Here is a 57492-nt window from a genome sequence, read left to right as displayed (position 1 = left end):
GTGCGACAAGGACAAGCTGTTTCTCGGCCAGGGTCAGTTCACTGACCCGTTTGCGGACCGGTATAGGAGAGTCGAGGCGCCGCAGAACGGCCTCCGCCTCCTGATGGAAGGCTTTCCAGCCAAGAAAGTGGCGGCTTCCCGGCGAAGATATGCGGTCAAGCATAATATTCTCCGTAACGGTCAGATGCGGAACCAGTGCCGTATCGACCTCCTGGTAGACGCAATGGATGCCGCTTGCTTTGGCATCACCTGGCGTCCGGACCTGGATTGTCTTGCCGTCAATTTGGATTGAGCCGGAATCCGATGTATAAGCACCTGAAAGAATTTTCATCAAGGTGCTTTTACCCGCTCCGTTCGCGCCCAGCAGAGCGTGAATTTCACCTGACCGGACTTCAAAGTCAACCTCTTTGAGCGCGTGCACACCGGCAAAGGATTTGCCGATGCCGCGCATAATCAAACTGCTGCTGTACCCCATGCTGCACTTCCTTGTCTGCTCATTCGCCTGCATCATGCAAACGGGCTATTATTTTGCAGCTGAAGCTTCAAGCTCCTTCAACGTATCGGTATAACCTTGATCGTTGCTGCCCCATCCTTCAACATATTGGCTAAGCTGCGTTGTACTTACTTTCTCCGGGAGAGCAGGCAAATCCTCACGTTTGACCATGGAAGGAGTGAGGACGACTGTCTCATCCGTTTGATCTCCGTTGAATTTTTGATACAAGTAACGAACTTGAACGCTGCCGATCGAGATCGGATCTACGGCTGCGGAAGCGACCCAGGGACTTGCCGTATCTTGAATCATTTGAAGATCCTCATCGCTCATATCGATACCGTATACTTTAATTTCTGTACGTCCAGCCTGCTGGATTGCGCGCGAGGCTCCTTTGGCAAACTCATCCCATGCTGCCCATACCGCTGTAATATCGCCTTTGTTCGGAAATTTCTTCAAAACGGCTTCCATTTGCGATTGTGCATCCATGGCTGGATTGTTGGCATTGCCGAAAGCGGAGATTTGCTTGATGTCCGGATTGCTTTCCATAAACGCCTTATAAGCGACTTCACGGCGTTCCATAGGGGCAAAGCCGGCTACCCACACTTTAACGATGCTGCCTTTGCCGCCAATATCTTCAGACATTTTGTTCAACGTCATTTCCGACATTTTCTGGTCATCCTGCTGAAGGACCGTTACGCCCGGAATTTTGATATCCGCGTCGAAAACGACGACTTGAATGTTCTGCTCAAGAGCCTTTTTGATGCCGGCTTCAAGCGCACCTGCTTGTCCATGATCGATCAAAATCCCGTCGAAACCTTGGTTGACGGCCGCATCCAGGTTGGAGGACATTTTGGCAAGATCATTATCCGATGCGAACACCTGCACCTCGCCGCCGAATTTGGCTGCTTGATCCTTGACGCCCTGAATATATTGCGACGAGAACGTTCCTGTATTAAACTGCATTATAAGGGCAATTTTCTTGCCTTTGAGTGCGTCCAGGTCTTTGGAATCATTTGTTGTGCCGGCTTCATTGGCTTGGTTCGCCTCGCCAGTCTGGTTCGTTGCATTGTCCCCGGTCTCGCTCGCTGCATTGCTGCCGCTATTTGTACTCTCGTTTGTTTTGTTGCCGCAAGCGCTCAGCACGACCATCAGAGCAACCGCCAGCAGCATAATAGATACTTTTCCCCATTGTTTCATCTTCTCTTTCTCCTCCTGCTAACTCTTTCTATTTTTCATAATGATTATAATATCATGGTTTCCTACTATGTCAATCGGAATTAATAACCTATATGTAGAGATTATCCTTTTATCTGTAAAAACGAGAAAAGAGACACGCCTAAGCGTGCCTCCAGCCTTGATTTTGGACTATAAAATGATGGCAATCAATCCGCCTGAGCCCTCGTTGATAATACGTCCGAGCGTCTCCTGGAGCTTGTAGCGGGCATTATCCGGCATCATCGCGATTTTGCCCTGAATGCCTTCGCGCACGATGGAGTGCAGCGAGCGGCCAAATATGTCGGATTCCCAAATCTTTATCGGGTCATTCTCAAAGTCCTGCATCAAATACCGGACCAGCTCTTCACTTTGCTTCTCCGTACCGATGATCGGCGCGAATTCAGATTCCACATCGACACGGATCATATGAATGGATGGCGCCGTCGCTTTCAGCCGGACGCCGAATCTTGAGCCTTGACGGATCAGCTCCGGCTCGTCGAGTGCCATTTCCGCCAAAGATGGGGCTGCTATGCCGTAGCCGGTTGTTTTTACCATCTCCAGCGCTTCGGCGAACCGGTCATATTCGCGCTTCGCGTGGGCGAATTCCTGCATCAGCTGCAGCAGATGGTCCTTCCCGCGAATTTCCACGCCCACAACTTCCATCAGGATTTGATCATACAGCTCATCCGGCGCATAGAGGTCAATTTCCGCGACCCCTTGGCCCATATTCATTCCGCTCAGGCCCGCTCTCGCAATAAATTCATAATCCATGAACTGCGAAACGACGCGGTCCACATCACGCAAACGGCGGATATCCTTAACCGTATCGCGAACGGAATTCTCATAGTTGCTGCGCAGCCAGTGCTGATCGTTCAGCACCATGACCCAGCTTGGAAGGTTGACATTGACTTCATGCACCGGGAACTCATAGAGCACTTCTCGGAGCACCGACATGACATCTTCCTCGCCCATTGTGGCTACACTGAGCGTCATCACCGGAATATCATATTTGGCCTGCAGCTCGCTCCGAAGCTGAATAGCTTCGTCACTGCGCGGACGTGTGGAGTTCACAATGAGGACGAAGGGCTTGCCTACCTCCTTCAGCTCCTCAATAACGCGCTCTTCCGCTTCAACATAGGAGCTGCGGGGAATTTCGGCAATCGTACCGTCAGTCGTCACGACGACACCAAGGGTGGAATGCTCCTGGATAACTTTTCGTGTGCCAATTTCCGCCGCTTCCTGGAAAGGAATCGGCTCGTCGAACCAAGGCGTCGTAATCATCCGCGGACCGTTCTCGTCCTCATAGCCTTTTGCCCCGTTTACGGCGTAACCTACACAATCCACCAGACGGATGTTGACATCAAGCCCTTCTGCCACACGAAGCTGAACGGCTTGATTAGGCACGAATTTTGGTTCTGTTGTCATGATTGTCTTGCCTGCTGCGCTCTGCGGCAGCTCATCAATTGCTCTTACCCGATCGGCGTCGTTCGTGATGTTTGGCAGAACAACCGTCTCCATGAACCGCTTGATGAAGGTTGATTTGCCTGTGCGGACCGCACCGACGACGCCGAGGTAAATATCCCCGCCGGTTCGTTCGGCTATGTCCTTGAAAATGTCCACTTTCTCCACTGAATATCCCCTCCCAATCGAATTTCGCCTGTACATGGACGTACCGTTACTGCCGCGTATCCTCCTGCTGTGTAGCCGCCTGTGTCCGCCGCCTTTCGCCGTCTTTTCGGAGCAGGCCAGCGACGCAACTCGTACATGATTTTGGACTAGTAATAGCTTATTGCGCGTTCGTCCCAATTATGACGACTTGCTGATGAAATCTTTCGATTTGCTTCCTTGGCATCTTCGCCTCTGGTCCTTCCAATGAATGAGGTATATGAGAGAAAGAGCGCTGCTATGCCTTGAACATAAAAAAATCCCCCCTGCGCCTGCCCGGGGCACAAAGGGGACATGTATTCTCGTGTACAGCCGTTCACTTGAGGACCGCTTGCGGTTCCCCATTAATGAGATGATACACCGGAGACTTGACCGGAACGAAATCCGCATTGTTGACCAGCAGCTCGCGCAGGTCCTGCGCTGGTGCGGCGCTCTTGCCTCCAGCCTTCTCAATGGCCTGCATGATATCGCTTCCGTAATCAATGTACACATTTCCATTGGCATCCATCAGCGTGTATAATGTCTGGCCTGTGAACATGCTGCGGATTACAGGCTCTTTCACAGCAAGCTTCTTATAATCAATGCGGACAAAATCCGGATAGGCCTCATCTGACGACGGGAGCTCGCCATTATGTCCACTCCTATAAGTTTTAACCGCTGCCTGGACATCATTGACTTGTTGATAGATTACCAGATTCATGAGCTTCACCGTCGGATCGGTCTCCTCGTTAATGATAAGGTAGTAATAGCTTCCTCCTTTTTCATAAGCGGTCTCCGGAATGCTCGTTAAGTAATTCATTCTTTGCAGCTTCGCAAAATCAATCAAATATTTTTCATAAATCGGCGTATCTTGATCACTATTTTGAATCGGGAGCAGCCCCGTATCTTTCTGATATTGGTCTATTACCGTCTGCACATTCAGGATGGCATCCTTGGCCGGCTGCTTAGCCAGCTGGTCATCCGGGTACAGACAGCCAGGCAACATAATAATCATCGCCAGCAAAGTAATCATAGCAGCTGCGCTTCTTGTTCCTTGTCTAATCATAGTGCCTCCTGAGCGTTATAGCTTGTTGCCGTAACCGGTCTCAAGCTTGAATCCTGCGCCTACCAGAGCTTATCTTCCTCCGCCTGACGCATTAACTGTTTCCTGACTGCTGCGCGAAGCGGATCTTCTGGTACCTCTACAACCGCTTTACCGATAATTTTAGCCTGACAGGCGAGCCTTGTGCCCTCGGCTTCAAGTCCCCCGAGCTTATACCGTTCATTATTCTGCATGGGAGACAGACCGCTTCCGTTTTGCGCTACGACTTTGCACATCAGGCAGGAGGCTTTCCCGTCGCATCTCGTACGTACCGGGATACCGAAGCGGCGGGCGGCGTCCAGCACCGTTGTGCCTGCCCGTACCGATACGGTACGTTCCGAAGGAAGAAACGTGATGTCTACATTCATAGCGGCCCCTCGTTTCTGGAGTTTCCAATAAGATCGTGTATGGCGCCAATTGATGATCCGCTTAGTTGATTTGCCGACTCAATGGCTTCAAAAGCTTCCAGGTGAACTGTGGGCTCAGCGCGCACCGCACCGGCGATGAGTACCACCCTGTCCAAACGCTCACGCAGCAGATTGAACCACATTTCATGCGCCAAGGGAACAATGCCAATGGCGGTACCTTTGACTGATAGGGAGAGCTGCCGGGGCGCAAGCACCTGAGTGACCTGCACGGCATAACGGTCCACACCAGATGTAATGACAAAGCCGCCGACCAGCTCAACCGGAACCCCTTCGATGAGATAATGGCTGAGCACCGAACGGTAGATACCGCTAACGCTTACCTGCTGCTGATCCGTGGCGTAGCTCTGCAGCATCTCATGCAGGCGCAACGCATCGCTTTCATCCGCGTAAATATCCAGATCGCGCGGGGGGTTATCGAGCTTGATGCCCCTGAGCAGCAGGCCGGCGCTTCCTCCAGTCAGCCACGTGGCATTGGCGGAAAGACCCGCTTCCGCGATGATGGACAATACAGACAGCAGGTTACTTTCGTTCAGCAACAAAAAGCACTTCCTTCAAATTAAAAATAAGTCCGGTTCTCCGCTTTGATTGCAGCATCTGCCGATTTAACTACCGCCTGACAGCCCAGCCGGTAGCCCTCATCGAATTCCTGGGGCTCCAAGCGGTCCCATTCTTCATCTGTGACATCTTCAAGGAATTCTCCACCTTCTATAACGAGGCATCTGCATCGCGCACAAGTGCCGCGCGTACAGGAGAATCCCCAATCCAGATTGTGCTTCAGCGCGATATCAAGCAAGGACAGTCCCGCCTCAGCCTCAACGCGAATTGATCTGGTCAACCCTTTTAATTCTAACATATGCAAACCCTACTTCCTTTCGACATTGCAAACTGTACCCCTCGGCTCTTTATGTAATCGAAATTAATCCGAGAAACCCGCCAATCACCAAGAGCAAAAAAGCAAAAGAAGAAACCAGCATCTTAAACACGCCCTTGGTCTTGTACCTTGCCAGAGTGATCAGAACCGCAGCTATTGCCATAAGCCCGATCCCCACAAAAGAAACCCACATTTTCATCATCGGATCCATATTGCATTGTCGCCACCTTGTCCACCAAATAGTCGCTTCATTATACCATTAGTGTACTTTGCTCTGCTACTTTCAGGTTTAATTAGCAGGTTGCAAACAACGGAACCAAAAAAAAATAAGGATCTCGGCGCTGGGCGGCTCGCTGCGGTAGCTTCGCCGCCTGCGCCGTGCGCTTCAATCCTCATTTTACTTCTTAAGCATCATTTTCATCAGCATTTCCATGCTTGACGTGTTCATCCCGCTCTTCTTAACGGCACCGATAATATCGTTGACCGTTTTATCCGTAACCGGCACCTTGGCCATAGCCGATACGGACTTGATAAGCTTGCGCAGCTCATCTTCATCCTGCAATGTATTGGCTGTTACATTGCTGGCCAGCTTTTTAACTGCATTCTCCGTTATCGGTTTACCGGTCTTTTTGTTGACCGCATTAAGAACGTCTTTGGAAAGATTGTTTTTATCGCTCAATTTTTCCCCTCCTACAAGAGTTTGCGAAGTAAACTCACTCGTAAGCACAGGCTTAGTTTACGAAGTAAACCCACCTCGCAAGCGTATGCCCAGTTTACGAAACGTAAGCTTACTTCGAAAGCAAAAGCTTGCTTTCCTCGTATCATATGAGGGGAAAGGATTATTGGTGTAGGCCCCAGGAGCCCGCTCCTTCTTCCATTTCATGCGTGCGGCCCCGGCCCATCAAATCCTCGACGGCGCTGCGCGGCGGTTTATTCGCAAACAAAACCTGGTACAGCTGCTCCGTAATCGGCATGACCACATCGAATCTGGCAGCGAGCTCACGCGCTGCGCTTGTTGTGCGGACGCCCTCAACCACCATTCCCATACGCTGCAGTACGTCATCCAGTGCAAGTCCGCCGGCAAGCATGGAACCTGCACGCCAATTGCGGCTGTGCTTGCTTGTACAGGTGACAACCAAATCACCGATGCCGGCAAGACCGGCAAAGGTTAAGGGGTTCGCCCCCATTGCCGTGCCCAGACGGCTGATCTCGGCCAATCCTCTGGTAATGAGCGCAGCCTTGGCATTGTCGCCAAAGCCCAGTCCATCCGTCAATCCCGCCCCAAGGGCGATAATATTCTTGATTGCACCCGCTACCTCAACACCGACAACATCGGGATTGGTATATACCCGAAAATATGGGGTGATAAAGGCATCCTGAGCCCGTTCTGCTGATTCCTGGCATGCTGATGCCACTACAACCGTCGTCGGTTGTTTGTTCACGACCTCTTCTGCATGGCTGGGTCCTGAGAGCACAACAAGCTGTTTCGGATCACCCGACAGCTCCTCGGCAAGAATTGAAGTCATCCGGTTATAGGTGACGGATTCAAAGCCTTTGGTTGCATGAACACAAAGCGTTCCCTCAGCGATAAAAGGAGCGGCCTGTCTGGCCACTTCCCGCATGGCGGAGGAAGGCGCGGCAAAAAGAACAAGCTCTGCCCCTGTGACGGCTTGTTCTATACCGGTAGTGGCTCCTATCCTGTCAGACAGTACAGTGTCGGGTAAAAATTTATGGTTGCGATGCTCTTCATTGATTTCCGTGACTTGCTCGGAATTGCGGGCCCACATGATGACGTTGTAGTCATTGTCAGCAAGAACGGCTGCCAGTGCGGTCCCCCAGCTTCCGGCAACAAGGACGGCTGCTTTCCGGTTTGTCATATGTGCACCTACCCTTTTTTGGCTCCCAGCTTGTTTTCATTGCCCTGCAGCAGCTTCACAATATTGCTGCGGTGACGGACAAATGCAAAGACACAAACAATCAGACTAGCCCACAGCAAGGCCTCGGACATCCCGAATATCCAAACAAATAAAGGCGTTAGCAGTGCAAACAGCAAAGAACCCAGTGAAACAAAGCGGGTCAAAGCAATGGCAGCGATAGCCACACCGCCGGCAATAAGACAGGGCACCAAGGCCAACGTTACCATTACGCCCACTGTCGTAGCGATTCCTTTGCCGCCTTTGAAATTAAACCAGATCGGCCAATTATGGCCGGCAATGGCTGCCAATCCGCATAATACGGGAGCCCAATCATCACCGACAATCAGCATGCCCAGCAAAACGGCAGCGACTCCTTTGGCGATATCAAGTAAAAATACGGTAATTCCCGGGCCTTTGCCAAGCACGCGCAGCGTGTTGGTCGCGCCTGCATTGCCGCTGCCATGACTGCGGATATCAATGCCCTTGACCCATTTGGCGATTAGAATACTGAATGAGATGGAGCCTAATAAGTAACTTATGAGAACCGCGATGACTGTGAACACGTTCTTCTCTCCCCAGGAAGATTTCTTGATTTCTTACCCCCTAAATCCCCCTTTTCATAGGGGGACCCCGAGGGCTCCGCCCTCTGGACACCCGAATGGTATAACGTTTGGGGGACAGAGACGGACGATTTGATTATTTTTGCAGCTTCTGCCCGCTTTCGTCCCTTCGGGACACGCTTTAATGCGCAGATCCTGTGAAATGCGCTCTTAGCCCATTTCACAGAATCTTTTTTTGTTCCAAACGGGACATGTGTTGATGTGCGAAGTTTTAATCCTCATCCGATTTACGGCGGGTATAAATACGGATTGGTGTGCCTTCGAAGTTGAAGGCACCGCGGATTTTATTTTCCAGATACCGCTCATAGGAGAAATGCATCATCTCCGGATCGTTGGCAAACAGCACGAAGGTCGGCGGTTTGGTAGCTACCTGGGTTGCATAGTTGATACGCAAGCGTCTGCCTTTGTCTGTTGGCGGAGGATTGATGGCGATGGCATCGGATACAATATCATTAAGCAGATGCGTCTGAATTCGAAGCGCATGCTGCTCGGAGACATGATCGACAACCGGAAGCAGCTTGTGCAGCCTCTGTTTGGTTTTGGCTGAAAGATAAACAATCGGCGCATAGGTCATGAACAGGAAATGATCGCGGATGCTCGTGGTAAATTGCTGCATCGTCTTCTCGTCCTTTTCGACAACATCCCATTTGTTAATGACGAATATCGATGCTTTCCCTGCCTCGTGGGCATAACCGGCAATATGCTTGTCCTGCTCGATGATGCCTTCTTCGCCATTGATCAGCACCAGCACAACATCTGCACGCTCGATGGCTTTTAATGCGCGCATAACACTGTATTTCTCGGTTGTCTCATAGACCTTGCCCCGTTTGCGCATCCCCGCCGTGTCGATCAGCACATATTTTTGGCCGTCGCGCTCGAATGGCGTATCGATCGCATCGCGCGTTGTACCGGCGACATGGCTGACAATAACCCGTTCCTCGCCCAGCAGCGCATTGACCAGCGATGATTTGCCGACATTCGGGCGTCCGATCAAGGCAACACGGATCACATCGTCTTCATAATGTTCCTCTACAAGCTCGGGAAGCTTACTGACGGCAGCATCCAGCAGATCGCCTATGCCCATACCGTGAGATCCGGAAATCGCGATCGGATCGCCAAATCCCAGATTGTAAAACTCGTAAATATCATCATGCCGATTGAAATTATCAACCTTGTTTACTGCAACCACAATCGGTTTGCGGGATCGAAGCAACATTTGTGCAACTTCATCATCCGCATGAGTCAATCCATCTTTGGCATCCACCATGAAAACAATAACATCTGCTTCTTCAACAGCCAGCTCCGCCTGCATGCGGACTGATTTCATGATTTCGTCTTCGCCGTCGATTTCAATGCCTCCCGTATCCACGATACTAAAGGCTCTGCCGTTCCATTCTCCGGAACTGTAAATGCGGTCCCGGGTTACGCCCGGCTTGTCCTCCACAATCGCTAACCGATCGCCAATGATGCGGTTAAATATCGTAGACTTCCCCACGTTAGGCCGCCCTACGATGGCGATAATGGGTTTTGCCATGTTTTCACTCCTTCATAAAAATAGGTGCTTTTTTTGTATTTTCACTGCCGGTTCACAGTGTATATGCAACGAATAATGCTATCCGTTTTTTCACAAATATAAGTTATGTATAAGAGAGGGTTATACGTGCTTATATTTACTCACGCCTACCATCATAGCAAAAAACCCCCCGCTTGGCTAACATTTCATTCCTGATGGCGATCTACCAGAATGATTGTTCCATTCTTCAAATCATGCGCGCTGGCGTCTAAAATCTTTTCCAGCAAGAATGCTGTCGTTTCCCGTTTGTCTATGTCGGGTTCAATAAAAATCGGCGCTCCTCCGCGGGTACCCTCCCCATTCACCGTTACAATAGCCACAATTTTAGCCATGTCTATCCTCCTTGCGGTTCACACTTGCTTCAGTCGGCATCCGAACCGCAGACTCCAGAATCGGCACTTTCAAGGTTACTGCACGCGCTTTGCTCCCATCCATATCCTGAGGCAGCAAAAAGACGGCCAACCGCCCATTTTTCATGTCCAATTTGGCTAAGGGGACCAGTGCAGGCTCTCCATCGTCACGGTACACCCCGAGAATTGTGGACAAATCGAATAAAATCGCCTGCCGCTGTCCGAGATTGCTGAGTGTTGCTTTGCCATTGGCATTGAATGGCGTCAAAATAATACCAAGACCTCTCTCCGCAATTATCTGCTGATTGGTGGTCAGCCCCACATTCATGATATATATATCTCCCACAAACAAATCCGGACCGTCAACTCTTACCTCAGCGATCTCCGCTTCCGCAATATGGGAAATATTTTTGCCGGATTTAAGCACCCATACCAGCATAAAAGACAAAATCCCCGCAAGAATGCCAAACAACGGCCCCAAGCTGATGGAAGCGAGACTTGTCAGCAAGGAAGTCAATATAACCAGATAGTTCCGGCCTTCAAATACCATGGCGATGCCTTCAATGTAGGTAGCCCCCCGGGGGACCAGCTCCAGACTGTCGATTTTGTCGAGCGTATCCCGTTCCATTTTACGGACATCGCGGAACTGCTGGGCAGCGAGCGTCAAAAAGGTAATCGCTGTGAAATCCTTGTTATACAAAGCCGGTACGGCTACAGCACCCAGCGCCGCCGCAATCACGCCGAGAGAGATATGAATAATCCGGCCATGCGGATATGTCGGATATTGCCGGTAATCCGTCCGCAGCATCAGCATTCGGGAAAAAATACCAAATGCAATTCCAAGCAAAATTCCGATCAAAATATGATGCGGTTGTCCGATTTTCATCTGTTCCCACATGGATTATGAACTCCCGCCTCTCTGGGTGAACCGGCTATTGCCTTTTTGAAGTAAGCTTCGTATAAAGCCCCTGACCAGACTGACAATTCTCGCTGCGAGCAATGCGATGGCAAATCCATCCCACCATCCCAAAGATCCTATAATCAGCATTCCGCCTGGCGGCCGGATAATATCCACTAGCTGCGATATCAGGGCGGAGGCAACAATTAAAGCAAATTGATGACGGAAACGCTCTACCAGAATGCCGGCCATCAATCCGGCTATCAAGGGCCCATCCCATAAAGGATGGATGCCGACAAATACCGGATCTGCCCGGTACATAACATGCACCCACATCCAGATCACACCCGTAAACAATGAGCAAAGCGTAAGATACACGAATTGTCCGGCCTGACGGATGCTCACAAGCGAAAGAATCGCTGCTCCGACCGCTGCAAGCACACTGCCTTGCACATAATCAGTCGTCGTTCCGATGGAAATTTTGATATTATGCAGAATAAGAACCGCTATAAAGAAAATGGTAAGCGCACGGCCTGATACCCCGTCGGCAACCTGTTGTTTCCATCCGGTTGCATATAATATAAGCAGCATGGTAACGAACCAGCATGCGATAAATCCTTCATTCAAACATTATCCCCCCTCTTTCGACTATCCTATTATGCGCCTCAGCCGCCAAACCTAATCTTTTGTATCCATCTTAGCGTACACAAAGAAAAAAGCCGCAAAACAGGCAATAAATGCCTGTCTTGCGGCTAATGATAAAGACTTCTACAAATTTAGGTCTTATTTCAATTTGCTCAATTTATCGCCAAACCGCTCAGCCAGCGTAAAGCTCATGCCTTCGTTGCTCAAGCTGACGTTCGGATTGTTCAGCTCCACCTTAGGTGAACGCTGCGATGAGGAGGAACGCTCCGGACGCGATGACTTCTCAGGTTGTTCAGGAGCTTCTTCCGTTTCCTTGATGCTGAGGCTAACCCGCTTCTCAGATGGGTTGAAATCAAGCACCTTCGCCTGTACTTCCTGACCTTCTGTAACCACTTCATTCGGAGTAGCTACATGACGGTGAGCAAGCTGCGAAATGTGAACGAGACCTTCAACGCCCGGTGCAATCTCAACAAAAGCGCCAAAGCTGACAATACGGCGTACCGTACCCGTCACGATGTCACCCGTTTTGAATTGACCATTAGCAGACTCCCATGGGCCTGGTTGTGCGGCTTTCATGCTCAAGCTGATTTTGCCTGCGGCAGGATCGACTTTAAGCACTTTAACGCTGACGGATTGGCCTTCCGAGACAATATCCTTCGGATGAGCCACATGCTGCCATGAAAGCTCGGATACATGAACCAGACCATCAATGCCGCCGATATCAACAAATGCGCCAAATGGAGTAAGGCGCTGAACAGTGCCCTCGATCTCTTGGCCTACTTGAATCGAGTTCATTACCGCCAGTTTGTTTTGCTCGAATTCAGCATCCAGCACTTCTTTTTGGGAAAGAATCACTTTATTGTTCTCGCGATCGATTTCCTTTACCTTAACGCGAAGCGTACGGCCTTTGTAGTCACTGAAATCTTCTACAAAATGACGCTCAACCATGGATGCCGGAATAAATCCGCGCACGCCAACATCGGCAACCAGCCCGCCTTTGACAACGTCGGCAACCGTTACTTCGAATACTTCTCCTTGGTCAAAACGGTTCTGAAGCTCATCCCAGGCTTTCTCGCCGTCGACCAGCTTTTTGGACAGAACGAGTTTTTCCTTGTCATCGTCAATGCTGACGACTTTCAATTCTACCTCTTGACCGACTTCTACGGCGTCTGCCGCACTTTCAATCTGAATCGAGGAAAGCTCGCGAAGTGGAATAACGCCGTCATATTTATATCCAAGGCTCACATAAGCTTGGTTATCCTCAATTTTGACGATTGTGCCTTTTACAGAGTCGCCTTTCTTCAAGGACACAAAGTTGTCCAATGCGTCTTGGCTTTCCACTTGCTCAGCGGCTTCGACATTTTCAGTCGTTTCCGCGCCAGCGGATTGTTCAATTTCATTATTTTCCGCAGCAGCGGTCTCTTGCGATTCGATATTTTCCGCAGCTGCGGTTTCCTGCACGTTTGTTTCTTCTGACATTTGAAAAACCTCCTCAGTTCATACCCCAACTTTATTTAAACGCACGCCCGCGACATTGAAACAGAAGCTCCGACGTACCATCTAAAACTTAATTATACATGCAAACCCCTATCCTTGTGCAACCATTTCGCGAATTCGCTTCATAATGGCCTCGGTGACCTGCTCCAGAACATCGGATGCGGGATCCTCCGTGAATGCGGAAATATCAATAGGCTTGCCGAAACGGATCTTCATCTTGCGGAAGATACGATAATTTCCGACAATCGCTACCGGTATAATGGTTGCCTTGCTGCGCATCGCAATCATCGCGGCGCCTTTCTTCCCCATCTCAGAGGCGGAAGCCTTGCGGGTTCCCTCGGGGAAAATGCCCATAACTCCCCCTCCCTGCAAAAGGGTGATGGAGGATCGTATGGCATCCTTGCTGACACCGCCGCGTTTGACCGGAAATGCCCCAAGCTTGCGGATAAAAGGACCGAATAACGGAATTTGGAATAATTCCGCTTTTGCCATATAGTGCACCCTCCGGTTAAGCTTTGTGCCTACTGTAGGAGGATCAAGCACACTAAGATGATTGGAGCAAAGGATTACGCCCCCTGTAGCCGGAATATTCTCCAGCCCGCTTGCCTCAAATCGGTAAAAGACAGCATACAGGACGCGGAGCACACGGCGGCAAACCCTATATAACATAGTTTACTTCGCCTCCGCCAGTTTGGTTCGGCTTAAGTCTAGAATAAGTGCTACAACTTGGTCAATAGTAAGCTCAGTGCTATCGACCTTGATGGCATCCTGCGCACAAACCAATGGCGAAATATCACGCTGTTCATCGCTCAGATCACGCTTGGCAATTTCCGCTTCCAGCTGTTCCAGCGAGACTCCCTCAAGATCCTTCAATTCCTCATAACGCCGCTTCGCTCTTATTTGAACGCTTGCGGTCAAGAATACCTTCAATTCGGCATCCGGCAGAACATGGGTGCCGATGTCACGGCCATCCATAACAATGCCTCTTGATGCGGCAAGCTGCCGCTGCAGCTCCACCAACCGGATACGAACCGATTCATGTGAAGCCACCTGTGAAACGTGTAGCGTTACTTCGCGTGAACGAATAGCGGATGTTACATCTTCCTCATTCAAAAATACCATTTGACCGTTCTCACCCGGAGCAAGGCGGATGCTCAGCGAATTCACCAGCTGCTTGAGCCCGTCCGTTTCTCCGGGATGGATTCCCGCCCGATTGGCGGCCAGCGTTACCGCACGATACATGGCTCCGGTATCGATGTAAACATAGCCGAGCTGCTCGGCAACCTTGCGTGCAACGGTGCTTTTGCCGGCACCTGCAGGTCCGTCAATCGCTACGTTAATGCGGTCGCATTCGCGTCCCCCATTGATGCTCAACGGTGTATAACCTCCTTGAGAGCCGTTAGCGGTTTTCATCCCATGCTCTGATCATCAAGAAAAAAGCAGGCTCTGCCTGCGATAGTGAAAATTATACCACAGCAGTTTTGAAGATGCAAAGAACGTGAATCGCCTAGAAGGGGGTCCCCTCCAACCGATCCACGCCTGTTATCCATAAACGAACCTGCGGAATCTGCAGCACAAGCTGACTTGCAACCAGCAGAATCAGCAGGATAATAACAATTTTTTTCAGTACATCGGTTACATCATCGGATAACTCTTCAAACCCTTTCAAACGCTTGCTACGTTTGAGGGCGAATAACTGACGAAGCTTCATGGTTGCCTCTCCTTGTTGACTGCCAGGTAGTTAGATAGTCATGGGTTGTGAGCATAGTTTTTCCAATAAGCTTGTCCTTATGCGCAAAAAAAAAGAAAAATGTCGGTTTTTATTTTTTGCGAAAATCCAGTTGACGTTCAAAACAGAACCTAATAATTTTCTGTCTGTCCCCGTCCGAAATGCTTGCGAATTTGGCCATAATCTGATTTTTGCCCGTTTCCATGCGTTTCACGCGGACAACCTCCGCTTTAAACTGGGCATGGTCTATCGTACCGTTTCGGTAAGGCACCAGCAGCCAGCAGTCCAGATCCGTACCGTCCACAATCGGCCATTTGGCATCGGCAAGAAAGGATATCCCTCCGCCGCCGACATCGTCCGTCATCCCGATAAAACGGACATGAGTTGACATCTGGATTGCCAGCTCCAGCTCTGCTGACACCCGCAGGAAATGCCGCCTCTGGACCTTGGTTATACTCTCCGGGTCCGGCTTGCCGATCCGGATCATTTTGACGACATCGTCCTTGAATCCCAGCACATGTGAATTAAAATAATGTTTAACCCCATCGCCGGTCATAAAATAGACGGACAGCTCATCTCCCAGAAACAGCCGTTTGTACCGGCCATTACTTTCGAGAATGGGAATATCGATAAGGAGTTCATGATCCGCTTCGTCGGAAACTCTCGATTTATATTCAGTATTCGCTTCTTCTTCATCGGATGAGGCTACTTGCAGGTAAAGAAATTGATTCACTTTCGGCAGCATGATCGTCCCCCCATTTTCCTCGATTATAGCATAGCCCATGCCATATAGGGGAGGTCCCCATGAAAGAAGATAGGACGTGCAACATGAGTCGCACGTCCTATCTTCTATTGGGGCATTTCTTCGATTGCTTCTTCAACACCTGTATCGGCATTAATATACATCCGATACATCGCATTATTGATTTTGCCGACAAATTCATAGCATAACACTTCTTCACCCTGTTCGCTCGCAATCAGGGCCAGCTGTTCGGATTTCGTCTGAAAATCCGGATTCAATGCCTTCCGTGCTTCCGCCAAAGTCAGCTTGGGTTTTGGTATTGTCCGCTTATGATGCTCATACACATAATCCGAAGCCTGAAGTCCCACCACATCGCCATTGTCCAGCGCTACCTTAACCGTCACCTTCTCCGGGAAGATAAGCACTCCATCCTGTGTACCGACGAGAGTTAGGACGGCAATCGTATCGTAGCGGTCGTAATTTACGGTTTTCATGCCTTTATAGCCATGGTCGTCCAAAAACTCCGTCGCCTTGGTCTTGGCTTCATCGGCCTGCAAAGTCTGCTTGCCGATGGTGCGCGGATTCTCAAACCAGATCAGCTGCCCGCCTTTTTTGGTGAAATCCATCTGTATCGGATTGTCCTTATTAGGTTGTTCAATGGTGGCGGAGTAGGACTCATATTCCGTTCCTTTCCCATTTTCGACAACGTGAATGTTGCTCATATCCGGCATATTCATAAAGTCGGCAGCAAGCTTCCTGATGTCATCGGCCGATTTTATATCGCCGCCAAGCATTTTAATCGATCTTTTTTGATACATGCTGGAAACTGAGGGTCCCCAATTGATTTCCGGGTATTCACTGACGGTTTTGTCCACGGTTTTGAATCCGTCAATAATGGTGTTGTCATTAGTCGATTTCTCGGAGGCCAGCGCGACTTCAACATCCATCCACCGCAGATTGTTCGCCAGCACCTTGCCTTGAACGCCGACCAGCTCATTGGAGATTTGCTCGGAGTTCGTATACAGTGTTTTGAGCATCTTGTATTCGTCAGTCGACAGCGGTTGTTTGGTCAGATCCCGCACAGAGGTTTTATAAGAGAAGTTGGCGATCTTCGAGAGAAACTCCTCTGTCTTGTTAAACGGCAGCAGTGTAAGCGGCAGCTGATTGATTTCGCTTTGAGCCTGACTTGTAAGTCGCCAAACGTTCACCAGCCCTTTGCGGTGGTAATTCTGGGATGCCGCATGTACGGCAAGCGTGTTGCCAAGCTCCCGATGAAGCTGCGTGACGTGGTAAGTCAAATCATGGAAAGCCCGCTGATATTGGTTCTCCGCTTTAATCAAAACCGAATTCTTCTCTTGATGCTCCTGATAGCCCCAATAAATCGAACCGATAAAAAACAGTGTCATTACCGGGAATAACACAGCGCTTAATCGACGGTACATAAGGCAAAAGCTCCTTTCGTGTGCAAAACCTGGTGTTAGTTTGGTTTGCACGAAGGAGCTTTATACATCCATGTCAATAACATATGGCAGCGGAGGATATTCCTCCGCCGCAGGCTTTACAGAGCCTCTTCCACTTCAAAATCATGCTCATTGTTGCAAAGACACTGCTTGAAGCCTGTATCGATGCGGTCTTTGTCCCTTCGTCCGCGAAGCACAAACTTTTCTCCGCAAACCCTGCAGCGAATGCTCACTTTAACTCGTGCCGTAATCATTTTTTCCTCCTGAATGTAATGCTGCTTCAATCTTCAACAATAGCCACGCTTGATGATCCTATTATGGACCAAAAAATTACAATTTAATCTCCTCTTCCCGCCCAAGCAGGGCAAACGGTGACCGGGCGTTGGCCCGGTTCATTTTCCGGATTCCTTTTATCCACAAGTAGGTCATGAGCGGTACAATAAACCATACCCAGTAGGTGGAGCCGGAACCCATAATCCAATCGTAAACGCCATGCTCCACCATAGGCGCAGCTGCTGCAAGCATAATAAATTTGCCGCTGGATTTTTTCGCGGCAAATTTGGCTTTGCCCAAATAATATCCCATTGTGATGCCAAACAAGGCATGTCCGGAAACAGGAAGAAGCGCACGGATAAGCAATGTGCCCATGGAAGAAGGCTGAAATACCGCATAGAGCACATTTTCCACAGTAGCAAAACCAAGCGATATCGCTACTGCATACACAATCCCGTCATAAGGCTCATCGAATTCCGTATGGTTATATATGATGTGGTACAGCACGAACCACTTGACCAGTTCCTCCACCCCTGCCGATACGGCAAAGGCAAATACGAAGGGATGGTCGCCCCACAAAAGGGTCAGGCCGCGTTGAATGACCATAATAGGCAGTACGATGACGACACCGAGAAGAAATACGCGCAGTACCATATGAATCGGTTCAGCATCGTACCGGTCCTTCAGATAAAAGTAAGTGAGCAAAGAAATTCCGGGCGCAACCGCTCCGGTTAATATGGAAAAAAGCAGCATTTTCTCGTCTGTCACCTCCTGGTGTCATGCACTTCCCTTACACCCAACCGCGATAACGCGAGGCCTCCGCCATCTTGCGGACCCCGACCATATAGGCGGCCAGCCGCATATCCACCTTGCGGCTGATATGAAGGTCATAGACTTGATTAAATCCGCGGATCATCATTTCCTGCAGCCTGCTGTCCACTTCGGTTTCGGACCAATAATAGCCCTGATTATTTTGAACCCATTCAAAATAGGACACAATCACGCCTCCGCCGCTTGCCAGCACATCCGGAACAAGCAGGATGCCGCGATCCGTCACAATTCGGGTAGCATCCATTGTAGTTGGCCCATTCGCCGCTTCCACAATGATTTTCGCTTTAATTCTGTCGGCATTATTCACCGTTATCTGATTTTCTATCGCAGCGGGTACGAGAACATCGCATTCGAGCTCAAGCAGCTCCTCATTGGATATGGTATCCCGGAATAAATTGGTCACCGTTCCGAAGGAATCCCGCCGGTCAAGAAGAGAGTCGATGTCCAGTCCCTCCTTATTATACAACGCTCCGTTCACATCGGAAATACCTATAACTTTGGCACCGGCGTCATGCATGAATTTTGCCAGGAAACTTCCGGCATTTCCAAAGCCCTGAATGACTACCGTCGCATCGGGAAGAGGAATGCCTTTTACCCGGAGAGCCTCGTCGATGACGATCGCAACCCCGCGCGCCGTCGCGCTTTCGCGCCCCAGCGACCCGCCAAGCACAATCGGCTTGCCGGTTATAAAACCGGGTGAATCAAACTCGCGGATCCTGCTGTATTCATCCAGCATCCAGGCCATAATTTGTGAATTTGTCATCACATCGGGCGCGGGAATATCTTTGGTTGGACCCACAAGCTGGCTGATTGCCCGGACATATCCTCTGCTGAGACGCTCCAGCTCCCGGAAGGACATATTGCGGGGATCGCAGATGATGCCTCCCTTTCCTCCGCCGAAAGGCAAATCGGCAATGCCGCATTTCAAGCCCATCCAGATCGAGAGCGCTTTGACTTCATTCTCGTTCACATCGGGATGAAAACGGACTCCTCCTTTGGTTGGACCGACCGCATCATTATGCTGGGCCCGGTATCCCACAAACATACGCATATTGCCATTGTCCATCCGGACGGGAATGCGTACGGTCAACAGCCGCATCGGTTCTTTGAGCAGCTCTACCATTTCATCTCCATAACCCAGCTTGCGAAGCGCATCCTTAATTACCGCTTGGGTAGATGCGAGCATATCGTTTGAATTCGACACAGAATCATTCATAAATCCGCCACCACCTTTTCTACCATAATATGAGCGGTTAGCGTCGGTGCTATGCGGCGGCAAGCATGACAGGTAAACAAAAAGCACCGTGCACAGGGATTGAACCCCGAATGCAGATGCTTAGGAATGACCACTTTAGAAATAAGTGCAGATTTCGGCGACAGCCTTGGCCGGCATAATCACTTTGCCATACTCCTCAAGAATCGCAGTTGTCACGGATGTTGCTTCCCCGTACTCGGCAAGGAGGGCAATAATGGCGTGATAGCGCGCCAGCTCTACACCTTCAGATTCAAGAACAAGCATATATTTGCCATTATAGGAATATAAACGTCCATCGTCCGTTAATTCGGCTGCCTTGATTTGCTTGCAAACCGCAATTACATCTTCGATGTCCCGGAAAGCGTACATGACAACATCACTTTGCTCAAGTGTGACTTCAAGCTCATAAACATCCTCGTCGCCGTCGTCTTCCTCGAGGGAGCGTTCCTCCGGCTTGAAATTCACCTTGCCTCTTGTAACAATGACGACCATACCCTGAGCCGGGAGGGCAAATACTTCAACAGCAAGAGGACCGCTCGCATCAAAACCTAATTCGTTATAGGCCTGATCCATCATCTCGCTGAAAAGTTCGTGCACCTTCGGTATTTCGCGCCACATGTCTTCCTTCTGGATCCCACGCTCCAGCAGGTCGTCGAACGTCAGAAATATACGTATTTTGTCTTGATTGAGTCGTTCGATTTTCATGATAGGATCCCCCTTCTCGAAAGCATCTGCTTCGTTTTCGCGGAGCAAAACCGTCTTCGAAAGCGCACAAACGCGGTAATATCGGTTATAAACAGCGTATGAAGCAAGCGCTGTTTGGTGATTAAATCGTGCTATGTAACTATGTTAGCATGTCTGTGATTGGAATGCTACTTAGATCACACAAAAAAAGAATCGCCAGACCGTCTCCTATTATACGAAATCAGACGATCAAACGATTCAATTTTTTTTAATGCTTTGTCGCTTCCGCCATGATCTCTTCCGCCTGCCGCTTCACATGCGGATCCTGATTCAGCATTTCCTCAATTTGATTCCAGCTGTCACCTGATCCTTCTGAATGCTTCGAGTCATGATCTGCTTTGTCGGAGCGGAATTTACGGTCGAGAACCGCATTAACCGCTCTTCCCTTCATGCCATCCCAAGCCTCGCCCGCCGCTGCGCCAGCCCAGGCAAACATTCCCGGACGTTTTCTGGCGGCATACACCGCTACTGCTGCTCCGGCAAGACCACCGAGCATAAAAGCGCTCCATTTCATCGGTAATCCTCCTTATTTAAGCTTCGTGATTTCAAGCTTAGTTTGACCCAACAGGACTGCTGTCATTCCGTGCTCCAAGATATGCCGATTACATAATTACATCCTGTTTCCCTGTAGTATTGCAAGCTGGTTAAAGAGCGGAAAAATGCGTGCCGGAGGAATAATTATGTTACAATGGTTGAACTTTAGAGTAATAAAGAGGAGTAGGCTATACATATCCGGCTAGTCTTAGTAAGCACGACAAATCAAAATGACTTTAGGAGGCATAACTATGCCAGGACTGCATAAATCCACCATCATACTTAAGCTGTCGCTAGGCTTCCTGCTGCTTTCAGGATGCGCGGCTCAGCCTCATAATAATGAAGCAGGCAATCAGACAATTGCGCCAGCGCCAAATACGGCTCCTTCCAATAAGGATGCCCCAGCGAGTGAAGATCCGGCGCAGCCGGCCGCAGAGCCTGCAGATTCCCCATCCGATCAAACTGCGGAAACAGAGCCTGCTGTCAGCAGCGGGAGCGAAAACAATTCAACGGGTACAGCAGCCCAGAAACCGGAAGATGCGCCGGTCAAGGAAAAACTCTACAAAATGAGCAAGGCTTACCGATTTGAACCCATCTCCAAAGAAACGGCCGACAAGGTTGTTCTTCTCACCTTCGATGACGGGCCCAAAGAGGATAAAATGATAAGCGGCTTGCTGGATACGCTGGATAAGCATAAAGCGAAGGCAATTTTCTTCGTCAACGGCTACCGCGTGAAGAAACATCCCGAGCTGCTTAAAAAAATAGCCGACCGCGGACAGACAATCGGCAATCACTCCTGGGATCATATCGACTTGAAAAAAGAATCAGTTGCTGCAATTGAAAAGCAGGTTGGGGATGTTCAGAACATTGTGAAGGAAACCCTAGGCTTTGAGCCTGTATTCTTTCGCCCGCCTTTTGGTTCGGGAGGAGACAAGGTCCGAAGCATTGTGAACAAAAAAGGCATGCTGTATACGACCTGGTCAAACGGTTCTCTTGATTGGGACACGAAAAGCACAAAGGAGCAGCCTGATCTCGTCATAAAAAACGTGCTGGAGCAGCTCCACCCCGGCGCTAATATTCTGATGCATGAGCTTCCCTGGACGGTTGAAGCACTGGACGCGCTGCTGACCAGGCTCGAAGAGAAGGGCTACGGATTTATTGATCCCCAGACGATAGACCTGGGTCTCGATCAGACTTCAAAGTAAGAAAATGCAGCTGTGCGGGAGCCAGCAGCCTGAGCGGGAATTTGGATGTGCCGAATCCGCAGCTTACGAACAGCAGGGGCGATACCGTCTCTGCTGTCTGGATTGCCGGCAGCTTAAACCACCCGCGTCCATAATGCTTCAGAGATTGGGTCCTCAGCACGGGTCCAAGAAGAGGCAGGACGATCTGCCCGCCATGTGTGTGGCCGCTTAGAATAAGATCAACCGGCATATCGGAAAGCAGCCGGCCGGCAATAATGGGGTCATGCGCAAGCAGAAGCGTGAACAAACGATGCCCGTCCTCCGGCGGCTCACTCAAAGCCAGGGACAGCTTATCCCTGTTGGTGCGGGGATCGTCCACGCCCGCCAGGCGGATACGGCTCCCATCCTTTTGCTCCAGAATCACGGACTCATTAACCAGCATATGGATTCTTTCTTCCTGCAGCATTACCTCAAACGGGCGGATATCCTCATCATGATCATGATTGCCATAAATAAAATAAACCGGAGCGATGGAAGCAAGCTTCCGCAAATTGCCGCGCACCCGTTCAAGAGGAACGCCCTTCTCCCGAAGATCGCCCCCAATAAGAACGAGATCGGCTCCCCCTTCCCCGATGCACCGCTCTATGACCTTAACCGGAATTACTCTTCTATGAATGTCACTAATAAACAAAAGCCGCGTACCGTCAAAAGCATCCGGCAGCCTGTCAAGCGAAATCACATGCTGATCAAGCCGGTAGCGGTAGGCTTCACTTATCATATAGACAATAAGACCTATAGCGGCGATCCCCAGAGCAAGCAGCCACCCTATCATCGACGAACCGCCTCCCATACTTGCTTAGCCGGTTATATTCCGGACAGTTTTTTTCCCCAGATTACAAGTCCGATCACGAGAATCATGAACAGCATAATAAGCAACCGGTAATACCATTTGGCGATTTTTAGTTTGTTTGAGGGATGCTTCAGGACTCTTGAGGACAGGACGTCACCTTCCGGACGCGTTTCAGAGGCGCTCCTGTTCCTTTTCTTCACCCGGGATTCAGGCTCAATCCTCCGCCCTCTTCCGTATTTTAGAACTCTGCTCATGTTTCCCTCCGAAAACGAATAACGAAACCCATCACCATATCAATAACAAAATGGGCGATGATCGGGGCCCATAACGACCCTGTCTGTATGTAAATCCAGCCTAATGCATAACTGATGGAAAAAACCAGACCAGTCGGAATCCAATGCCTTAAATAACGGACATGGATCGCGGCAAACACGATACTCGTCCAGTAAGGACCCAGATCATGCTGGATGGCTCCCCGAAACAAGGTTTCCTCACAAATAGACACAATCAAAGACAGAACGACGATATGCCAGATTGGCCTGTTTTTAAAAATCCGGTCGTTGACTCCTCCGTCGTCCCCCGCTTCCTCAGGGACGAAACGGGATACAAGAAGGTCTACAGCGATGACCGCAGCAGCCAAACCAAGACCCCACAGAAGGAATTTCCAGCCACTCGGGAGAGCATACAATAAAAATGGATTTCGATGCTGAAATAAAATCCAGATCAAACCGATAATAAAAGTAACGGCTTGCGTGGCATATAAATTAATCAGCAGCAGACGGTCATCAATTTGATCAATCGTGACTTTTTTAAAGCGGATTTTACGGATGTCGAATTTTTTCATTGTTAACCGCCTGACATGAAGGTTCATATTTCCTTTTCTACCTATTTAACCTATACTGATTAGGACAATCGAATTAGATCAGAAGAACGAAGGGGATTATCATGGAGAAACGATTAACACGAACTGAAATGCTGTTTAGCCTCGGTTTCCTGTTTATGCTGGTTTGTGCTGTCGGTGCTTTTTTTTATGGTGTTAAGATCGGATCCGACCAGACCGAAGCGAAGCTCATTGAGCAGACCAGGCATTTGAGCGGAGGCAAGAGCAACAGTGTATCCGCGTACCAGCAGCAAGATCTGGTCTCCTTCTATCATACCGTATTTTTACCCTATCGTGAATTTCAAAACGAATGGACTCAAACCTTACATAAAATGTCCACCCAACAGCTGTCGGATTCCGCTTCCGCTTTGAAAGAATTGGCCAGTGCCGCCAGGCAAAAATACGATGAAGCCAAGCTCGCATCCGTGCCGGCCACATCTCCTCTTCTTGAACAATCCCAGCTGCAGCTCCTGAAGGGACTTAAACTGTTAGGAGAAGCCGCGCAGCGCGGTGCAGGCTCTGCCAGAGATATGTCATCGGCCGCTCTGGTCCAAGGCCTGGAGAAGGACGCTTATTACCTGGAAGGCGTCAAACAAGCGTTAACCGGCCAGCAGAATTATTATTATGCCATGATGAAATGGAGCAGCTCCGTTAATCCGGATATTCCCGACCAGTATGCAGCGACTTCGGTACTGGAGCTCAGCAAGTGGAAATCGCTCCCGCTTGTCGTGAAGAACAAATTAATAGCTGAGCAGTTCAAGGCGCGTATGCTGGTTGTTTCCTATTATCCTCAGGATTTGACAGCGCGCGTGGACCAATTCATCGGATCCGGGCAAGCCGCCAAGATGGGCATGAAAACTCTCGGGTCCGTCATTGATTTACTGATCAGCACAGAGGCCGTCCGTCCCGGAGACTTCGATGACAGCAAGCCGCTGCTTTATCCCAAGGAGCTGCTGCCGCAGCTGCCGTTTTTCTATCCGGAATAATGCAAATGCTTACTTAGTCATATTGGAAGCCTTGCAGAGAGGCTACAGCCGCCATTCCCCCAACTACGTTGTGGAGGTTGCTGTAGCCTTTCTCTGTTAAATACCGGCAGACTCCTGCACTTCTGACCCCATGAGCGCAGATAATATATACCGCTTTGCCTGCGGGAATTTCCGCAAGCCTGTGAGGAATTGTATTCATTGGTATCAGCAATGAGGAATCCAGATGATAATAATCCCATTCCTGCTGCTCCCGCACGTCAATAATTTGATCGGAATCAAGATTCCCTCCGGCCGCAAGCTGCAAAAACTTTCCCGGCTCGATATCATTCCATTGCTCCATCTGTGTGCTCCTCGGCGTTATTTGCATGCATGTCCGGGAAGCCCGAAAACACCCTTGGGAAGCATGCTCTTTTCAAGGTCGATCATAACGAAATTTTCACAATTGAGCAAGTTTCGCCATTGCAATTATCCGCTTGCTTGCTATAGAATAGTAAAGGTTACGTGTCAATTCTTGTCGGTCCGTGCAGAGCCTCAACCCGCGCGGATGGAAAGCGTCAGGCGATTCACCGGGCACAGCTTTATTTTGCTCCCGATGTCACCTAAACAACGGCTCTTACTACTTATAGTTCTACATAAGCGTGTACCTGCGTAAATAATTTTCAGGAGGCAATCAGACATGTTTAAAGTATTAGTCTCAGACCCGATAAGCGATCTCGGTATCCAGAAGCTTGTGGATGCGGAAGACGTCATTGTCGACAAAAAACCAGGACTGAGCGAGGACGAGCTTGTTGCCGTCATCGGCGAATATGATGCCCTGCTCGTTCGCAGCCAGACCCGCGTAACCGCGCGTATAATGGAAGCGGGCAAATTGCTGAAGGTAGTTGGCCGCGCTGGCGTCGGAGTCGACAACATCGATCTGGAAGCCGCAACGCAACGCGGTATTATTGTTATAAACGCGCCGGACGGAAACACAATCACGACCTGTGAGCATACATTCGCCATGATGATGGCCGTTGCCCGTCACATCCCGCAGGCTTACCTGAAAACGGTAGGCGGCGAATGGGACCGCAAATCTTTCCTCGGCGTTGAGCTCCGCAACAAAACTCTGGGTGTATTGGGCATGGGCCGGATCGGCAGTGAAGTCGCCAAGCGTGCCAAAGCATTCGGAATGGAGATATGGGGTTATGACCCGTTCCTGACTGAGGAGCGTGCGGAGAAGCTCGGTATCCGTCTATCATCAGTCGATGATATAATCCGCAATGCCGATTTCATGACCGTTCATACGCCGCTTACGCCGGAAACGCGCCACATGATTGGCAAAGCGCAGTTCGCAGTGATGAAGAAAGGCATGCGTATTATCAACTGCGCACGCGGCGGCATCATTGACGAGCTTGCACTCGTTGAAGCCGTAGATCAAGGCATTGTAGCCGGCGCAGCGTTCGACGTGTTCGAATCCGAGCCGCCTGCTGCCGACCACCCTTTCCTGTCCAATCCCAAAATCATCGTAACGCCTCATCTCGGCGCTTCAACAGTAGAGGCCCAGGAGAATGTTGCGATTGACGTCTCGGAGCAGGTACTGAACATTTTGCGCGACAAACCGTTTATGAATGCGGTCAATATGCCGCCAATCCCGGCCAATGTGTTGAACATTCTGCAGCCGTACTTCAACCTGGGCGAGAAGCTTGGCAGCTTTGCCGCACAGCTGACTGAAGGTGCAATTCAGGAAATCACGGTCAATTTTGCCGGAGAGCTGGCCGAAGTCGATACCCAGCCGCTGACCCGCTATATTGTGCGCGGCGTGCTCTCGCATCATCTGGGCTCTGAGATGGTCAATGTTGTCAACTCCATGCATTTGGCCAAAGAACGCAGCGTCAATATTATTATTCAGAAATCCCATACATCGCGTGACTTTACGAATCTGGTTACGGTAACCCTGCGCTCGAAGCAGGAAGAACGCCTTGTAGCAGGCACCTTGCTCACCGGATATGGACCACGTATCGTGCAAATCGACAAATTCCCGGTCGATGTCGCTCCAGGAGGCAATCTCATTCTCGTATCGCATAATGATAAGCCAGGTATCATCGGCCGTGTCGGCACACTGCTCGGCACCAACGACGTCAATATTGCGACGATGCAGGTCGGACGGAAAATTGTCGGCGGCGCAGCGATCATGGTTCTATCAGTAGATAAAGGCGTTCCAAAGGATGTTCTTTCCCAGATCGCCGAGCTGCCTGACTTGAATAATGCGAAAGAAATTATTTTGTACTAGGCAGCTCCTTCTTCTTGGCGGGGTACAACAGTTTAAAGCATTCCCTGACAAAAGCGCTCCTTCGCGGGGGCGTTTTTTTTTTGATGTTTCACGACCAACAAGATTAGTCGGCCTGCTTCAACAAAAAAAGCACCCCAGTCAGGAGTGCCTTGTCAATTATGTTATTCCTTCGACAGGAAGCAGCAGCGTGAAGGTGGTGCCTTCTCCAACTACGCTTTCGACATCAATTCGTCCGTGATGGGAGTCGACGATGTTCTTTACAATCGCAAGTCCAAGCCCGGTACCTCCCGAGGATGCTCCGCGCGTGCGCGCTTTGTCGGCTTTATAGAAGCGCTCGAAGATATAAGGCAGATCATCCGCAGAGATCCCCTGCCCCTCATCCTGTATCTTCAGCTCGACAAAGCTCTTGCGGTCCTTCGTTACATAGCGGGCCGCCAGCTTGATCTGAGCCCCGCCCGGTGTATGGCGGAGCGCATTATCGAGAAGATTGGTCAACACCTGCTCCAGCCGGTCCTCGTCCGCTCCACGAATTGTCAGTCCCGTTCCCGGAGGAAGCTCGCTCTGCAGCGTAATCCCCTGTTCCTTGGCATAAACCTGAAATTTGCGGTGAACCCGCTTGACCAATCCTTCGAGATCAACCTGCTCATTTTTCATCTCGATGTGACCGGCCTCCATTCTGGCCAGATCCAGGAGATCCTTGACCAGCCTGCTCATTCGCAAGGACTCGTCATGAATTACCTGAACCAGCTCCATCCGTTCCTCGGGCGAAGCGGCGATGTCATCAATCAGCGCTTCGCTATATCCCTGCAGCATGGATAGCGGAGTCCGGATTTCATGCGACACATTAGCGACAAAATCACGGCGAAGCTTCTCCAGCTTCGATTCTTCTGTCACGTTCCGCATTACAGCCACCGCGCCGCGTACAGAGTCATTGGATTTGAGCGGCGCCATTACAACAGACCAAACGCCGCTCTGCACATGAATCTTATCCGTCAAATCTCTGCCTTCGCGCAGCACACGCTTGTACAGCTCCGAGATGGGTCCTGGCACCGGGATTCCGGGACGTATTCGGGGGGCTGAGCCTGAGGAAGTATCATCCTCATTCCAGATCAGACTGCTCCAATTCTCGATTAAATGCTGTCCGCCGGGATTGGCCAGAATCACCTGTCCCTGTGCATCCAACGTAATAACGGCATCTGCCATACTCCTGAGCACGCTTGAGAGATGCTCCTTCTCGTGGTTCAAATCCCGGATCAGCGTATCCAGATCTGCTGCCATGTGATTAAAGGTATTGGCCAGATCGCCGATTTCATCCGATGAGCGGATTGGAACGCGCGTGCGGTATTCCCCCTGCGAAATAAGATCGGCCGCTTTCTTCAGCTGCAGCAGAGGCTGGGTAATCTTCGTGGACAGGAAAAAAGCAAAAAAGGTCGAAAGCAGGAAGCCGATAATCGCAGTATAAACGAACAGCACTTTTACGTGATGCGAGTTATCTCCTTTGAACGTAAAGTCGATATATTGAAGGAGGAACATCCCCAGAATGAGCAGGACGACGGCGACCAGGCCGATAATGGTAATCCAGAGCTTGCCGACGACGCTTCGCAATAGCTTCATCGATTATTTGGAAACCTCAAGCTTGTATCCTACGCCCCATACCGTTGTGATCATCGAAGCAGCTTCCGGCGATACTTTGTTAAGCTTCTCGCGGAGGCGCTTCACATGCGTATCAACGGTGCGCAGGTCGCCGAAAAATTCATAATTCCAGACGTCCTTGAGCAGCTCCTCGCGGGAGAATACCTTATCCGGCGACGTCGCCAGATAATGGAGCAGTTCATACTCTTTAGGGGTAAGGCTTACCTCTTGGCCGCCAGCCATGACCCGATGAGCGTCATGCTCGATAATCAGATGAGGAAATACGATATTGTTGGTTGTGATGGTTTCCTTCGTCAGGAACGCTGTCGCGGACGAGCGGCGCAGAATTGCTTTGACCCGATAGATCACCTCGCGCGGACTAAAAGGCTTGACCACATAATCGTCAGCCCCCACCTCGAATCCCTGAACCCGGTTCATTTCCTCGCCTTTAGCCGTCAGCATAATAACAGGCGTCGCCTTCACCTGACGCAGTCTTGTACATACCTCTATCCCATCGATGCCGGGCAGCATGACATCCAGCAGAATCAAGTCAAAATCGCTGGCTGTCGCCATGCGCAGAGCGCTCTCCCCGTCCTCTGCCTCCTCGATGGAATATCCCTCTTTTTCCAAATACATTTTGAGCAAACGACGGATCCGTTCTTCGTCATCCACGACCAGAATGCGATGCAGTTCTTCGGACATCCGAATCAGACTCCTCTCATGATAGGTTTAATCGACGCCTGCATAGGAATGCAGACCAACCAGAACAAGATTAACTCCCACCAGCGTGAACATGACCACGATAAAGCCGATAACCCCCAGCCAGGCGGATTTGGAGCCATGCCAGCCGCGCGACAGGCGCAAATGCAGAAAAGCAGTATAATACAGCCAGGTAATGAGCGCCCATACCTCTTTGGGATCCCAGCCCCAGAAGCGGGACCAGGCCTCATATGCCCAGATCATCGCGAATACGAGCGCCCCTAGCGTAAAGATCGGATAGCCGATCGCTATCGCCCTGTAACTTATTTCGTCAAGATCATCAGGGTCTATAGCCCGGGTCAGCGGGTGGATAACAGCGGCAATCGGCTTGCGGATCACAAGCCGGATCAAGCCATAGAGGATGAGACCGGCAATGATCGCCCAAATGATCGTGTTCAGCTTGCGCGCCGCATCTACCCCCTGCATCCAATGGGGCGTTTCAAACAGGCCGTCCTTCATGCCAAGAAAGGAATCCATGGAAGTGACCTGGCTGTTGTACGGCTTGAAAATCGGTGGTGTGGTATACGTAACATCCTCGACTTTTGAGCTTTCGACACCCGCATCGCTGATGCTGACCGTTTCCTGGGTGAAAGTCGCTTCATATCCGGCTGCCCGAAAGACAAATACCGATACCAGAAATCCGATCAGAACGATTCCGACGAACATTACCAGCTCAATCCAGCGCTGCGACCGGCGTGCACTCGCTCCGGTTTCCTTGAAATCAACCGTACGCAGCAGATACATCAGCGAGAGCGCAAAGCCGACTCCGAAGAAGGCTTCCCCCAGCGCCGCTGTTGTGACGTGGATTTTCAGCCAGTAGGAGTTGAGCGCGGGAATAAGCGGTTGAACTTCCTGTGGAAATACGGAAGCGTAAGCGACGATAAACACAACCAGCGGAAGTGTAAACACTCCGATGAGCGGCTTCCGGTAAATCGCGTACACCACAATGAAAGCAAACATGACGGCCATGGCGAGAAAAGTCATGAACTCATACATATTGCTTGTCGGGATATGTCCTCCGCCGATCCACCTCGTAATAAAGAACGTCAGGTGCGAGATAAACCCGAGCAGAGATACGACAAAGGAGATGCGCCCCCAGCGGCGGATATGCGCCTTGGGATCGCGATTGCTGAACTTCGCTCCTGCAACCGTGATGATATAGAAGATAAACCCGAAGCAGTATAAGAAAAATGCGACCAGAAAAATGTCGCTGCTGAAAGTAAGTAGTGAACTCACGTTGTGTTCCCCCCGTTATCTAGCGACTTTGGCTCCACGACGATGCCGGCACTGCCAAGTGCGGCCGCGACGTCGGCACGCATGCCGTAATTGTTCTTGTTTGTGTGAGCGCCGAGCAGCAGCCGGTTCGCGTCGGCGCGAAGCCAAATGCGGCGATGCTGCCAATAGGAGCCGATCAGCAAACCAAACATGGATATTCCCGCCCCCGTCCATATGAACGGCATAGCCCGGTCAGTACGGATGTTGAGGGTGGTAATGATACCGGCAAATGTTACATTTTCCATCGATCCAACCTTGATTTCAAACTGCTCGCCGATTTTACCGTTTATGACATCCTGACTGAAGGTTTGCTTATCCACTTCCTTCGGAAAGTACATGTATGGCTCGCCGGTCGCCGGCAAATTCGGTCCCTTGATCAGAAAAACAAAAGCCGGCGCGTTGGGCTCGGACGACTTGGTTCCGGGCTGCCCGTTCTTGTCCAGTGTAAAATCCATATAGGTCTGCTTCAACTGCAGCGTATAGGGACCGAGCTTATACTCAAGCTCGGGATTGCGCATCTCCAGATTGAACGGCCCATAGGTTTGACCGGTTGCTTTGTCTACAAGCACCGGTTTGACCGCTTTAAGCTTGGGTGTGTCGTCAAAACCGAACTGATAGGCTTTGAGTCCTTTATACGAGAGCGGATCATTCACGATGATATTGTGCCGGTTGACCTCTTTAAGCTTGGGCCCGGCAGCGGGATCGTCGCAATCCGCGGTACAGGTGTAGAGAACGGCTTGCGTCTCATACAGCTTGGCTCTTGCCGTCCCTTTCAGCGCGTCGGGCAGCTCGGCGTCCGTATAATAGTCAAGCGTGAATTTCTCGTTCTTGATGTAGTAGCTCGTATCGGGAATCTGCACCGTCTCCCCTTCAGGAACGGTCACATAGGAGTCCATGGCCCAGCCCGGCAGCGAACGCAGCAGCACGGCAAGGAGGAATACAATCAGACCGATATGATTAATGTATGGCCCCCATCGGCTGAATCTATTCTTCTCCGCCAGCAAAGCCGTTCCCTCGCGGGTTACGCGATAGCGCTTGCGCTTCAGCTTCTCGCCGATCTGGGCGGTCAGCTTCTCCGCGTCTTCCTCTTGAAGCTGCGTCTCAAATACCGTACGCTGCCGGGTGAGAAACTGCGGATGCTTGCGGATCTGCTGCTTGTTAAGCGCCCTGTAGAGCGGCAGAACACGGTCCAAGCTGCAAATGACCAGGGATGTTCCGATCATCACCAGCAGCCCGATAAACCACCACGACTCGTAAGTGTTGGAAAATCCCAGCTTATAATACCACTTCCCGATCCACCCGTAACGATCCTCGTAATATGTAGTGGGGTCAAAGGAAATAAAGGCATTCTCCTGTGTGAAAATCGTTCCGATCATCGCGGCGATCAGCGTAATCACAATCAAGCGAACGGCAATCTTCACGGAAGAGAAGAAACTCCATACCTTGTCGATGACGGATTGATTGCTCTTCTGGGATCGGCGCGCTATTCCGTCGTACCGCATTTCAAGGGGCGTATCAATGTCTACTTCCTTGCCATCCAGCGGTTTGCCGCAGCTCTCACAGAGTACGGTCCCGACTGGATTCTGATGTCCGCATTCGCATTTTGTATTTTCAAATTCCAACAAGAAAAAAGACCTCCCTCGGTCAGGACTGAAGCAGTTTCGTGACGCGCTCGTCAATGTCCTTTTCCGTCATCGGCCCGACGAAAATGTCCATAATCGTTCCGTTCGGTTTGATAAAAAAAGTTGTCGGATACGATTTCAATCCATATTGGCGCTCCACTTTGCGATTCTCATCCTGTACTATCGTGTAGCTTACTCCATACTGCTTGATGAAATTATTAACCGTCAATTTGTCTTCGCCCAAATTAATCCCGATAATCTCAAAGGGCTTGTCTCCCTGCTGCTCGTACTGCTTCTGAAGATCCGGCGTTTCCGTTACGCACCCCGGACAGAAGGTTCCCCAGAAATTAACCACAAGTGCTTTACCCTTGTAATCTGAGAGCCTGTGCGTCTTGCCGTCGATGCCCAGAAGGGCAAAGCTCGGCGGTTTATCCCCTTTGCGCGGCAGACCGTCGCTTGAAGCGAACAGGGCATTGCCGATCGCATAGCCGCCCAGCAGCAGCACAGCAAGAAAGATAGTAATTTGTATGGCTCTGCGGTTTGATTTCATGCGTATTATTCACCGCCCTATGCATAAAAAGTATAGTCCCGACAGGCTAATCACAGTTCGCTTTCGTGTCATATTGATTATAACGAAAACCGACGGCAATTGAGATTGCCGCCGCTCGTTATTTTTGAATTTTATGTGTCTTGACAGCAGATTTTAGCAGGAGTTCAACTTCCTTGGGTGTTAAATGACGATACTTTCCTCTTTTCAGTCCAAGCAGACTAAGCTCTCCGAATTTGATTCTGCGCAGCAGAATCACCGGATGGGAAATCGCGTCGAACATACGCCTTACCTGGCGGTTGCGGCCTTCATAAATCGTAATGGATATCGTAGACAGGTTCTTCTCCGTATCCACATCATGATACTCCACCTCGGCGGGAGCCGTCATCCCGTCCTCGAGCATGACGCCGTTCTGCAGCTTCTCCAGCAAGCTGCCGTGAGGCACGCCCTTCACGGTCGCCCAATAGGTCTTGGGCACATGATGGCTGGGATGGGTAAGCAGATTGGCAAACTCCCCGTCGTTCGTCAGAAGCAGAAGCCCTTCCGTATCATAATCCAGTCTTCCGACCGGATATACCCGCTCCGTTATGCCGTGCAGAAAGTCGGATACGATCGTGCGTCCCTGTGGATCGCTTGCGCTCGTAATGACCCCCTTAGGCTTGTTAAGAACCAGATAAAGCTTTTTCTCGCTCTTAATAGGCTTTCCTTTTACTGTAATGATATCCAAGGCCGGGTCTGCTTTCACCCCTAGCGTTGTAACAGGCTCGCCATTGACTTCAACCTGTCCGGATAAAATAAGCTCTTCGCATTTACGCCGTGAAGCCACGCCCGCATGCGCCAAAATTTTCTGTAAACGTTCCAATGCTTTCACCTCATCCTTCATAATACCCTAAAAGCGGCAGCAAAGGAAAGGTTGATCAAAGAAGCCCGTCAAGGGAGGCTGCCGTCTCTTTGGAAGGAGATCATGCAGCCCCTTAACGGGCTTTGAGCGATTGTTTCATCCAAACACATATAAACAGATGATAATAGCTGCTATAAAGCCGACCAGATCGGAGAAAAGCCCAACCTTCAGGGCATAGCGGCTGCGGCGGATGCCGATCGCTCCGAAATAGACAGTAAGCACGTACAAGGTCGTATCCGTGCTCCCTTGAATCGTCGAGGCCATGCGTCCTATCATCGAATCGGGTCCGAAGGTTTTGATCAGCTCCGCAGTAAACGCGAGCGAGCCCGCTCCGGTCAGAGGCCTGAGCAGGCCCAGGGGGAGCACTTCACTGGGTACGCCCAGCTGATCAAGCAGGGGACTGATCAAAGAAGCAAGCATATCCATCGCTCCCGAAGCCCGGAACATGCTGATGGCAACCATCATCCCCACGAGATGAGGAATAATGTTAACGGCTGTGCCGAAGCCGTCTTTGGCACCCTCCAGAAACGTCTCGTAGACTGGAATTCTGCGAAAGGCGGCGTACAGCGGAATAAATACGATAATAAAAGGGATCATCCAGGCCGATATCACCGTTATCCATTCATACAAGAACCTCACCCTTTCCGCTGCCAACGCTTCCGTCAGGCGGGGCGCCGTCATGAGCAATGAACTCACGGGGTGCCTTTACAGGCGAATCAATATGACCTCCGTCCTTGTCCGTCCATTTCGGCGGCTTAGCGCGGCTTCTGTACCAGCGGTCAGCTGCGATGGCAGCTACGGTGGCCACCAGCGTTGCAGCCAGGGTAGTCCCGACAATTTCGGCCGGATGCGCCGAGCCATAGGTCATCCGGATAGCAATCAGGGTAGTGGGCACCAGTGTGATACTGGAAGTATTGAGAGCGAGAAGTGTGCACATGGCGGGCGTTGCCGTTTCCTTGTCGGGATTCAGCTTCTGCAGCTCCTGCATGGCTTTGATCCCCATGGGCGTGGCCGCATTGCCGAGTCCCAGAATATTGGCGCTCATATTGCTCATAATGTAGCCGAGCGCCGGATGCCCTTTGGGGACATCCGGAAACAGGAAGCGCACCACGGGCTGAAGCAGCGAGGCCATTTTGCGGAGGAGACCGGCGTCTTCGGCAATCCGCATCAATCCCAGCCACAGCACCATGACGCTGATTAAGCCGAAACTGACCGATACGCCGTTCTTGGCCCCCTCGAAGGCTGCTTCCGTCAGGGCTTCCATACGACCATTCATGACCGCGGCAACAAAGCTGATTGCAATAAAAAATAACCAGATCCAGTTTACCATCCTGCCCTCTCCTTCCCTCCAAATAACATAGAGAGTGTCAGTTTCAACGCACTTCCGAATGAATGCATTGCCGGCTTGGCGGCAGTGAGATCGGCATCCTTCTCGTCCGCAGGTGCCCGTTCCGGCTGCTGAGTTTGCTGAATTCGGCTGCTCTGCGGTTCATATACAGGTGTAGAGCCGATTTTCACATCCCCCATATACCAATCAATTTTCCCCCGCTCACCGAGCAAGTACTCGGTCTTCCTGGAATCGGTCAGCACCAGCTTGGAGCGAAGCTGCTCCTTCTCCCCCTCCGCAAACGGATAAAGCATTGTGCGTCCTACCGACAGGGGATAGCCATTAACCGCCTGTCCCTTGTGGGTGACCTCGGCAAGCGGATAGTTGGCAAAGCCCCAATCCAGCAGCTTCTGGTGATCAAGCCAATCATTGCCGTCGTTCAACGTCACAACGGCCAGCTGCTGGCCTTCTCTTGTCGCCGAGCTGACCAGGCAGCGTAATGCCTGTTTGGTGTAGCCGGTTTTCACTCCATCCGCCCCGTCATACATCGTGAGCATTTTATTTTTGTTTTTCCATGTATAGTCCCATTCATCATTTGGATTGGGGGCCGTTTTCACTTTGGTTTTCACAATTTCTTTGAAGGTCGGATTCTTCAGCGCGTAAGCGGTCAGCTTGGCCATATCATTGGCCGTCGAATAATGACCCTCGATATCAAGTCCATGCGGGTTCATAAATTGTGAATTCGTCATCCCCAGCATCTGTGCCTTATCGTTCATCATGTGGACGAAGCCTTCCTCGGAGCCGCCTACATGCTCGGCAATCGCCGTTGCCACATCATTGCCGGAGCGCAGCATCAAGCCGTAAAGCATATTCTGCAAGCTCATTTCCTCACCCAGCTTCAAATAAATCGATGAGCCTTCCCTGCCTGCCGCCCGCTTGCTTGTTTTCACCATATCCGAGAGCTTGCCATGCTCAATGGCCACAATGGCCGTCATGATTTTGGTCAGACTGGCGATTTTCATCTGTTCATCACCCTGGGAGGTGTATAGAAGACGCCCGGATTCCACATCGATGAGAGCGGCAGCTTTCGCATGTGTCGTAATCGGCTCCGGAGCGTCGGCATATGCAGCAAGCGGGGCACCGATACCAGTGATCCCTGAACATGCAAGGGTTACTATCCCCGTAAGACCAATCAATAAACGGACAAGCCTCATACGCTTCCTCCTAAAGAGTTTTTGGTGGTCTTCATTGAATAACCACCCTTGAATACCAAAAACTCGCTTCGTAAGCATAAACTTAGAGTTTTTCGTGGTCTTCATTGAATAACCACCCTTGAATACCAAAAACTCGCTTCGTAAGCATAAACTTAGAGTTTTTGGTGGTCTTCATTGAAATCCACCCTTAAATACCAAAAACTCGTTTTCATTGTGATTCAGCCACTGTTCTTAGGCATATGTAATCTCTGGTGAATGGGTCTTGTACTATTATATGAACAAGCAGTCTGGTTATGCCCTTTGTCCTGTTGTCCGGACAAGCACGTAAAAAAAAGAAACCGCCGGGGATGAACGGTTTCTATAGGTGCTATCAACTTACGAACTCCAAAGCCCGTTAAGACACGGAGCATTTTAGATATATTTTCCTTCGGTTCGGTCGTGCCGGTCAATATGAAGCGAATCACGATCACGGTCACGATCAATATCCAGATCGTCCCGCTGGAACATGCTTTGGATTTTCTCAAAAACCTTCGGTGCGGAGTCAATGACACGCTCCATAAGATGAGTCTGGTTATCAAGAGGTACAATACGGACGCCATGTACGCCCACTACCAGAAAAGCGATAGGCGTGATGGATACGCCGCCGCCGCTGCCGCCTCCGAAGGGAAGCGACACGGATGCCGAATGTCCTTCATGCTGCTTGGAATGGTGCTCGGTCTCATGATCAAACCGGATATCACTGCCGCCTGCCACAAAACCAAAGCCAACCTTGGATATCGGCATAATAACACTGCCGTCCGGAGTCTGGACGGGATCGCCAACGATAGTATTTACATCCACCATTTCTTTAATATTTTCCATTGCGGTTTGCATTAAGCCTTGAATCGGATGGTCTGCCACTGGGTTATCCTCCTTAAGATCGATCATATCGTCAAATCCCAACCTGCACATTGCAGTCTTTAGCGTTCCCCCAAGCCGCATCCTTTATGTGATTCAGGCACGCATTAAAATACGCTGCCAGCCAACCAGACCCTTGGGAATGCCGTTGACCTTCTTCAGGCGGTACATCAATACGATAGTGGCATAAATCGCGTAACCAAGACGGATTCTTGCTTTAAACCGGCCTTCTGTTGCAAAATAAACCTGGTTATATACAGGCTGTACCGTGAGCACGGGATCATGAGTCAAGCGGATAAGCTGGGATAGCAGGCCAATTGACGTTGTTTTGGCCGACCAGATGAAGCCGGTTACCATGGCCGTCCATACCGCATCGCCGGTCCCCACTGCCGTATGCCATTTCCATTCGGTTACATGAATATGTCCGAGGGTCCGCCTGGCCCACCCGAGCAGATCTCTGGTTTGCCCAAGTATCTTTAGAACGCTTTGAAAAGACTTCATAGCCGTTTGTGAATCCAAATGGTCAGTAGATGATTGCTGTTTGCTTCCACCAAGATTCTCTTCGGCCGCTTCTTTTTTTACTTCCAGACCTTTTTCTTTCTTCCGTATATCGGATAGCTTCCAGTGGTAATGAACCAATCCCATAAGTGCGCGGATCTGCAGCTCAGCCTGATCATCCTGGCCGATCCGCTTCACATGACCACGAATCACGACAGGCGAAAGTGCAGCGGCTAACAAGAGCAAAAAAAAGAGACCTGCCGCGATCATCCATCCGAGCGGGTACCCTAGCATGGGCGTCTTTCCCCCGTTTCCCTATAATTGGTCGGATATAGTATGACCTAACGGACAAATCTCATTCATGCTTCATCATCATGTGCTGCATCAGGCACTTCGTCAATCGTAATCTGACGGTTCTCAAGCTTGTCGAACAGCAGCTGCGTTTGCTCGTCCAGCGAATCATCATCGACCTCGGCCGGTTCGGGCAGCGCATCCAGACTGGCCAATCCGAAATAATCCAGGAATGATTTGGTCGTCCCGTACAGAATCGGCCGTCCAATCGCTTCGGCACGACCCACGCCTTCAATCAGATCTTTGACAACCAGCGTATGCAGGGCCCGATCACTCTTGACGCCGCGAATTTCTTCGATATCCACTCGTGTAATCGGCTGCCGGTATGCCACAATGGACAAAGTTTCCAGCGCCGCCTGCGACAGGCTTGATCTTGTCGGCGTATAGGCCATCCGCTCAAAATAGGAGGAATGGGCCGGGTTTGTCGTCAATCTGAACGCGCCGGCAACGAATGACATCTGAATACCGCGTTTTTTCTGCTTTAATTCCTTCATCAAATCCTTGGCGATATCGGAGGCTACCGTGGCATCCAGCTCTAAAATATCCGCCAGCTGCTTGACGCTCAAGCCTTCGTCTCCAGCCATAAAAAGCAGGCCTTCAATAATCGATTTCAACTTCGAGAATTCCACTTTCTACTGCTTCTCCTCTCCAATGAACGACTATATCGTCAAATAATTGATGCTGAAAACATGTAACCTGCTTCATCTTCATCAGTTCCAGAATGGCGAGAAAGGTAACGACAATTTCATGGCGGCCCATCTCCTCGCGAATCAGCTTGGAGAAGCGGACGGTCTCATGCTCGCGCAGCAGGTCCATAATATCACGGATGCGGTCCTTCACCGAGATCTCGTCCCGGTGAATAGTCGACACCATATTTCGTCTGACCGCCTTGCGCAGCGCCTTCTGGAACGCTTTGATCAGGTCTCCGACATGCAGCCCTTCAATGGGGTTAACCGGCTCAGCCTTCATGAATGGCGTCAGATCCTCCGGCTCCTTCGTATAAAGAAGGCTCCGTTCGAATTCCTGCTCCCGCAGCTGCTCCGCAATTTGCTTGAATTTCCTGTATTCCACCAGCTTCGCAATCAATTCGTCATGAGGGTCCAGACCATCGTCTTCCCACATGTCATAATCATCCTCGATAACCGGCGGTTTCGGAAGCAGCTGTCTGCTTTTGATGGACAACAAGGTAGCCGCCATAACGAGAAATTCGCTCGTAACTTCCAGCTCCAGCTCCTGCATTGCACTTAAGTAATCCATATATTGATCCGTAATTTCACTGATGGATACCTCGTGAATGTCAATCTCTGCTTTATCGATCAGATGAAGCAGTAGATCAAGCGGACCTTCGAACGCTTCCAGTTTGTATGTTACCGTCATGACGGCCAAGCCCCTCCTTACCCTTGCAGCTGTCTGGTCAGGTTAGCCATCTCAATGGCCGTTACCGCCGCTTCCCATCCTTTATTGCCCGCTTTCGTACCCGCGCGCTCAATAGCCTGCTCGATCGTGTCCACAGTAAGAACGCCAAAGATTGTCGGGACGCCGGTTTTCAGAGCTACAGCCGAAACTCCCTTGGCTGCCTCATTGCATACATAATCAAAATGCGGAGTCGATCCGCGTATTACCGCGCCAAGGGTTATGACAGCGTCGTATTTCCCGCTCTCTGCCATCTTCTGGGCGATCAGCGGGATTTCAAATGCGCCTGGAACCCAGGCCACTTCCACATTGGCATCATCCGTGCCATGACGCTTGAATGCGTCAAGCGCGCCGCCAAGCAGCTTGCTGGAAATAAATTCATTGAACCGTCCAACGACGACTCCAAAGCGTTGACCTTCATTTACAATTAAATGTCCTTCATATATATGCGGCATTTTGATGTCATCCTTCCATAATTGGGTTTGTCTTTGCCTCTATAAGGCAAGAAATTAAATTTCAAATTCCAGCAAATGGCCCAGCTTTTCCTTCTTGGTGTGGAGATATTTCTCATTGTCCTTATTGGATACCATTTGAATCGGAACACGTTCAACCACTTCTATTCCATAACCTTCAAGCCCTTTAATTTTGCGCGGGTTGTTGGTTAACAGACGCATTTTGCGAATGCCCAGATCTTTCAGGATTTGAGCGCCAATGCCGTATTCCCGCAAATCGGGAGCGAATCCCAATTTAATATTCGCGTCAACCGTGTCGAATCCCTGCTCCTGCAGCACATAGGCCTTTAATTTGTTGATCAGACCAATTCCGCGGCCCTCCTGGCGCATATAAAGCAGAACGCCGGAGCCGGCTTCCTCAATCTGGCGGAGCGCCGCTTCAAGCTGCGGACCGCAATCACAGCGGTGGGAATGGAACACATCGCCGGTCAGACACTCCGAGTGGACACGAACCAGTGTCGGCTTGTCGGGATCGATCTCGCCTTTAACAAGGGCCACATGCTCCTTGTTGTCCACCTCATTCGTATAGGCTACAGCGCGGAATACACCAAAATCAGTCGGCAGATTGACATCAACCGCACGCTCGATAAGCTTTTCCTTCTCATTGCGGTAATGTATCAAATTCTGGATGGTGATCAGCTTCAGGTTATGCTTGTTTTTGAATTCCACCAGGTCGGGAAGCCGGGCCATGGTGCCATCCTCTTTAATGATTTCACAAATTACCGCAGCAGGTGCGGAACCGCACATCCGCGCCAGATCGATAGCGGCTTCGGTGTGTCCGGTACGGCGCAGGACGCCGCCTTTTTTGGCTATGAGCGGGAAGATATGGCCCGGGCGGCGGAAATCGGCGGCTTTGGTATTCGGATTCATCAAAGCCTTGACCGTCTGTGAGCGCTCGCCAGCGGAAATGCCTGTCGATGTGGATATATAGTCAACGGATACGGTGAAGGCTGTACCGTGATAATCCGTATTATGCGTAACCATTGGCGGCAGCTCCAGCTCCTCGGCACGCTCCTGGGTGATGGGCACACAGACAAGGCCGCGGGCTTCAGAAATCATAAAATTAATGATTTCCGGCGTTGCTTTATCCGCCAGCGCAATCAGATCGCCTTCATTCTCGCGGTCTTCGTCATCCACAACAATAACCGCTTTGCCCAGAATAAGATCATAAATCGCGGCTTCGATGCTGTCAAATACTTCGTCTTCCTTTAAATACGAATTCTGCTGCTCTTCTGTCATGCTGGTATCCTCCTTTATCGTCTAGGTGTCGGTCGTTTAATAAAAGCCATTGTCAGCCAAAAACGCGGCTGTGATCCCTCTGGAGCCGGCCGCCTGCTTGCCGCCGCCTGCGCCGTTAGCTGCGCCCTCTTTAGCTCCGCCTTTGAAGTGGAGCAGATGGTCCACATATTTGCCCAGTACATCGCATTCGATATTGATGCTGCTGCCCGCCTGTTTCAGCTGCAGAGCTGTCGCGCGAAGCGTGTGGGGAATAATCGAGACTGTGAAAGCAATGGAATCCACATCGACCACCGTCAGGCTGATACCGTCAACTGTGATCGAGCCTTGCGGAATTACATACCTCATCAAGTCGCTGTCATGCGGCCGAATCGTAAAAACAACCGCGTTTGCATCCGTTGTCCGGGTAGCAATGGTTCCTGTCCCATCCACATGTCCCTGAACAATATGGCCGCCGTAGCGTCCCCCCGCTTTCATAGCCCGCTCCAGATTGACCCGGTCGCCTGGCCGTGTATCCTTCAGGTTGGTATGGCGAAAGGTTTGCGGCATCACATCTGCCGTGAAAGTTGAACCCGACAGCTCCGTTACCGTCAGGCAAACGCCATTTACGCTGATGCTGTCGCCAATCGCCGCATCCTCCAGCACGCGGGAAGCTTCGATCGTCATCATCATCGCTTCCCCCTGCTTATAGCTTCGCTTCAGGGCGCCAATTTCCTCAATCAGACCTGTAAACACGCCCACACCTCCCTTACAATTTCTTCAATCTTATTAATCTGCTTCCGGCAGATGCTTGTAATCCGGATAACCTGTCAGGCAAAGGTCACTGCCGATACGTTCAAAAGTCAGCTCAGACAGTTCAATCGCCTCGCTCATTTTTTCAAATCCGCCAAACGTGAAAGCTTCGGGGGAAGAGGGACCGCCTATCAGCTTTGGCGCAACGAAGAGGATAATCTTGTCGATAAGCCCAACTTCCAGCATAGAGCCGTTCAGCACGCCTCCGCCTTCGAGCAGAATGGAAGCAATCTCAAGCTCGCCGAGCTTGTGCATCGCAATGCGCAAATCAACTCTATCGCCCGACCCGCAGCTAAGCACCTCTACCCCTTGTGACTCAAGCTCAGCTCTTCTCCCGGTATCAGCGCCCTCGACAGTCAGCACAATGACGCGGGAGGTAAGGTCCTTTACAAGCCTTGCCTTGGCTGACAGGCGAAGCCTGGAGTCGACTACAATGCGGATTGGGTGAAGAGCCGGGACGCTCAACCGCGTCGTTAATTCCGGATCGTCCGCGATTGCCGTCTGCACCCCGATCATGATCGCCATATTCTGATGCCTTAAGGTGTGTACAAGCGCACGCGATTCCGGTCCGCTTACATACCGGCTGTCACCCGTCCTCGCGGCGATTTTCCCGTCCAGCGTCATCGCTGTTTTCATCGTTACATAAGGCAGCCTCTTGGTAATGAATTTATTGAAGGCTTCATTCATACGGCGCGATTCTTCACCCAGCAGTCCGACCTCAACGGCGATCCCTTCTTCCCGAAGACGGGCAACACCGCGGCCTGCAACCAAGGGATTGGGATCGAGACAAGCGACCACTACCCGGGAAGCCTTTGCTTCGATAATCCGTTCACAGCAGGGTGGGGTCCTGCCATGATGACTGCATGGCTCAAGGGTTACATAAACGGTGGACCCTTCCGCATTTTCTCCAGCCATTGCAAGCGCATGTACCTCGGCGTGGCCTTCCCCCCGCTTGAGGTGGGCTCCAAGACCGACAATACGGCCTCCATTCACCACGACACAGCCGACAACCGGATTAATGCCGGTTTGCCCTTTTGCTTTAGACGCCATGTCCAGGGCCAGCTTCATGTACATTTCGTCATCCAGCACCTCAATGGAAATAAAAAATCACCCCTATGCAGGCAAGCTGCCAACGGGGTGATGGTTTGAAAATCTTGAAAAAGACGGATCAAAGGCACATTCAAACAAACCAGTCATCTTTGTGAAAAAAAGAACAAAGAAGACAAGAAATGAAAATGAGCTTTGCAAACGTCCCCTTCTCCCATCCAGACTGTACTGTCGGTCCCGGATTTACACCAGGTCCACCGTTTCACTGCCGAATCCTCACTAGGAGAACCGATATTATGCGAAACGGGTCACGGACTGACAAAGCCGGAATTCGGTATACCCTCATTCTCATGCTTTGATCACCGCCGGTTGGGAATTTCACCCGACCCCGAAGGTAGTTGCAAATATTTGATGTTGCTTAATCCTACCAAACAAATGGATTAACTTGATTGAAATAGTACCACTTGAAAATGAAAAAAGCAAGGATTTTCATCCTTGCCTCAGTCAATAGCCCAATAGGCTTGCACTTTGAATTTTAATTTAATTATCAGGTTTGTTTCATTTTGTCTTAAGGTAGGGCCGCTATACTTCTAAATAACGACCCCCCATTCATATAGATTGACTTGACCCGCTCATGCCAAGCGGGTCCTTTTTTTATTTCTTATAGCCCGGCATGGTGTAATCCTGATTGGTCAGTTTAGGCAGTATCTTCATGGATTCAATATGCTTTTTCGTCTCCAGCGTGCCGATTTGATAAATATATGCGTACAAATCTCGAATATCTTCGCTATACTGCTCTTCCGATTTATCATGATCCGAGGATTTAAACGGAATGATTGCGCGCAGCGATGTGATATCGTCCGTATATTTTTCCTTGTCCAGCTTATGCTGAAGCAGAGCAAGCTCGTCCTCGCTCGCCTGAACGGTTAATTGGTCTGTTCCGGTCAATTCCGTTTCAATCGTTCCTGAAGTGATGGACACATAATAGGTTTGAGGCAACATATGGACCCCTCCTCTCGATTCGCAGCATTCCGGCCGTAACAGCCGGCGAAAACGGTAATATTAGCTGCGTTAAAGGTTATTAAACGAGTCCCCGCGCTGCGAAACAAACAACCCGTGCAGGCATGAACGCCTGCACGGGTTGTTTGTTTACCGATATATAATAATTTTAAACTTCAACGACTTCCACTTTTTGCATTTTGTCGCGGCCTTTAAAGCCATCCACATGCTCCATGCCCTCGGTTACTTTGCCGAAAACCGTGTGCTCTCCGTCCAGATGAGGCTGCGGCTGAAACACGATGTAGAACTGGCTTCCCCCTGTGTTGCGGCCGGCATGGGCCATGGCAAGCGCTCCGCGCTCATGCTTGTTCGGGTTGATCTCACAATCGATCTGGTAGCCTGGACCGCCGTTGCCAATACCGTTCGGACATCCGCCTTGTGCGACAAAGCCAGGAATGACACGATGGAATACAAGACCGTTATAAAAGCCGTCATTTGCCAGCTTCTCAAAGTTTGCTACCGTATTGGGCGCATCCTTTTCGAACAGGTCGATTTTTACCTCTGCGCCGTTTTCCATGGTGATTTTTGCTTGTTTTGCCAATTTAATCATATCCTTTCTGGAATTAAAATTAACATCCCCCTAAATCCCCCTTTGCTAAGGGGGACCCCAGGGCGCTCCGCCCCTGGACCCCGGACTGGGCGTGACTGCTGCGGGGCCGTCTTCGATGAAACTTTCGGCGGTGGGATCGTTTACGTCCGCTTACCCGGACACACTTGACTTTTTCCGCGTGTAAGACACTTTTTGCCCGTGGTGCCTGCTGCTTTCAACGCTTTCCCATAACCGCCTGCTGCTTGCCGCGTCCTGCCTTCCGTCCGGAAGCTGACCTTTAGAGATCCGTTCGGCTGCGCCAAACGTTATAGGCTTGTTTGAAACAACAGTCCCTTAAAGAAAGGTCAACGACATCAAACCTTAAAGATCAAGACATCAGAGATTAAGGATCAATATACTACACCTTAAAGATCAAGATACCAATACTTGAGGACAAGATCAAGGGATCGTTCGGCTGGGCCAAACGTTTGGTATTACAAAGCTGAAAGCTGTCTTGCATCTGACTTTTGATATTATAGCATGAACCTATGGGTATACAAAGCATGTCCCCCACAGAAAATCCATCAGCTGTGGGGGACATGGGTGACAACGGGATAATTCAGCGCTTTATTTGGCTGCGGATTGCTGCAGCATGCGGGCCGGGATGACGTCATTGCCGATAATATCGTCCATCGACTCGCGTTTGACCACAACATCTGCCTGGCCGTCTTTGACAAATACGACTGCCGGACGGCGAATCCGGTTGTAGTTGCTCGCCATGGCGTAGTTGTAGGCTCCTGTACAGGAGACAGCGAGCAGGTCGCCGATTTCCGCTTTTGGCAGCTCCAGATCCAGGATAAGCTTGTCGCCGCTCTCGCAGCATTTGCCGGCAACGGTTACGGTTTCTACAACCGGGTCGTTGGCGCGGTTGGCGAGCATAGCTTCGTATTTGGACTCATAAAGAGCAGGACGGGGATTGTCGGTCATCCCGCCGTCTACAGCAATATATTTGCGGACACCCGGGATTTCTTTGCTTGTCCCGATCGTGTACAAGGTCGTTCCCGCATCGCCTACCATGCTTCTGCCTGGCTCGACCCAGATCTCCGGAAGCGGATAGCTGGCTGCCGAGAAGTTGGATTTGATGGAATCCGTAATGGCCTTCACATATTGAGAAATCGGGAGCGGTGTGTCGACCTCGGTGTAGCGGATGCCAATGCCCCCGCCAAGGTTGATGACGCGGAATGTGATCTTCAACTCATCGCGTACTTTAACGGCAAAGCCGGCTACTTTGTCGACCGCCATCTGGAAGCCTTCGACTTCAAAAATTTGCGAGCCGATGTGGGAATGTACGCCCAGCAGCTCAAGATTAGCCAGCGAAGCCGTTTCTTCAATAGCGCGATAAGCGGAGCCATTGCCCAGATCGAAGCCGAATTTGGAATCGGTTTGACCTGTTGAGATGTAATCATGGGTATGGGCCTCGACACCAGGCGTGATGCGCAAAAGCACATTGACTTTTTTGCCTTTGTCGCCAGCCAATGCGTTCAGCAGAGCAAGCTCGATGAAATTGTCCACAACAAAACAGCCGATATTGGCATCAAGCGCCATGTTGATTTCCTCCGGAGTCTTGTTGTTGCCGTGGAAATGAATGCGTCCAGCCGGGAATCCCGCTTTGATAGCGGTGTACAGCTCGCCGTCCGATACGACATCAAGGGAAAGATCCTCCTGCTCCGCAATCGCGCACATCGCCATAACGCTGAATGCTTTACTGGCGTAGGCTACCTGGAATTTCAGGCCCGATGCCCGGAAAGACTCGACATATTCGCGGGCACGCTGGCGAACAAGCGCCTCATCGACGATATATAACGGTGTTCCGAACTGCTTCGCGAGATCCGCGGTATCGCAGCCGCCAATCTCCAAATGTCCCTGCGGGTTGATTTTGCTGGTTCCGTGTAAGTACATGTATTTCCCTCCGTGTTCTCCAATTATTCGAATTGGCTGGTTTGCACCATTTAACACGAGTATACCCGATTCCCCCGCTGACCGAAATGGATAAATACGCATTAGATTTGTATTTTTTGCAAAATGGAATCACTTCTTGTTGCTCTCGGGCATCCGTTTGCGCTGCTGCGGCTTAAGCATATTCGGACGGGTGCGGTTGTGCAGGACAGGTATGCGGATGATGACACTCCATAGTCCCTGCATATCAAACGGAATGAACGGCCACATATAGGGACGGTTGAATGATCGGCTCACGACCAGATAGATAAGCAGAAAGGTTGTCCCGATCATGAAGCCCGGCACCTTGAACGCAGCCACCGCAACAATGAGAATCAGACGGACGATCCGGTTCGCAAGACCAAGCTCATAGCTTGGTGTCGCAAACATTCCGATTGCAGAAACAGCCATGTACAGAATGACCTCATTGACGAACAGCCCGGTCTGCACCGCGATATCGCCGATCAGTATAGCGGCTATCAATGACATGGCTGTCGCAAGCGGCGTAGGTGTATGTACAGATGCCAGCCGCAGCAAATCAACGCCGAGCTCGGCCAATAGAAATTGAGCGACAAGCGGCAGCCGACCTGCCTTCTGCACGCCAACAAATTCAAGGAAAGGCGGCTTCAGCTCCGGCTGGAGCGTGAACAAAAACCATATCGGCAGCAAGAAAAGGGATGCCAGTATGCCTATATAACGCACCCAGCGCAAGTACGTGCCAATGAATGGCGTTTGGCGGTTTTCCTCGGCATGCTGAATCAGATCAAAGAAGGTTGTCGGCAGCATCATGACGCTGGGTGTCGTATCCACGAAGACGGCAACATGGCCCTCCATCAGATGCACGGCCACCACATCGGGCCGCTCCGAATACCTTACAAGTGGAAAAGGGTTCCATCCCCGCTTCACGGTTGCTTCCTCAAGCTGCTTGTCAGCCAGCGGCAGACCGTCCAGCTTGACCTGCGATATTTTATCCCGAATCGATTCCACCAGTTCCATGTCGGCGATATCGTCGATATAAGCCAAACAGATATCCGTCTGGGTGCGGTCTCCGAGCCTCATGATTTCATAGCGCAGATGCTTGTCCCGCAGCCGTCTGCGCACGAGCGTTACATTCACAAGCATCGTTTCCACAAACCCGTCGCGGCTGCCGCGCACGACGCGTTCAAGCGACGGCTCTTCCGGCTGACGTGAGGGGAAGCTCTTGGCATCGATCATGAGCAGCGTGCTTTCCCCATCTATATAGAGCGCCGTTGCGCCGGACATCACGGCTGTCATCATATTATCCCAGTCGCTTTCACGGGCGACCTGGACAGCCGGGACGTATAATTCAAGGAAGGAGTGAATCACGCCTGTGGATAAATCTTCAGGCTGCAGATACGTCAAGCGCTTCAGCACCTCTGTAAGCACCGTATCCTTGGCAAAACCATTAAGGAAAAACAATGCGGTCCGCTTATCGCCGAAAGTCATTTCCCTGACGACCACATCGAAGCTTTTTTTATACCCGATCTCATCCTCCAGTTTCTTGATAAATAGCTCAAGCACCACCGGTATCGGATTCGGATCGCGTTTTTGCTCCTCCTGCCTCTGCTCTTTCCACCTCCCGATAATAGGATCTATTTCGAATTCCTGCTCTTCCCCAAACGCCGGTCCGGCCTGACTCTTATCAGCATTCCGTCTGTCAGACGCAGGCACGGAGTCCCCAGCTGCGAATTCCCGCTTAAGCTTAAAGCCCCGCTCCTCTCCGTCAGTTGATTCTGCTTCTACAGCCGGGTTCTGCTCCTCTCCGTCAGTAGAGATTGTCCGCATTCCCTCGTCTTCTGCCGCTTCCATCCCGAGATCCTGCTTTCCTTCGCCGGTTGATTCTGACTGGAGCTGTTTCTCTTTATATCCGGGTTCTTCCTCGCCTACCCTCTCCTCACTTCCTGCAGAATCTGCCTGAGGCATCCCTCCCGGCGCTTCCATCCTTTCACCGGAGTCTTCTCTGCCACCCCCATGTTCTTCTTGCACATCCTCCAGGGCATCTGCGAGAATCTCAAGTTCCTCCAGCAAGGGCTCAATATCCACTTCCCCGCCTATTGGCCGGGGCTTAATGCCATAATTCCCTTCCTTCCATTGCCCTTCGACAGGCTTCGGGATAATCATGGGAGAAGGTTTAAATTCTTTATGCTCATCCATTCTCATACTCCCTGCCTCCATTTAGAAAATGTATAGTCTGTCTTGGCGGACCAGTAAGAAGATTTGCAAAAAGTCATTCCGGCCATTGAAAATAGAGCCAGTCGAATAATGAGCCTACGATCTTGCCAAGCACCATCGCCGTCACCAGCCATACTGTAAAGCTGCTTAAATTCAGCCGTTTCGCCAGAATGGGCAGAACATTCATGACCTCGGTGAGAGCTGCGGCCAGCATGCCTACGAAGATACCGTCGAAGAGCCCCATGAACGCCAAAGTAAGATGGCGCGGCAGCGACAGACGCCAGTCCATAAAATCCGCCAGGGACCAGTACACCGCCCCCAGTATAACGGAGCTTTCAAACCAGATTGATTTGCGGTAGGCAAAAGCAAGCTGGGCCAGCCTCGGAATAATATCAAGCACAATGATCAGAGCGACAAACCCGCTTCCGACAGCAAGGCCCCCGGCAAGGCCCAATATTGCGGCAAATCCGTTAGCGGCCCAGCTAATCATTGCGGATCTTCGCTTTCATCGGGATGTTTTCGTTCTTTTTATACATTTCCTCGGCGATGACGCAGTCATTCACATTTTCCTCGTATATATAAAGCTCGACTTCCAGCGGATTAGGTTCTTCGTTAAACCTTTTACGGAACAGACGGTTAAAAAAAACGATCATCCCCGCCCCGATACCGATGGAATAAGGAATTTGAAACCACAGGGGGTGATCATTCTTGCGGCCGGTCACAAGCTCCGTAATCCGGATGTGAACCTCTTTCATGCTGACATCCGTGTGGAAATTCATAATGGCGAGCCCGGATCCGAAAAACAACAACAGCCAGGCTGCCGCCAGCACAAGCATCTTCGGTTTGGGCGGATTATCCAAAACGACGACCAGCACCTGCGGATCTCCGAAGGGTTCGATTTCCACTTCAGCTTCAGCCTCGCGAATGGCTTGAATGATCTGTAGCAGGTCGATAACTACACGGTTCCCGTCCTTGCTCTTATGCTGATGAAGCAGGAGAGTCTGGAGCCTGGACTCCAGCGCAGAGTCGGCGCTGAAGATACGGGCCGCCTGCCCGAGCGTGACGCTTCCGCCAGGCTTGATCAGGATTCGCTTGCGCAGACGCAAATAAAGAGTCGAATTAGCTGCTGATCCCATGTCCGCTCCCTCCAATCACCCGTGCCCAACTGGGGTTATTCCCTTTAGTATGATTAAAGGCTGCCTTGGATAGTCACCCCTGCGCGAACAATTTCTGCCATTATTCCGTTCGCAGCCTGCTTCGTCTGTCTTTGCACGGCCAATACTGGGATTCTGCCGCTGCAGACGGGTAGTGGTAATACTTGTAACCCGCTTTCTGCCTTTATTGAAATTTGAATGTTCAAGAAGAAACGGCTTCGTCGTCCTTTGGCGGCAAAGTTAATTTCTTCCCTTCAAGCCTTAATGAAATTTATAGGGCGTGAAGTGGCCTTCGTATAACCAAAGCAAAATTTGTGTTTCACGGAACTGCTCATTCGATAAGCCTGCAAGCGCTGCGCCGTTTAGATTAGCGCGTATTTCTTGCAGGAGGATCACCGGCTTGTATTCTTTCAAGGAAAAGGCGACGTAGAAACTTGGCATAAATGTAAATACTTCAAAAAAGGAAATTGAAGTGCTCGAACAGGCCGGGATGGCGCATTATGACGATGATTGGGGAAAAGACATGTTTGTTGTCGGGAATGCCGGAGTTGGTTGGCCAATTGTGGTTGCACTTGTGCAGTTTGCACGAGCTGAAGGAATTCCGTTGGAAAAAATATTTTCAGAAATGAATTTTACAGTACTCGACTGACCCTTTTGTAGAGAAGCGCACTATTCGTTAAACTTAATAAAGCGGAAGTCAAGGATGAATTATCTCTGTCCGGTAGCATGACGGGAACGGGCTGGATAGCCTAGCAGCAGATCCGGTGGCCGACTGCGGCCGGGACGGCCAGCGCCGTTCGCCGGTAGACCGAGGAGGTAAAAGTTAACAATAAGTGTAGGAAAACAATCAGTTTTTGATCATAACGCATGCAAAGTTGTCAGGGATTTTGATGTGTCGTGGATAATGGGGATCCGAATTCAGACGTGAAGAATACGGAGGAGGCATTTACCCGGCTACAAGGGCGTTCATACAAGATAACCGATGTATTGAAAATCTTGAATACCATGACATTGCTTTAATGTGTCATCCGCGCGCTGCGCGGCTTTTTTATTTTATGGCCGGCCGATGTTCAGCAGTGCTGCCGGGCGGCGGCGGCGCAATACGAATGGAAATATGTTCTTGTCCTCCGACATAATTATCGGGTGAGGATTTTGACGAGCTGATCCATCGAATGCGGATGCTGCATCGCGAACACGGGTTAAAAATTATGGCGGCGGCACGACGAATATGTATATTCAACGTTTAGTAGAAGAATGGAGCGTTCCAACCGATAACTAAACAGGAAGAGGATGCAATTATCGGAGTGGAGTGATGGACATGAAAGGGTTGAAATTGGGTTTGGCAATGATCGCTGCCGCAGGCATGGCGGTGGGGACGCTGCACCCGGGGCATGCTACAGCCCAAAGCGTTCGGTTGCAGGAGAAACAGCACGTGAGCCTGAGCATTAACGGCGAGCCATTCGGGATTACAGGTGTGGCGCTTGTATGGGGCGCGGGGAATCGGCTTTATGCGCCGCTTGAGCTGTTTAACCATCCGGACATTCAAGCGGAATTCTTGATTTCGGATAATAAAGGAATGCGCTATCTGGATATCTATAATTATCGGACATCCCTTACGCTGCGCGTCGGTGAAAGCTTCTATAGCAGCTCCCGCACTGATAGCGATACGCCGGAGTCGGGTGACTTGGGAGACGCGGTCCCATTCGAGCAGAACCGTCAAGTGCTCGTACCACTGCGTTTCGTTGCGGAACGGCTTGGCTTGTCCGTAAGCTGGAATGCAAGCAAGAATGCCGTGAATCTGCGCACGGACGATGAATACCGCAGCAATCTTGAACCGGCCGAAGAATGGGCGGCCTGGCTGAGCGAATACCCGCTTCCGGATGACGACCCTTCCGGGCATGCAATCACTGAAGGGGAAATCGATGCTTATATCGGGCAACTCAATACTTCGATCGTCGACTATGCGATCATTTCGAAATACGCGGCAGTGGTTCTGCAGGTAACCGATTCGGACGTGTCGATGTTCTTGATTCAGCGGCTCAAGAACGGGGGACTCGGCGAAGAGAGCGCTCGTTACGGGATGGACATGCCCGAGGACGGCTTGACGGTCAGCGCGTACGGTGATTATCTGGGCATCGGCACTCATGACAATGCGACTAAAGCGAACATCAACTCGGTAAAAGTCATCTACCGCGGGGAACAAGGTAAGTTGAGTGATTTGACCTTTCCGGTCGGAGATAAACCCGGATTCCTGATTCCGATGCCAAGTGAAGCGAAGCTTGAGCGCGTGCTGTTCTATCACGAAAATGAACTCGTGAAGGAAATCGAGTACAACGGGTATTGAAGTGAACTCCGATTATGCATGCAAGGGAGCGGAATTGCCTACTCGAGTGTGAATTTGCCGCTGAATGTCGTGCCCGTCGTCGGTTATTCGTCAGGGTATTCCGCAGAAGATCCCACCCTTCGCGGTCGGCTGCCGGAGCAGATGCTTGTTCAAGAGCAGCTGCCTTCGGCAGCTGCTCCATTTTTATATTAATCAAAGTGCAGTAGAACGAATTGAAAGCTGTTCGTTCGCGACTGTCCGGGGACAAGAACAAGAATTTATATCCTTAGCCGTAGACATGAACTTGTAACCAATCGTGACGCTGTAGTTGCTCCGAAAGCTACCAGATTTAGCAGAAGCTCGCAATGTTATGACTGGTTTATTTCCATCAATTAAAAACGGTTATGTTAAATCAAAGGCTGGTAGTCCCCAAAGAACGCGTTTAGAAAGAAGAATTAAAGCGTTGGAACTAGCAGTTCAAGCGATAGATGACCTTTCCGATAAATAATTATAAGTCGATTGCCGCATGGGAAGAAGAGCAATAAAGTGAACGTAGCAGCAAATCGCAATCTCCAATAACTTCAAGAAAAAAGCGGCCCCTTGATGGAGAGCCCTGCAAAACGAATACAGTTTCTGTAAAAAGTTACCCAGTAACGCACCGAATAATCCTGAGAATAATGCCACTAAAGTTGGGAAATTTTTTTCGAGAATCTACTAGACTTAACTTAAAACGATATTATAGTTTTTCTAGCCGGCGAAGGTCCGATAAAATCGTTGGGAATAACTTTTTCGAAATTAAAGGTTTTTAGTTGGGCTGCCTGTTGTTTGTTGTACAAAGGGGTTATCGAGCAGCACGGCGGACCATCGTTTCCCATCGTACGAAGCCATACTTCTCATAGAGACCATGCGCATCTTGTGTATTGAGATAAATATTCGTATAGCGAATGCGAGGATGGTCGACCATAACAGCCATCATCCATTTGCCGAGTCCTTTTCCGCGATGTTCAGTGTCGACGATTACGTCGCACAGCCAGGAAAAAGTTGCTCCATCCGTTACAACCCGCATGAAACCGACTTGAAGCCCATCCGCTCTGTAAAGGCCGAAACAAAGCGATTCATTCCAGCTATTCACAAGGGTTTCTTTCGACCGTTCCGCAGCCCAATAACTGCTCTTTAATAGTGCAAAGATCACATCCGGCTGCAGTTCTTTCATACTGTCACTGATTCTGTAAGGCAGGCAATCATGAATCCACTCCATCTGTATACCTCCCATAGTTCACGATACGTAATATGTTTAGTATAATGGTAACAGTTAGAAGAGAAAAATGAATTATTATGAGACTATACCCATACAGATCGGGGTGGAAAAATCATTAAATACGAGAATGTGAAGGACGATCTGAAACAACAGATTAACAGGGGATCGATCAAGCCGGGCGACAAATTACCGTCCATCCGAGAGCTTAGTATACAATGGGAGTGCAGCAAAAACACCGTAATCCGAGCCATCGATGAATTGGAAAAAGAACACCTGATTTACTCGGTACCGAAGAGCGGCCACTACGTGATTGATCGTTCCTCTGAGTCCGAGGATCGGCCGGAAAGGCTGATTGATTTTGCCATGGCTGCTCCGGATCCCGGTATTATCCCCTATGGAGAAATTCAGCACGGGTTGAACCGGGCGATACAGCTATACGGGGATCGCCTTTTTACATACGGTGATCCGCTCGGATTTCCATCTCTACGCGAGGCTATATCCCGGCACCTGACAGCCTCTCAAATTTTTACCGAACCCGAACGGATCTGCGTCGTCTCCGGCTCCCAACAAGCTCTTCACTTGCTTGCCTCCATGCCGTTCCCGAATGGGAAGTCGGCGATCTTGGTCGAACAGCCCTGCTATGCCGGAATGTTGAAATTAATAAGCCTCCTCGGGGTAACCGCAATCGGAATTGCTCGAACGGAATCAGGCCTTGACCTTGATGAACTGGAACGGCATTTTCGAAACAATTCCATTAAGTTTTTTTATACGGTTCCCCGATACCACAATCCGCTCGGAACCAGCTTGTCACGTCGGGAGAAAGAAGCAATCGCATCAATGGCGGAGAAATATGATGTGTATATCGTGGAGGACGACTATCTCGCAGACTTGGAAACTGACAGCAAATCCGATCCAATCTTTAGCTATGATTATTCGGGCCGCGTCATCTACATCCGAAGCTTTTCCAAAATAATGCTACCAGGCCTGCGACTCGGTGCCGCTGTACTTCCCGCAGCATTAATCACTTTGTTCCGAATGTACAAATCGTCGAGCGATTTAAGCACAGCCGCCCTTTCACAAGCCGCTTTGGAGATTCATCTGGTCAGCGGATTGTTTCAGCGCCACGCCGCCATGATGAGAGAACGCTATGGAATTCGAATGAAGGCTCTGCAGGAGGCATGTAGCCGATATTTGAGAGAGGGTTTCCGTCTAAGCAAATCAGCCGGCGGTATATTTGCCCAACTCGAGCTACCCCATCATCTGGCGGCAGAGGAGCTGGCCGCGCTCCTTCGTCAGAAGGACGTGTATGTTTTTCCTACTATGCATTGTTATCTTCCTAGTGTGGAAAACGCGAACAGCTTACGCCTCAGCATTATTCGCACGAATGAAAAAGAGATTGAGGACGGCATCCGGATCATCCGCCAGACGGCCGACGAGATAATGAGCCAAAGAAGTACAAACAAATTCAGCCGATCAGCCATTACTTGGATATAGAAGTCGTCACTAAAGAAGAAACTGCAATGCTGGAAAATCTCATAGGTAAATATTGCGTTAACACCAACAAAGGCTGCCGATCGGTAGCCTTTGTTGTGTTGTATTCTTAGATATCAAAACGAATGAAGGTGAGGGCAATGCGAGTTTTCAATAAATTATCAAAAATGGTAAATACGACAAAGGGATTATCAAGTGAGGATCGAATAAGTGAATTAGATTATACTCCCCAAATTCCCTCATCTCGACATTAAATAGACTGGATTTACCAAGGCTCTTATTTATCCAGCCATATGCATATACCTCCGGAATTCTCTAAGTCATTATATCATGTCCAGCATATGCCTTTGCGCCAAGTTTTCTCCTGTTTAAGGCCCCTCTCGATTTAGCTTTATGTCGAGAAATATGAAGTTATCAAAAGGAAAGGAGGATAGAGAATTCGCGTTCTAAACAAAAATAAGGAGGGATTCGCTTAGTGAAAAAGATAACTTTCGTTCTACTAGTGATCGTACTTAGTTTTTCCTGGATTAGCATCGTAAGTGCTGAAGAGAACGGGGCTGGTAGTTCCGAGAGTCCCGGCTATTTCCAATTTCAGTTTCCTTACGTAGACGTGACTGAAGGTGCAGGGAATGTTACGGTGACCGTCCAGCGACTCGGAGGAACGAGCGGGGAAGCGAAAGTCGATTACAAGACCGCTACCGATCCGCACGACGACGCCGAAGAATATATCCATTATATCGGCGTAAAAGGAACGCTCGTATTTGCAGACGGCGAAACATCGAAGACGATTGAGGTGCCGATCGTCGAAAACGGTTATGTCAGGAAAGTGTCCCCTGTTTTCCACGTGGTTCTTAACAATCCCGTCGGTGCGACATTAGGGGAGATGTCCGATATTGCCGTAAATATCTATGAGAATGACCCCTACAATCCGGAATTGGAGAGGAACTATATTTCGTTTTCCAGCCCCCCCTACCAGGAAATCGCAGAAAACGCAGGTACCGTCTCATTGGACGTGCAGCGCGAGTTCCCCGAAGGCGCCGTAACGGTAACATACGCGATCGTCGATGTTACGACAACACGCGGCGACGATTATAATGCGGCTGCAACCGGCTCGGTATATTTTGTAGAAGGTGAAACGCTGCAGACGATTCAGATCCCGATCGTGGACGACACGATTTCGGAGGGGCGCGAGAGCTTTAGGGTCATTCTCATAAACACGACGGGAAGTCCATCCGAAATCAGGCCGCCTTCTGATATCCAAATCAATATCATCGGCAACGATAACGATGCCGACACGAAGCTGCAGTTCAAGCAGCCCGTTTTCTATACGATTGAAGAGTCTAAAGTCGCTACGATCGAAGTCATTCGCACCGGAAGCAGCAGAGGGAACGTCTCGGTTCGCTACGAAACGGCAAACGTTAGCGCCGGCTGGAATGGCGATTATGCCGCTACCTCTGGAACGCTTACCTTCGCGGACGGTGAAACGAGCAAGAAGATTAACGTGCCGATTGTGGATGATCGTTATATCGAATATCGCGAAACGTTCAAGGTCGAGCTCTCGTATCCGTCATTCGACGCTTCCTTGGGCTCGCCGGCCGAAGCCACAGTGGTTATTTACGACAAGGATCATTTGTAATTATCAGAAGAAGGCCATCGGTCATATAGAAGAAGGTCATGCAGCAGTCCTTTGTCGGACAAGCAGCATAGTAGCTCCTCCGCGGATCTAAGTGGGCACCGACCAGAAAGCAGCTCTCGTCACCCGCAGTGGGCCTGGCGCTGACGGAGCGAACGTCAGTCAGGACGGCAAGCGGCCCGCTCAGCGAGGAGCTGCAGCGCGAGCGGCAACCAGGACGGCGATCAACTGGCGCCGCGGAGCAACTGCATCGCGCCAGGCATCGGTAGCGTGATCGACAACCAGGACAGCGGTCATCCAGATCCGGGGAGCTGCGGATGCCGGCAGAGCGAATGGCAGCCACGGCGATCAACTGGCGCCGCGGAGCAGCTGCAGCGCGCCAGGCACCGCGGTTCGATCGAAGGCCAGGCTGCGGCCAGGAGCTGCAACTCATAGTGCGCCGTTCAGAAATTCATTTTAGTGATAAAATATCTATTAACTGCTTCTTGGAAATATAGAGATTTGAAGGGAGGATAGCTTGTTGAAGGCTTTTTAGTCTAATTTATTTATGGAGGCAATTTATGAGAAGCTTCAAGGAGAATGCGTTTATTCTGCTGTGCGGTGCCATGATTGCCGCTGCGGTATTTACTACGACGGGTATAAAAGAAGCCGATGCAGCCAGCGGGCAATTATTCGAGAGTCCTTATTATGGGGTAACCGAAGATGACGGCTCTGTGACGCTTACAGTAGTTCTTTTTGGTAACACCCCGAGTAATGTAATTAATTATAGGACCTGTTATGCAAATACGAACCCTGCGGAACCCGGAGCAGACTACGATGCAGACGCTTCCCAAGGAACGTTGACG

At 50.5% G+C, this 57492-nt stretch carries 63 protein-coding genes and 1 riboswitch (2 of these 64 only partly in view); of the genes, 9 read left to right on the top strand and 54 right to left on the bottom strand.

The annotated features are described in order from the left end of the window. From AC0YOB_RS13610 to AC0YOB_RS13485, 26 genes are all read right to left on the bottom strand, one after another. Positions 1–475, bottom strand: the start of a protein-coding gene (locus AC0YOB_RS13610; protein ID WP_475793253.1) for a sugar ABC transporter ATP-binding protein. The gene continues 1055 nt to the left of window position 1, outside the view; only the first 475 of its 1530 coding nucleotides appear in the window; its start codon is at positions 473–475; its stop codon lies beyond the left edge, outside the window. A 48-nt stretch (positions 476–523) separates the two neighbouring features. Then, positions 524–1690 carry a sugar ABC transporter substrate-binding protein gene (locus AC0YOB_RS13605; protein ID WP_475793252.1) on the bottom strand — a complete coding sequence of 389 codons (1167 nt, stop codon included), beginning with the start codon at positions 1688–1690 and terminating at the stop codon, positions 524–526. A 168-nt stretch (positions 1691–1858) separates the two neighbouring features. After that, on the bottom strand, positions 1859–3337 hold the full coding sequence (gene spoIVA / locus AC0YOB_RS13600) for a stage IV sporulation protein A (protein WP_475767907.1): 1479 nt from the start codon (positions 3335–3337) through the stop codon (positions 1859–1861). A gap of 352 nt (positions 3338–3689) precedes the next feature. Then, complete coding sequence (locus AC0YOB_RS13595; RefSeq protein ID WP_475793251.1) at positions 3690–4418, bottom strand: hypothetical protein; 729 nt, start codon at positions 4416–4418, stop codon at positions 3690–3692. Between the two features lie 59 nt (positions 4419–4477). Further along, on the bottom strand, positions 4478–4822 hold the full coding sequence (locus AC0YOB_RS13590) for a 2Fe-2S iron-sulfur cluster-binding protein (RefSeq protein ID WP_210041480.1): 345 nt from the start codon (positions 4820–4822) through the stop codon (positions 4478–4480). Next, on the bottom strand, positions 4819–5418 hold the full coding sequence (locus AC0YOB_RS13585) for a nucleotidyltransferase family protein (RefSeq protein WP_475793250.1): 600 nt from the start codon (positions 5416–5418) through the stop codon (positions 4819–4821). Before AC0YOB_RS13585 ends, AC0YOB_RS13590 begins: the two co-directional genes overlap by 4 nt. A 20-nt stretch (positions 5419–5438) precedes the next feature. Further along, the gene (locus AC0YOB_RS13580) at positions 5439–5735 is read right to left on the bottom strand and encodes a 2Fe-2S iron-sulfur cluster-binding protein (protein ID WP_475793249.1); all 297 of its coding nucleotides are present in this window, start codon (positions 5733–5735) and stop codon (positions 5439–5441) included. A gap of 49 nt (positions 5736–5784) precedes the next feature. Beyond that, entirely contained in the window at positions 5785–5964 is a 180-nt protein-coding gene (locus AC0YOB_RS13575; RefSeq protein ID WP_210041485.1) for a DUF2768 family protein, read from the bottom strand. A gap of 186 nt (positions 5965–6150) precedes the next feature. Continuing rightward, positions 6151–6432: a stage VI sporulation protein F gene (locus AC0YOB_RS13570; RefSeq protein WP_210041494.1), complete on the bottom strand. Its 282-nt coding sequence runs from the start codon at positions 6430–6432 to the stop codon at positions 6151–6153. A 160-nt stretch (positions 6433–6592) separates the two neighbouring features. Next, entirely contained in the window at positions 6593–7630 is a 1038-nt protein-coding gene (locus AC0YOB_RS13565; protein WP_475793248.1) for an NAD(P)H-dependent glycerol-3-phosphate dehydrogenase, read from the bottom strand. 8 nt (positions 7631–7638) lie between these two features. Next, positions 7639–8232 (bottom strand): glycerol-3-phosphate 1-O-acyltransferase PlsY, encoded by a 594-nt coding sequence (gene plsY, locus AC0YOB_RS13560; RefSeq protein ID WP_475786507.1) that lies wholly within the window; start codon positions 8230–8232, stop codon positions 7639–7641. A gap of 268 nt (positions 8233–8500) precedes the next feature. Next, a complete protein-coding gene (der, locus tag AC0YOB_RS13555) occupies positions 8501–9823 on the bottom strand; it encodes a ribosome biogenesis GTPase Der (RefSeq protein ID WP_475793247.1) in 1323 nt (440 codons plus the stop codon). 185 nt (positions 9824–10008) lie between these two features. Beyond that, positions 10009–10194, bottom strand: coding sequence for a capping complex subunit for YIEGIA (locus AC0YOB_RS13550; RefSeq protein WP_210041523.1), 186 nt, complete (start codon positions 10192–10194; stop codon positions 10009–10011). Continuing rightward, positions 10187–11110 (bottom strand): YIEGIA family protein, encoded by a 924-nt coding sequence (locus AC0YOB_RS13545; protein WP_210041525.1) that lies wholly within the window; start codon positions 11108–11110, stop codon positions 10187–10189. Before AC0YOB_RS13545 ends, AC0YOB_RS13550 begins: the two co-directional genes overlap by 8 nt. Positions 11111–11113: 3 nt before the next feature. After that, on the bottom strand, positions 11114–11737 hold the full coding sequence (locus AC0YOB_RS13540; protein ID WP_475793246.1) for a YphA family membrane protein: 624 nt from the start codon (positions 11735–11737) through the stop codon (positions 11114–11116). Positions 11738–11893: 156 nt separating this feature from the next. Then, positions 11894–13234 (bottom strand): 30S ribosomal protein S1, encoded by a 1341-nt coding sequence (rpsA, locus tag AC0YOB_RS13535; protein WP_475767924.1) that lies wholly within the window; start codon positions 13232–13234, stop codon positions 11894–11896. 108 nt (positions 13235–13342) lie between these two features. Next, positions 13343–13921: a lysophospholipid acyltransferase family protein gene (locus tag AC0YOB_RS13530; RefSeq protein WP_475793245.1), complete on the bottom strand. Its 579-nt coding sequence runs from the start codon at positions 13919–13921 to the stop codon at positions 13343–13345. 3 nt (positions 13922–13924) lie between these two features. Next, positions 13925–14626, bottom strand: a complete 702-nt coding sequence (gene cmk, locus AC0YOB_RS13525) for a (d)CMP kinase (protein WP_475793244.1) — start codon at positions 14624–14626, stop codon at positions 13925–13927. A 133-nt stretch (positions 14627–14759) separates the two neighbouring features. Then, entirely contained in the window at positions 14760–14963 is a 204-nt protein-coding gene (locus tag AC0YOB_RS13520) for a hypothetical protein (RefSeq protein ID WP_475793243.1), read from the bottom strand. A 109-nt stretch (positions 14964–15072) separates the two neighbouring features. After that, positions 15073–15726: a flagellar brake protein gene (locus tag AC0YOB_RS13515; RefSeq protein ID WP_475793242.1), complete on the bottom strand. Its 654-nt coding sequence runs from the start codon at positions 15724–15726 to the stop codon at positions 15073–15075. 104 nt (positions 15727–15830) lie between these two features. Continuing rightward, positions 15831–17165 (bottom strand): germination protein YpeB, encoded by a 1335-nt coding sequence (gene ypeB / locus AC0YOB_RS13510; protein WP_475793241.1) that lies wholly within the window; start codon positions 17163–17165, stop codon positions 15831–15833. Positions 17166–17281: 116 nt separating this feature from the next. After that, positions 17282–17437 (bottom strand): hypothetical protein, encoded by a 156-nt coding sequence (locus AC0YOB_RS13505; RefSeq protein ID WP_210041559.1) that lies wholly within the window; start codon positions 17435–17437, stop codon positions 17282–17284. A 76-nt stretch (positions 17438–17513) separates the two neighbouring features. Next, positions 17514–18209 carry a glutamic-type intramembrane protease PrsW gene (prsW, locus tag AC0YOB_RS13500; protein WP_475793240.1) on the bottom strand — a complete coding sequence of 232 codons (696 nt, stop codon included), beginning with the start codon at positions 18207–18209 and terminating at the stop codon, positions 17514–17516. 37 nt (positions 18210–18246) lie between these two features. Continuing rightward, positions 18247–19503 carry a Glu/Leu/Phe/Val family dehydrogenase gene (locus tag AC0YOB_RS13495; RefSeq protein ID WP_475793239.1) on the bottom strand — a complete coding sequence of 419 codons (1257 nt, stop codon included), beginning with the start codon at positions 19501–19503 and terminating at the stop codon, positions 18247–18249. A gap of 135 nt (positions 19504–19638) precedes the next feature. Further along, positions 19639–20247: a genetic competence negative regulator gene (locus AC0YOB_RS13490; RefSeq protein WP_210041571.1), complete on the bottom strand. Its 609-nt coding sequence runs from the start codon at positions 20245–20247 to the stop codon at positions 19639–19641. 247 nt (positions 20248–20494) lie between these two features. Then, positions 20495–20800: a hypothetical protein gene (locus tag AC0YOB_RS13485; RefSeq protein WP_210041572.1), complete on the bottom strand. Its 306-nt coding sequence runs from the start codon at positions 20798–20800 to the stop codon at positions 20495–20497. A gap of 271 nt (positions 20801–21071) precedes the next feature. On the opposite strand from AC0YOB_RS13485, the gene AC0YOB_RS13480 reads away from it, so the two are divergent. After that, positions 21072–22025: a polysaccharide deacetylase family protein gene (locus tag AC0YOB_RS13480; protein WP_475793238.1), complete on the top strand. Its 954-nt coding sequence runs from the start codon at positions 21072–21074 to the stop codon at positions 22023–22025. Here AC0YOB_RS13480 and AC0YOB_RS13475 read toward each other — a convergent pair. Genes AC0YOB_RS13475 through AC0YOB_RS13465 form a run of 3 tightly spaced genes read right to left on the bottom strand, consistent with a single transcriptional unit; the run spans position 21976 to position 23698 of the window. Next, positions 21976–22836 carry a metallophosphoesterase gene (locus AC0YOB_RS13475; RefSeq protein ID WP_475793237.1) on the bottom strand — a complete coding sequence of 287 codons (861 nt, stop codon included), beginning with the start codon at positions 22834–22836 and terminating at the stop codon, positions 21976–21978. The genes AC0YOB_RS13480 and AC0YOB_RS13475 overlap by 50 nt on opposite strands. 32 nt (positions 22837–22868) lie before the next feature. Further along, on the bottom strand, positions 22869–23108 hold the full coding sequence (locus AC0YOB_RS13470; RefSeq protein ID WP_475793236.1) for a hypothetical protein: 240 nt from the start codon (positions 23106–23108) through the stop codon (positions 22869–22871). Beyond that, a complete protein-coding gene (locus AC0YOB_RS13465) occupies positions 23105–23698 on the bottom strand; it encodes a lysostaphin resistance A-like protein (RefSeq protein WP_475793235.1) in 594 nt (197 codons plus the stop codon). Before AC0YOB_RS13465 ends, AC0YOB_RS13470 begins: the two co-directional genes overlap by 4 nt. 101 nt (positions 23699–23799) lie before the next feature. On the opposite strand from AC0YOB_RS13465, the gene AC0YOB_RS13460 reads away from it, so the two are divergent. Next, positions 23800–24720 carry a hypothetical protein gene (locus AC0YOB_RS13460; RefSeq protein WP_475793234.1) on the top strand — a complete coding sequence of 307 codons (921 nt, stop codon included), beginning with the start codon at positions 23800–23802 and terminating at the stop codon, positions 24718–24720. Between the two features lie 13 nt (positions 24721–24733). On the opposite strand, the gene AC0YOB_RS13455 is transcribed toward AC0YOB_RS13460, so the two are convergent. Next, on the bottom strand, positions 24734–25060 hold the full coding sequence (locus AC0YOB_RS13455) for a rhodanese-like domain-containing protein (RefSeq protein WP_475793233.1): 327 nt from the start codon (positions 25058–25060) through the stop codon (positions 24734–24736). Between the two features lie 336 nt (positions 25061–25396). Between AC0YOB_RS13455 and serA the strand changes: the two genes are divergently transcribed. Continuing rightward, positions 25397–26989 carry a phosphoglycerate dehydrogenase gene (gene serA, locus AC0YOB_RS13450; protein WP_475793232.1) on the top strand — a complete coding sequence of 531 codons (1593 nt, stop codon included), beginning with the start codon at positions 25397–25399 and terminating at the stop codon, positions 26987–26989. 156 nt (positions 26990–27145) lie between these two features. Here serA and AC0YOB_RS13445 read toward each other — a convergent pair whose 3' ends face one another. The 23 genes from AC0YOB_RS13445 to AC0YOB_RS13335 form a co-directional block, all read right to left on the bottom strand. After that, the gene (locus tag AC0YOB_RS13445; RefSeq protein WP_475793231.1) at positions 27146–28603 is read right to left on the bottom strand and encodes an ATP-binding protein; all 1458 of its coding nucleotides are present in this window, start codon (positions 28601–28603) and stop codon (positions 27146–27148) included. A 3-nt stretch (positions 28604–28606) separates the two neighbouring features. Continuing rightward, positions 28607–29323 carry a response regulator transcription factor gene (locus AC0YOB_RS13440; RefSeq protein ID WP_475793230.1) on the bottom strand — a complete coding sequence of 239 codons (717 nt, stop codon included), beginning with the start codon at positions 29321–29323 and terminating at the stop codon, positions 28607–28609. A 27-nt stretch (positions 29324–29350) separates the two neighbouring features. After that, entirely contained in the window at positions 29351–30616 is a 1266-nt protein-coding gene (gene ccsB / locus AC0YOB_RS13435; protein ID WP_475793229.1) for a c-type cytochrome biogenesis protein CcsB, read from the bottom strand. Further along, entirely contained in the window at positions 30613–32280 is a 1668-nt protein-coding gene (gene resB / locus AC0YOB_RS13430; RefSeq protein WP_379114573.1) for a cytochrome c biogenesis protein ResB, read from the bottom strand. The genes ccsB and resB overlap by 4 nt, the downstream gene beginning before the upstream one ends. A 19-nt stretch (positions 32281–32299) precedes the next feature. After that, the gene (locus AC0YOB_RS13425) at positions 32300–32827 is read right to left on the bottom strand and encodes a redoxin domain-containing protein (protein WP_210041611.1); all 528 of its coding nucleotides are present in this window, start codon (positions 32825–32827) and stop codon (positions 32300–32302) included. Between the two features lie 118 nt (positions 32828–32945). Continuing rightward, complete coding sequence (locus tag AC0YOB_RS13420) at positions 32946–33686, bottom strand: pseudouridine synthase (protein WP_475786490.1); 741 nt, start codon at positions 33684–33686, stop codon at positions 32946–32948. Positions 33687–33821: 135 nt separating this feature from the next. Next, entirely contained in the window at positions 33822–34355 is a 534-nt protein-coding gene (locus AC0YOB_RS13415; protein ID WP_379114571.1) for a spore maturation protein, read from the bottom strand. After that, positions 34348–35055 carry a nucleoside recognition domain-containing protein gene (locus tag AC0YOB_RS13410; protein ID WP_475793228.1) on the bottom strand — a complete coding sequence of 236 codons (708 nt, stop codon included), beginning with the start codon at positions 35053–35055 and terminating at the stop codon, positions 34348–34350. Before AC0YOB_RS13410 ends, AC0YOB_RS13415 begins: the two co-directional genes overlap by 8 nt. After that, a complete protein-coding gene (locus AC0YOB_RS13405; RefSeq protein WP_475793227.1) occupies positions 35049–36266 on the bottom strand; it encodes a D-alanyl-D-alanine carboxypeptidase family protein in 1218 nt (405 codons plus the stop codon). Before AC0YOB_RS13405 ends, AC0YOB_RS13410 begins: the two co-directional genes overlap by 7 nt. A gap of 411 nt (positions 36267–36677) precedes the next feature. Then, positions 36678–37166, bottom strand: coding sequence for a GerW family sporulation protein (gene ytfJ / locus AC0YOB_RS13400; protein ID WP_475786487.1), 489 nt, complete (start codon positions 37164–37166; stop codon positions 36678–36680). A gap of 93 nt (positions 37167–37259) precedes the next feature. Further along, positions 37260–37955, bottom strand: a complete 696-nt coding sequence (locus AC0YOB_RS13395; protein WP_475793226.1) for a DUF2953 domain-containing protein — start codon at positions 37953–37955, stop codon at positions 37260–37262. A gap of 65 nt (positions 37956–38020) precedes the next feature. Further along, on the bottom strand, positions 38021–38641 hold the full coding sequence (gene scpB, locus AC0YOB_RS13390) for an SMC-Scp complex subunit ScpB (RefSeq protein ID WP_210041642.1): 621 nt from the start codon (positions 38639–38641) through the stop codon (positions 38021–38023). Next, entirely contained in the window at positions 38610–39389 is a 780-nt protein-coding gene (locus AC0YOB_RS13385) for a segregation and condensation protein A (RefSeq protein WP_475767963.1), read from the bottom strand. Before AC0YOB_RS13385 ends, scpB begins: the two co-directional genes overlap by 32 nt. Before the next feature lie 17 nt (positions 39390–39406). Next, positions 39407–39880 (bottom strand): 6,7-dimethyl-8-ribityllumazine synthase, encoded by a 474-nt coding sequence (ribH, locus tag AC0YOB_RS13380; RefSeq protein WP_210041652.1) that lies wholly within the window; start codon positions 39878–39880, stop codon positions 39407–39409. A 54-nt stretch (positions 39881–39934) separates the two neighbouring features. Continuing rightward, entirely contained in the window at positions 39935–41176 is a 1242-nt protein-coding gene (locus AC0YOB_RS13375) for a bifunctional 3,4-dihydroxy-2-butanone-4-phosphate synthase/GTP cyclohydrolase II (RefSeq protein ID WP_475793225.1), read from the bottom strand. Between the two features lie 36 nt (positions 41177–41212). Then, on the bottom strand, positions 41213–41908 hold the full coding sequence (gene ribE, locus AC0YOB_RS13370) for a riboflavin synthase (RefSeq protein WP_475767966.1): 696 nt from the start codon (positions 41906–41908) through the stop codon (positions 41213–41215). A 33-nt stretch (positions 41909–41941) separates the two neighbouring features. Then, positions 41942–43039 carry a bifunctional diaminohydroxyphosphoribosylaminopyrimidine deaminase/5-amino-6-(5-phosphoribosylamino)uracil reductase RibD gene (gene ribD, locus AC0YOB_RS13365; protein ID WP_475793224.1) on the bottom strand — a complete coding sequence of 366 codons (1098 nt, stop codon included), beginning with the start codon at positions 43037–43039 and terminating at the stop codon, positions 41942–41944. 175 nt (positions 43040–43214) lie between these two features. Beyond that, positions 43215–43412: riboswitch (FMN riboswitch) on the bottom strand. 254 nt (positions 43413–43666) lie between these two features. After that, complete coding sequence (locus AC0YOB_RS13360) at positions 43667–44014, bottom strand: hypothetical protein (protein WP_475786481.1); 348 nt, start codon at positions 44012–44014, stop codon at positions 43667–43669. 166 nt (positions 44015–44180) lie between these two features. Beyond that, complete coding sequence (locus AC0YOB_RS13355) at positions 44181–44612, bottom strand: peptidylprolyl isomerase (protein WP_210041668.1); 432 nt, start codon at positions 44610–44612, stop codon at positions 44181–44183. 615 nt (positions 44613–45227) lie between these two features. Then, positions 45228–46559 (bottom strand): diaminopimelate decarboxylase, encoded by a 1332-nt coding sequence (lysA, locus tag AC0YOB_RS13350; RefSeq protein WP_210041670.1) that lies wholly within the window; start codon positions 46557–46559, stop codon positions 45228–45230. Between the two features lie 129 nt (positions 46560–46688). Then, a complete protein-coding gene (locus tag AC0YOB_RS13345; protein WP_475793559.1) occupies positions 46689–48539 on the bottom strand; it encodes a spore germination protein in 1851 nt (616 codons plus the stop codon). Between the two features lie 304 nt (positions 48540–48843). Further along, on the bottom strand, positions 48844–49278 hold the full coding sequence (locus AC0YOB_RS13340) for a stage V sporulation protein AB (protein WP_210041672.1): 435 nt from the start codon (positions 49276–49278) through the stop codon (positions 48844–48846). Beyond that, positions 49271–49924 carry a stage V sporulation protein AA gene (locus AC0YOB_RS13335; protein WP_475793223.1) on the bottom strand — a complete coding sequence of 218 codons (654 nt, stop codon included), beginning with the start codon at positions 49922–49924 and terminating at the stop codon, positions 49271–49273. Before AC0YOB_RS13335 ends, AC0YOB_RS13340 begins: the two co-directional genes overlap by 8 nt. A 490-nt stretch (positions 49925–50414) precedes the next feature. On the opposite strand from AC0YOB_RS13335, the gene AC0YOB_RS13330 reads away from it, so the two are divergent. The 3 genes from AC0YOB_RS13330 (at position 50415) to AC0YOB_RS13320 (ending at position 52478) form a co-directional block, all read left to right on the top strand. Then, on the top strand, positions 50415–50591 hold the full coding sequence (locus AC0YOB_RS13330; RefSeq protein ID WP_475793222.1) for a hypothetical protein: 177 nt from the start codon (positions 50415–50417) through the stop codon (positions 50589–50591). Between the two features lie 669 nt (positions 50592–51260). Continuing rightward, positions 51261–52286: a stalk domain-containing protein gene (locus tag AC0YOB_RS13325; RefSeq protein WP_475793221.1), complete on the top strand. Its 1026-nt coding sequence runs from the start codon at positions 51261–51263 to the stop codon at positions 52284–52286. An 18-nt stretch (positions 52287–52304) separates the two neighbouring features. Further along, positions 52305–52478, top strand: coding sequence for a hypothetical protein (locus tag AC0YOB_RS13320; protein WP_475793220.1), 174 nt, complete (start codon positions 52305–52307; stop codon positions 52476–52478). A gap of 628 nt (positions 52479–53106) precedes the next feature. Here the strand turns inward: AC0YOB_RS13320 and AC0YOB_RS13315 are convergent. Then, complete coding sequence (locus AC0YOB_RS13315) at positions 53107–53523, bottom strand: GNAT family N-acetyltransferase (protein WP_475793219.1); 417 nt, start codon at positions 53521–53523, stop codon at positions 53107–53109. 129 nt (positions 53524–53652) lie between these two features. Between AC0YOB_RS13315 and AC0YOB_RS13310 the strand changes: the two genes are divergently transcribed. The 3 genes from AC0YOB_RS13310 to AC0YOB_RS13300 all read left to right on the top strand — a co-directional run. Beyond that, on the top strand, positions 53653–55017 hold the full coding sequence (locus AC0YOB_RS13310) for an aminotransferase-like domain-containing protein (protein WP_475793218.1): 1365 nt from the start codon (positions 53653–53655) through the stop codon (positions 55015–55017). Between the two features lie 472 nt (positions 55018–55489). Further along, positions 55490–56650 carry a Calx-beta domain-containing protein gene (locus AC0YOB_RS13305; RefSeq protein ID WP_475793217.1) on the top strand — a complete coding sequence of 387 codons (1161 nt, stop codon included), beginning with the start codon at positions 55490–55492 and terminating at the stop codon, positions 56648–56650. 557 nt (positions 56651–57207) lie between these two features. Next, positions 57208–57492: the 5' portion of a Calx-beta domain-containing protein gene (locus tag AC0YOB_RS13300; RefSeq protein ID WP_475793216.1), read on the top strand. The gene runs 1257 nt beyond the window's last position; the window shows 285 of its 1542 coding nt (coding positions 1–285); its start codon is at positions 57208–57210; the stop codon falls past the right edge of the window.

It is taken from the genome of Paenibacillus sp. JT31N17 (genome assembly GCF_056269255.1).
This window is presented reverse-complemented; position numbering and strand designations above follow the sequence as displayed.

Bases quoted from the DNA above. Each gene is read 5' to 3' on its own strand.
- AC0YOB_RS13605 (WP_475793252.1), bottom strand. From the start codon at position 1,690: ATGAAACAATGGGGAAAAGTATCTATTATGCTGCTGGCGGTTGCTCTG.
- AC0YOB_RS13595 (WP_475793251.1), bottom strand. From the start codon at position 4,418: ATGATTAGACAAGGAACAAGAAGCGCAGCTGCTATGATTACTTTGCTG.
- AC0YOB_RS13590 (WP_210041480.1), bottom strand. From the start codon at position 4,822: ATGAATGTAGACATCACGTTTCTTCCTTCGGAACGTACCGTATCGGTA.
- AC0YOB_RS13580 (WP_475793249.1), bottom strand. From the start codon at position 5,735: ATGTTAGAATTAAAAGGGTTGACCAGATCAATTCGCGTTGAGGCTGAG.
- AC0YOB_RS13575 (WP_210041485.1), bottom strand. From the start codon at position 5,964: ATGGATCCGATGATGAAAATGTGGGTTTCTTTTGTGGGGATCGGGCTT.
- AC0YOB_RS13565 (WP_475793248.1), bottom strand. From the start codon at position 7,630: ATGACAAACCGGAAAGCAGCCGTCCTTGTTGCCGGAAGCTGGGGGACC.
- der (WP_475793247.1), bottom strand. From the start codon at position 9,823: ATGGCAAAACCCATTATCGCCATCGTAGGGCGGCCTAACGTGGGGAAG.
- AC0YOB_RS13550 (WP_210041523.1), bottom strand. From the start codon at position 10,194: ATGGCTAAAATTGTGGCTATTGTAACGGTGAATGGGGAGGGTACCCGC.
- AC0YOB_RS13545 (WP_210041525.1), bottom strand. From the start codon at position 11,110: ATGTGGGAACAGATGAAAATCGGACAACCGCATCATATTTTGATCGGA.
- rpsA (WP_475767924.1), bottom strand. From the start codon at position 13,234: ATGTCAGAAGAAACAAACGTGCAGGAAACCGCAGCTGCGGAAAATATC.
- AC0YOB_RS13530 (WP_475793245.1), bottom strand. From the start codon at position 13,921: ATGTTATATAGGGTTTGCCGCCGTGTGCTCCGCGTCCTGTATGCTGTC.
- AC0YOB_RS13520 (WP_475793243.1), bottom strand. From the start codon at position 14,963: ATGAAGCTTCGTCAGTTATTCGCCCTCAAACGTAGCAAGCGTTTGAAA.
- AC0YOB_RS13515 (WP_475793242.1), bottom strand. From the start codon at position 15,726: ATGCTGCCGAAAGTGAATCAATTTCTTTACCTGCAAGTAGCCTCATCC.
- ypeB (WP_475793241.1), bottom strand. From the start codon at position 17,165: ATGTACCGTCGATTAAGCGCTGTGTTATTCCCGGTAATGACACTGTTT.
- AC0YOB_RS13505 (WP_210041559.1), bottom strand. From the start codon at position 17,437: ATGATTACGGCACGAGTTAAAGTGAGCATTCGCTGCAGGGTTTGCGGA.
- prsW (WP_475793240.1), bottom strand. From the start codon at position 18,209: ATGCTGCTTTTTTCCATATTAACCGGAGCGGTTGCGCCCGGAATTTCT.
- AC0YOB_RS13495 (WP_475793239.1), bottom strand. From the start codon at position 19,503: ATGAATGATTCTGTGTCGAATTCAAACGATATGCTCGCATCTACCCAA.
- AC0YOB_RS13490 (WP_210041571.1), bottom strand. From the start codon at position 20,247: ATGAAAATCGAACGACTCAATCAAGACAAAATACGTATATTTCTGACG.
- AC0YOB_RS13485 (WP_210041572.1), bottom strand. From the start codon at position 20,800: ATGAAATGGAGCGCTTTTATGCTCGGTGGTCTTGCCGGAGCAGCAGTA.
- AC0YOB_RS13480 (WP_475793238.1), top strand. From the start codon at position 21,072: ATGCCAGGACTGCATAAATCCACCATCATACTTAAGCTGTCGCTAGGC.
- AC0YOB_RS13475 (WP_475793237.1), bottom strand. From the start codon at position 22,836: ATGATAGGGTGGCTGCTTGCTCTGGGGATCGCCGCTATAGGTCTTATT.
- AC0YOB_RS13470 (WP_475793236.1), bottom strand. From the start codon at position 23,108: ATGAGCAGAGTTCTAAAATACGGAAGAGGGCGGAGGATTGAGCCTGAA.
- AC0YOB_RS13465 (WP_475793235.1), bottom strand. From the start codon at position 23,698: ATGAAAAAATTCGACATCCGTAAAATCCGCTTTAAAAAAGTCACGATT.
- AC0YOB_RS13460 (WP_475793234.1), top strand. From the start codon at position 23,800: ATGGAGAAACGATTAACACGAACTGAAATGCTGTTTAGCCTCGGTTTC.
- AC0YOB_RS13455 (WP_475793233.1), bottom strand. From the start codon at position 25,060: ATGGAGCAATGGAATGATATCGAGCCGGGAAAGTTTTTGCAGCTTGCG.
- serA (WP_475793232.1), top strand. From the start codon at position 25,397: ATGTTTAAAGTATTAGTCTCAGACCCGATAAGCGATCTCGGTATCCAG.
- AC0YOB_RS13445 (WP_475793231.1), bottom strand. From the start codon at position 28,603: ATGAAGCTATTGCGAAGCGTCGTCGGCAAGCTCTGGATTACCATTATC.
- AC0YOB_RS13440 (WP_475793230.1), bottom strand. From the start codon at position 29,323: ATGTCCGAAGAACTGCATCGCATTCTGGTCGTGGATGACGAAGAACGG.
- AC0YOB_RS13425 (WP_210041611.1), bottom strand. From the start codon at position 32,827: ATGAAATCAAACCGCAGAGCCATACAAATTACTATCTTTCTTGCTGTG.
- AC0YOB_RS13410 (WP_475793228.1), bottom strand. From the start codon at position 35,055: ATGGTAAACTGGATCTGGTTATTTTTTATTGCAATCAGCTTTGTTGCC.
- AC0YOB_RS13405 (WP_475793227.1), bottom strand. From the start codon at position 36,266: ATGAGGCTTGTCCGTTTATTGATTGGTCTTACGGGGATAGTAACCCTT.
- AC0YOB_RS13395 (WP_475793226.1), bottom strand. From the start codon at position 37,955: ATGCTAGGGTACCCGCTCGGATGGATGATCGCGGCAGGTCTCTTTTTT.
- AC0YOB_RS13385 (WP_475767963.1), bottom strand. From the start codon at position 39,389: ATGACGGTAACATACAAACTGGAAGCGTTCGAAGGTCCGCTTGATCTA.
- ribH (WP_210041652.1), bottom strand. From the start codon at position 39,880: ATGCCGCATATATATGAAGGACATTTAATTGTAAATGAAGGTCAACGC.
- AC0YOB_RS13375 (WP_475793225.1), bottom strand. From the start codon at position 41,176: ATGACAGAAGAGCAGCAGAATTCGTATTTAAAGGAAGACGAAGTATTT.
- ribD (WP_475793224.1), bottom strand. From the start codon at position 43,039: ATGTACATGAAGCTGGCCCTGGACATGGCGTCTAAAGCAAAAGGGCAA.
- AC0YOB_RS13360 (WP_475786481.1), bottom strand. From the start codon at position 44,014: ATGTTGCCTCAAACCTATTATGTGTCCATCACTTCAGGAACGATTGAA.
- lysA (WP_210041670.1), bottom strand. From the start codon at position 46,559: ATGTACTTACACGGAACCAGCAAAATCAACCCGCAGGGACATTTGGAG.
- AC0YOB_RS13345 (WP_475793559.1), bottom strand. From the start codon at position 48,539: ATGCCTCAGGCAGATTCTGCAGGAAGTGAGGAGAGGGTAGGCGAGGAA.
- AC0YOB_RS13340 (WP_210041672.1), bottom strand. From the start codon at position 49,278: ATGATTAGCTGGGCCGCTAACGGATTTGCCGCAATATTGGGCCTTGCC.
- AC0YOB_RS13335 (WP_475793223.1), bottom strand. From the start codon at position 49,924: ATGGGATCAGCAGCTAATTCGACTCTTTATTTGCGTCTGCGCAAGCGA.
- AC0YOB_RS13325 (WP_475793221.1), top strand. From the start codon at position 51,261: ATGAAAGGGTTGAAATTGGGTTTGGCAATGATCGCTGCCGCAGGCATG.
- AC0YOB_RS13320 (WP_475793220.1), top strand. From the start codon at position 52,305: ATGCAAGGGAGCGGAATTGCCTACTCGAGTGTGAATTTGCCGCTGAAT.
- AC0YOB_RS13315 (WP_475793219.1), bottom strand. From the start codon at position 53,523: ATGGAGTGGATTCATGATTGCCTGCCTTACAGAATCAGTGACAGTATG.